Source organism: Kosakonia sp. CCTCC M2018092, assembly GCF_003864115.1.
Classification (GTDB): Bacteria; Pseudomonadota; Gammaproteobacteria; order Enterobacterales; family Enterobacteriaceae; genus Kosakonia; species Kosakonia cowanii.
Window position 1 is genome coordinate 400,444 of the sequence record NZ_CP034225.1, and the last position, 53,699, is coordinate 454,142.

General features: G+C 52.9%; 69 protein-coding genes, 2 tRNA genes and 4 rRNA genes (2 of these 75 only partly in view). 50 read left to right on the forward strand and 25 right to left on the reverse strand.

Annotated elements, in window-relative coordinates; all coding sequences use genetic code 11:
- From fusA to bfr, 4 genes are all read left to right on the forward strand, one after another.
- A protein-coding gene (gene fusA, locus EH164_RS01845; protein WP_023481958.1) for an elongation factor G crosses the window boundary here: on the forward strand, positions 1-40 show its 3' portion. The gene continues 2,075 nt to the left of window position 1, outside the view; only the last 40 of its 2,115 coding nucleotides appear in the window; the start codon falls outside the window, past its left edge; it ends in the stop codon at positions 38-40.
- 70 nt (positions 41-110) lie between these two features.
- Positions 111-1,295 (forward strand): elongation factor Tu, encoded by a 1,185-nt coding sequence (gene tuf, locus EH164_RS01850; protein ID WP_076768836.1) that lies wholly within the window; start codon positions 111-113, stop codon positions 1,293-1,295.
- A 176-nt stretch (positions 1,296-1,471) separates the two neighbouring features.
- Complete coding sequence (bfd, locus tag EH164_RS01855) at positions 1,472-1,666, forward strand: bacterioferritin-associated ferredoxin (protein ID WP_034812717.1); 195 nt, start codon at positions 1,472-1,474, stop codon at positions 1,664-1,666.
- A gap of 72 nt (positions 1,667-1,738) precedes the next feature.
- Positions 1,739-2,215, forward strand: coding sequence for a bacterioferritin (gene bfr / locus EH164_RS01860; RefSeq protein ID WP_034812713.1), 477 nt, complete (start codon positions 1,739-1,741; stop codon positions 2,213-2,215).
- Here the strand turns inward: bfr and EH164_RS01865 are convergent.
- On the reverse strand, positions 2,212-2,667 hold the full coding sequence (locus EH164_RS01865) for an A24 family peptidase (protein WP_124967145.1): 456 nt from the start codon (positions 2,665-2,667) through the stop codon (positions 2,212-2,214). The two genes, bfr and EH164_RS01865, sit on opposite strands and share 4 nt — an antisense overlap.
- Before the next feature lie 377 nt (positions 2,668-3,044).
- On the opposite strand from EH164_RS01865, the gene rpsJ reads away from it, so the two are divergent.
- The 31 genes from rpsJ to EH164_RS02020 all read left to right on the forward strand — a co-directional run bounded on the left by rpsJ (position 3,045) and on the right by EH164_RS02020 (position 17,919).
- Complete coding sequence (gene rpsJ / locus EH164_RS01870) at positions 3,045-3,356, forward strand: 30S ribosomal protein S10 (RefSeq protein WP_001181005.1); 312 nt, start codon at positions 3,045-3,047, stop codon at positions 3,354-3,356.
- 32 nt (positions 3,357-3,388) lie between these two features.
- Positions 3,389-4,018, forward strand: coding sequence for a 50S ribosomal protein L3 (gene rplC, locus EH164_RS01875; RefSeq protein ID WP_023479430.1), 630 nt, complete (start codon positions 3,389-3,391; stop codon positions 4,016-4,018).
- Positions 4,019-4,028: 10 nt separating this feature from the next.
- A complete protein-coding gene (gene rplD, locus EH164_RS01880; RefSeq protein ID WP_023479434.1) occupies positions 4,029-4,634 on the forward strand; it encodes a 50S ribosomal protein L4 in 606 nt (201 codons plus the stop codon).
- Positions 4,631-4,933, forward strand: a complete 303-nt coding sequence (rplW, locus tag EH164_RS01885) for a 50S ribosomal protein L23 (RefSeq protein WP_000617546.1) — start codon at positions 4,631-4,633, stop codon at positions 4,931-4,933. The genes rplD and rplW overlap by 4 nt, the downstream gene beginning before the upstream one ends.
- A 17-nt stretch (positions 4,934-4,950) precedes the next feature.
- The gene (gene rplB, locus EH164_RS01890) at positions 4,951-5,772 is read left to right on the forward strand and encodes a 50S ribosomal protein L2 (protein ID WP_000301859.1); all 822 of its coding nucleotides are present in this window, start codon (positions 4,951-4,953) and stop codon (positions 5,770-5,772) included.
- Positions 5,773-5,788: 16 nt separating this feature from the next.
- The gene (rpsS, locus tag EH164_RS01895; protein WP_001138115.1) at positions 5,789-6,067 is read left to right on the forward strand and encodes a 30S ribosomal protein S19; all 279 of its coding nucleotides are present in this window, start codon (positions 5,789-5,791) and stop codon (positions 6,065-6,067) included.
- A 14-nt stretch (positions 6,068-6,081) separates the two neighbouring features.
- Positions 6,082-6,414: a 50S ribosomal protein L22 gene (gene rplV, locus EH164_RS01900; protein ID WP_002919773.1), complete on the forward strand. Its 333-nt coding sequence runs from the start codon at positions 6,082-6,084 to the stop codon at positions 6,412-6,414.
- 17 nt (positions 6,415-6,431) lie between these two features.
- Positions 6,432-7,133 carry a 30S ribosomal protein S3 gene (gene rpsC / locus EH164_RS01905; protein WP_000529945.1) on the forward strand — a complete coding sequence of 234 codons (702 nt, stop codon included), beginning with the start codon at positions 6,432-6,434 and terminating at the stop codon, positions 7,131-7,133.
- A 12-nt stretch (positions 7,134-7,145) separates the two neighbouring features.
- A complete protein-coding gene (gene rplP / locus EH164_RS01910) occupies positions 7,146-7,556 on the forward strand; it encodes a 50S ribosomal protein L16 (RefSeq protein WP_007369814.1) in 411 nt (136 codons plus the stop codon).
- Positions 7,556-7,747, forward strand: coding sequence for a 50S ribosomal protein L29 (rpmC, locus tag EH164_RS01915; protein ID WP_004388609.1), 192 nt, complete (start codon positions 7,556-7,558; stop codon positions 7,745-7,747). Before rplP ends, rpmC begins: the two co-directional genes overlap by 1 nt.
- A complete protein-coding gene (gene rpsQ, locus EH164_RS01920; protein WP_017460070.1) occupies positions 7,747-8,001 on the forward strand; it encodes a 30S ribosomal protein S17 in 255 nt (84 codons plus the stop codon). Before rpmC ends, rpsQ begins: the two co-directional genes overlap by 1 nt.
- 165 nt (positions 8,002-8,166) lie before the next feature.
- Entirely contained in the window at positions 8,167-8,538 is a 372-nt protein-coding gene (rplN, locus tag EH164_RS01925; RefSeq protein ID WP_023479426.1) for a 50S ribosomal protein L14, read from the forward strand.
- 10 nt (positions 8,539-8,548) lie between these two features.
- Positions 8,549-8,863, forward strand: coding sequence for a 50S ribosomal protein L24 (gene rplX / locus EH164_RS01930; RefSeq protein WP_016538464.1), 315 nt, complete (start codon positions 8,549-8,551; stop codon positions 8,861-8,863).
- A 14-nt stretch (positions 8,864-8,877) separates the two neighbouring features.
- A complete protein-coding gene (gene rplE, locus EH164_RS01935; RefSeq protein ID WP_023479410.1) occupies positions 8,878-9,417 on the forward strand; it encodes a 50S ribosomal protein L5 in 540 nt (179 codons plus the stop codon).
- A 14-nt stretch (positions 9,418-9,431) separates the two neighbouring features.
- Positions 9,432-9,737, forward strand: a complete 306-nt coding sequence (rpsN, locus tag EH164_RS01940) for a 30S ribosomal protein S14 (RefSeq protein ID WP_007369817.1) — start codon at positions 9,432-9,434, stop codon at positions 9,735-9,737.
- Positions 9,738-9,770: 33 nt separating this feature from the next.
- Entirely contained in the window at positions 9,771-10,163 is a 393-nt protein-coding gene (gene rpsH / locus EH164_RS01945) for a 30S ribosomal protein S8 (protein ID WP_023479407.1), read from the forward strand.
- A gap of 12 nt (positions 10,164-10,175) precedes the next feature.
- The gene (rplF, locus tag EH164_RS01950; RefSeq protein ID WP_023479418.1) at positions 10,176-10,709 is read left to right on the forward strand and encodes a 50S ribosomal protein L6; all 534 of its coding nucleotides are present in this window, start codon (positions 10,176-10,178) and stop codon (positions 10,707-10,709) included.
- 9 nt (positions 10,710-10,718) lie between these two features.
- Positions 10,719-11,072: a 50S ribosomal protein L18 gene (rplR, locus tag EH164_RS01955; protein WP_017460073.1), complete on the forward strand. Its 354-nt coding sequence runs from the start codon at positions 10,719-10,721 to the stop codon at positions 11,070-11,072.
- Between the two features lie 14 nt (positions 11,073-11,086).
- Positions 11,087-11,587 (forward strand): 30S ribosomal protein S5, encoded by a 501-nt coding sequence (rpsE, locus tag EH164_RS01960; RefSeq protein ID WP_007369821.1) that lies wholly within the window; start codon positions 11,087-11,089, stop codon positions 11,585-11,587.
- A 6-nt stretch (positions 11,588-11,593) separates the two neighbouring features.
- The gene (rpmD, locus tag EH164_RS01965; protein ID WP_001140434.1) at positions 11,594-11,773 is read left to right on the forward strand and encodes a 50S ribosomal protein L30; all 180 of its coding nucleotides are present in this window, start codon (positions 11,594-11,596) and stop codon (positions 11,771-11,773) included.
- A 3-nt stretch (positions 11,774-11,776) separates the two neighbouring features.
- Positions 11,777-12,211 (forward strand): 50S ribosomal protein L15, encoded by a 435-nt coding sequence (gene rplO, locus EH164_RS01970; protein ID WP_023479414.1) that lies wholly within the window; start codon positions 11,777-11,779, stop codon positions 12,209-12,211.
- Between the two features lie 7 nt (positions 12,212-12,218).
- Positions 12,219-13,550 carry a preprotein translocase subunit SecY gene (gene secY, locus EH164_RS01975; RefSeq protein ID WP_007369823.1) on the forward strand — a complete coding sequence of 444 codons (1,332 nt, stop codon included), beginning with the start codon at positions 12,219-12,221 and terminating at the stop codon, positions 13,548-13,550.
- Positions 13,551-13,580: 30 nt separating this feature from the next.
- A complete protein-coding gene (gene rpmJ, locus EH164_RS01980) occupies positions 13,581-13,697 on the forward strand; it encodes a 50S ribosomal protein L36 (RefSeq protein ID WP_000868187.1) in 117 nt (38 codons plus the stop codon).
- Positions 13,698-13,843: 146 nt separating this feature from the next.
- A complete protein-coding gene (gene rpsM / locus EH164_RS01985) occupies positions 13,844-14,200 on the forward strand; it encodes a 30S ribosomal protein S13 (RefSeq protein ID WP_023479435.1) in 357 nt (118 codons plus the stop codon).
- A 16-nt stretch (positions 14,201-14,216) separates the two neighbouring features.
- Positions 14,217-14,606 (forward strand): 30S ribosomal protein S11, encoded by a 390-nt coding sequence (gene rpsK, locus EH164_RS01990; protein ID WP_002919257.1) that lies wholly within the window; start codon positions 14,217-14,219, stop codon positions 14,604-14,606.
- Between the two features lie 32 nt (positions 14,607-14,638).
- Positions 14,639-15,259 (forward strand): 30S ribosomal protein S4, encoded by a 621-nt coding sequence (gene rpsD / locus EH164_RS01995; RefSeq protein WP_000135224.1) that lies wholly within the window; start codon positions 14,639-14,641, stop codon positions 15,257-15,259.
- Between the two features lie 25 nt (positions 15,260-15,284).
- Positions 15,285-16,274, forward strand: coding sequence for a DNA-directed RNA polymerase subunit alpha (rpoA, locus tag EH164_RS02000; RefSeq protein WP_023479415.1), 990 nt, complete (start codon positions 15,285-15,287; stop codon positions 16,272-16,274).
- A gap of 40 nt (positions 16,275-16,314) precedes the next feature.
- Positions 16,315-16,701 (forward strand): 50S ribosomal protein L17, encoded by a 387-nt coding sequence (rplQ, locus tag EH164_RS02005; RefSeq protein WP_023479432.1) that lies wholly within the window; start codon positions 16,315-16,317, stop codon positions 16,699-16,701.
- Between the two features lie 105 nt (positions 16,702-16,806).
- Positions 16,807-17,175, forward strand: a complete 369-nt coding sequence (locus EH164_RS02010; RefSeq protein ID WP_023479423.1) for a DUF1992 domain-containing protein — start codon at positions 16,807-16,809, stop codon at positions 17,173-17,175.
- A 2-nt stretch (positions 17,176-17,177) separates the two neighbouring features.
- On the forward strand, positions 17,178-17,609 hold the full coding sequence (zntR, locus tag EH164_RS02015; RefSeq protein ID WP_023479405.1) for a Zn(2+)-responsive transcriptional regulator: 432 nt from the start codon (positions 17,178-17,180) through the stop codon (positions 17,607-17,609).
- 58 nt (positions 17,610-17,667) lie between these two features.
- Positions 17,668-17,919: an alternative ribosome-rescue factor A gene (locus tag EH164_RS02020; RefSeq protein ID WP_124967146.1), complete on the forward strand. Its 252-nt coding sequence runs from the start codon at positions 17,668-17,670 to the stop codon at positions 17,917-17,919.
- Here the strand turns inward: EH164_RS02020 and mscL are convergent.
- The 5 genes from mscL to def form a co-directional block, all read right to left on the reverse strand.
- Positions 17,873-18,286 carry a large-conductance mechanosensitive channel protein MscL gene (gene mscL / locus EH164_RS02025; RefSeq protein WP_023479411.1) on the reverse strand — a complete coding sequence of 138 codons (414 nt, stop codon included), beginning with the start codon at positions 18,284-18,286 and terminating at the stop codon, positions 17,873-17,875. The two genes, EH164_RS02020 and mscL, sit on opposite strands and share 47 nt — an antisense overlap.
- Before the next feature lie 143 nt (positions 18,287-18,429).
- Positions 18,430-19,806, reverse strand: a complete 1,377-nt coding sequence (trkA, locus tag EH164_RS02030) for a Trk system potassium transporter TrkA (protein ID WP_124967147.1) — start codon at positions 19,804-19,806, stop codon at positions 18,430-18,432.
- Positions 19,807-19,828: 22 nt separating this feature from the next.
- The gene (rsmB, locus tag EH164_RS02035) at positions 19,829-21,118 is read right to left on the reverse strand and encodes a 16S rRNA (cytosine(967)-C(5))-methyltransferase RsmB (RefSeq protein WP_124967148.1); all 1,290 of its coding nucleotides are present in this window, start codon (positions 21,116-21,118) and stop codon (positions 19,829-19,831) included.
- 47 nt (positions 21,119-21,165) lie between these two features.
- Positions 21,166-22,113, reverse strand: coding sequence for a methionyl-tRNA formyltransferase (fmt, locus tag EH164_RS02040; protein WP_124967149.1), 948 nt, complete (start codon positions 22,111-22,113; stop codon positions 21,166-21,168).
- A gap of 21 nt (positions 22,114-22,134) precedes the next feature.
- Entirely contained in the window at positions 22,135-22,644 is a 510-nt protein-coding gene (def, locus tag EH164_RS02045; RefSeq protein ID WP_023479413.1) for a peptide deformylase, read from the reverse strand.
- Between the two features lie 129 nt (positions 22,645-22,773).
- Between def and dprA the strand changes: the two genes are divergently transcribed.
- The 6 genes from dprA to EH164_RS02075 are packed head-to-tail and all read left to right on the forward strand — an operon-like array spanning position 22,774 to position 26,566.
- On the forward strand, positions 22,774-23,898 hold the full coding sequence (dprA, locus tag EH164_RS02050; RefSeq protein WP_124967150.1) for a DNA-protecting protein DprA: 1,125 nt from the start codon (positions 22,774-22,776) through the stop codon (positions 23,896-23,898).
- On the forward strand, positions 23,870-24,343 hold the full coding sequence (gene smg, locus EH164_RS02055; protein ID WP_023479416.1) for a DUF494 family protein Smg: 474 nt from the start codon (positions 23,870-23,872) through the stop codon (positions 24,341-24,343). Before dprA ends, smg begins: the two co-directional genes overlap by 29 nt.
- Before the next feature lie 26 nt (positions 24,344-24,369).
- Positions 24,370-24,912 (forward strand): type I DNA topoisomerase, encoded by a 543-nt coding sequence (locus EH164_RS02060; RefSeq protein WP_124967151.1) that lies wholly within the window; start codon positions 24,370-24,372, stop codon positions 24,910-24,912.
- 4 nt (positions 24,913-24,916) lie between these two features.
- Positions 24,917-25,489 carry an L-threonylcarbamoyladenylate synthase type 1 TsaC gene (gene tsaC / locus EH164_RS02065; RefSeq protein ID WP_124967152.1) on the forward strand — a complete coding sequence of 191 codons (573 nt, stop codon included), beginning with the start codon at positions 24,917-24,919 and terminating at the stop codon, positions 25,487-25,489.
- A gap of 4 nt (positions 25,490-25,493) precedes the next feature.
- Positions 25,494-26,312 (forward strand): shikimate dehydrogenase, encoded by an 819-nt coding sequence (gene aroE, locus EH164_RS02070; protein ID WP_124967153.1) that lies wholly within the window; start codon positions 25,494-25,496, stop codon positions 26,310-26,312.
- Complete coding sequence (locus tag EH164_RS02075; RefSeq protein ID WP_124967154.1) at positions 26,309-26,566, forward strand: DUF1488 domain-containing protein; 258 nt, start codon at positions 26,309-26,311, stop codon at positions 26,564-26,566. The genes aroE and EH164_RS02075 overlap by 4 nt, the downstream gene beginning before the upstream one ends.
- Here the strand turns inward: EH164_RS02075 and EH164_RS02080 are convergent.
- Positions 26,542-27,096, reverse strand: coding sequence for a gamma carbonic anhydrase family protein (locus tag EH164_RS02080; RefSeq protein WP_124967155.1), 555 nt, complete (start codon positions 27,094-27,096; stop codon positions 26,542-26,544). The genes EH164_RS02075 and EH164_RS02080 overlap by 25 nt on opposite strands.
- Before the next feature lie 469 nt (positions 27,097-27,565).
- Here EH164_RS02080 and EH164_RS02085 point away from each other — a divergent pair.
- The 6 genes from EH164_RS02085 to rrf (EH164_RS02110) all read left to right on the forward strand — a co-directional run bounded on the left by EH164_RS02085 (position 27,566) and on the right by rrf (EH164_RS02110) (position 32,831).
- Positions 27,566-29,107 (forward strand): 16S ribosomal RNA (locus tag EH164_RS02085).
- A gap of 84 nt (positions 29,108-29,191) precedes the next feature.
- Positions 29,192-29,267, forward strand: a tRNA-Glu gene (locus tag EH164_RS02090).
- 202 nt (positions 29,268-29,469) lie between these two features.
- Positions 29,470-32,376, forward strand: a 23S ribosomal RNA gene (locus EH164_RS02095).
- Between the two features lie 92 nt (positions 32,377-32,468).
- Positions 32,469-32,584, forward strand: a 5S ribosomal RNA gene (gene rrf, locus EH164_RS02100).
- A gap of 14 nt (positions 32,585-32,598) precedes the next feature.
- Positions 32,599-32,674 (forward strand) — tRNA-Thr (locus EH164_RS02105).
- Between the two features lie 41 nt (positions 32,675-32,715).
- Positions 32,716-32,831, forward strand: a 5S ribosomal RNA gene (gene rrf, locus EH164_RS02110).
- The 16S, 23S and 5S rRNA genes sit together here with 2 tRNA genes alongside, the layout of an rRNA operon.
- Positions 32,832-32,949: 118 nt before the next feature.
- Here the strand turns inward: rrf (EH164_RS02110) and EH164_RS02115 are convergent.
- The 18 genes from EH164_RS02115 to msrP all read right to left on the reverse strand — a co-directional run bounded on the left by EH164_RS02115 (position 32,950) and on the right by msrP (position 50,015).
- On the reverse strand, positions 32,950-33,708 hold the full coding sequence (locus EH164_RS02115) for an amino acid ABC transporter ATP-binding protein (protein WP_054803019.1): 759 nt from the start codon (positions 33,706-33,708) through the stop codon (positions 32,950-32,952).
- Between the two features lie 8 nt (positions 33,709-33,716).
- Complete coding sequence (locus EH164_RS02120) at positions 33,717-34,763, reverse strand: amino acid ABC transporter permease (RefSeq protein WP_370277246.1); 1,047 nt, start codon at positions 34,761-34,763, stop codon at positions 33,717-33,719.
- Positions 34,764-34,829: 66 nt separating this feature from the next.
- Positions 34,830-36,011: an amino acid ABC transporter permease gene (locus tag EH164_RS02125; protein WP_124967156.1), complete on the reverse strand. Its 1,182-nt coding sequence runs from the start codon at positions 36,009-36,011 to the stop codon at positions 34,830-34,832.
- 73 nt (positions 36,012-36,084) lie between these two features.
- A complete protein-coding gene (locus EH164_RS02130; protein ID WP_023480752.1) occupies positions 36,085-37,110 on the reverse strand; it encodes an amino acid ABC transporter substrate-binding protein in 1,026 nt (341 codons plus the stop codon).
- Between the two features lie 473 nt (positions 37,111-37,583).
- Entirely contained in the window at positions 37,584-37,805 is a 222-nt protein-coding gene (locus EH164_RS02135) for a lipoprotein (protein WP_023480815.1), read from the reverse strand.
- Between the two features lie 334 nt (positions 37,806-38,139).
- Positions 38,140-40,227 (reverse strand): bifunctional diguanylate cyclase/phosphodiesterase, encoded by a 2,088-nt coding sequence (locus EH164_RS02140; protein ID WP_124967157.1) that lies wholly within the window; start codon positions 40,225-40,227, stop codon positions 38,140-38,142.
- Positions 40,228-40,392: 165 nt separating this feature from the next.
- The gene (locus EH164_RS02145) at positions 40,393-40,554 is read right to left on the reverse strand and encodes a DUF2556 family protein (protein ID WP_023480928.1); all 162 of its coding nucleotides are present in this window, start codon (positions 40,552-40,554) and stop codon (positions 40,393-40,395) included.
- 160 nt (positions 40,555-40,714) lie between these two features.
- Positions 40,715-41,011, reverse strand: a complete 297-nt coding sequence (gene fis, locus EH164_RS02150; RefSeq protein ID WP_000462905.1) for a DNA-binding transcriptional regulator Fis — start codon at positions 41,009-41,011, stop codon at positions 40,715-40,717.
- Positions 41,012-41,036: 25 nt separating this feature from the next.
- Positions 41,037-42,002 (reverse strand): tRNA dihydrouridine synthase DusB, encoded by a 966-nt coding sequence (gene dusB, locus EH164_RS02155; protein ID WP_034813628.1) that lies wholly within the window; start codon positions 42,000-42,002, stop codon positions 41,037-41,039.
- 310 nt (positions 42,003-42,312) lie between these two features.
- Positions 42,313-43,050, reverse strand: a complete 738-nt coding sequence (locus EH164_RS02160) for a carbonic anhydrase (RefSeq protein ID WP_124967158.1) — start codon at positions 43,048-43,050, stop codon at positions 42,313-42,315.
- A 142-nt stretch (positions 43,051-43,192) separates the two neighbouring features.
- The gene (prmA, locus tag EH164_RS02165; protein ID WP_124967159.1) at positions 43,193-44,074 is read right to left on the reverse strand and encodes a 50S ribosomal protein L11 methyltransferase; all 882 of its coding nucleotides are present in this window, start codon (positions 44,072-44,074) and stop codon (positions 43,193-43,195) included.
- A gap of 11 nt (positions 44,075-44,085) precedes the next feature.
- Positions 44,086-45,537, reverse strand: coding sequence for a sodium/pantothenate symporter (gene panF / locus EH164_RS02170; protein ID WP_076769268.1), 1,452 nt, complete (start codon positions 45,535-45,537; stop codon positions 44,086-44,088).
- Positions 45,527-45,769, reverse strand: a complete 243-nt coding sequence (locus tag EH164_RS02175; RefSeq protein ID WP_023481056.1) for a YhdT family protein — start codon at positions 45,767-45,769, stop codon at positions 45,527-45,529. Before EH164_RS02175 ends, panF begins: the two co-directional genes overlap by 11 nt.
- A gap of 108 nt (positions 45,770-45,877) precedes the next feature.
- The gene (gene accC / locus EH164_RS02180) at positions 45,878-47,227 is read right to left on the reverse strand and encodes an acetyl-CoA carboxylase biotin carboxylase subunit (RefSeq protein WP_124967160.1); all 1,350 of its coding nucleotides are present in this window, start codon (positions 47,225-47,227) and stop codon (positions 45,878-45,880) included.
- Positions 47,228-47,237: 10 nt separating this feature from the next.
- A complete protein-coding gene (gene accB / locus EH164_RS02185) occupies positions 47,238-47,708 on the reverse strand; it encodes an acetyl-CoA carboxylase biotin carboxyl carrier protein (protein WP_023480963.1) in 471 nt (156 codons plus the stop codon).
- Between the two features lie 21 nt (positions 47,709-47,729).
- Positions 47,730-48,182, reverse strand: coding sequence for a type II 3-dehydroquinate dehydratase (aroQ, locus tag EH164_RS02190; RefSeq protein WP_124967161.1), 453 nt, complete (start codon positions 48,180-48,182; stop codon positions 47,730-47,732).
- A gap of 234 nt (positions 48,183-48,416) precedes the next feature.
- Complete coding sequence (gene msrQ / locus EH164_RS02195) at positions 48,417-49,016, reverse strand: protein-methionine-sulfoxide reductase heme-binding subunit MsrQ (protein ID WP_124967162.1); 600 nt, start codon at positions 49,014-49,016, stop codon at positions 48,417-48,419.
- A complete protein-coding gene (gene msrP / locus EH164_RS02200) occupies positions 49,017-50,015 on the reverse strand; it encodes a protein-methionine-sulfoxide reductase catalytic subunit MsrP (RefSeq protein WP_076769266.1) in 999 nt (332 codons plus the stop codon). It abuts the gene before it with no gap.
- A gap of 289 nt (positions 50,016-50,304) precedes the next feature.
- Between msrP and csrD the strand changes: the two genes are divergently transcribed.
- The 3 genes from csrD to mreC all read left to right on the forward strand — a co-directional run.
- Positions 50,305-52,248, forward strand: a complete 1,944-nt coding sequence (gene csrD, locus EH164_RS02205) for an RNase E specificity factor CsrD (protein ID WP_124967163.1) — start codon at positions 50,305-50,307, stop codon at positions 52,246-52,248.
- A gap of 306 nt (positions 52,249-52,554) precedes the next feature.
- On the forward strand, positions 52,555-53,598 hold the full coding sequence (gene mreB, locus EH164_RS02210) for a rod shape-determining protein MreB (RefSeq protein WP_006818047.1): 1,044 nt from the start codon (positions 52,555-52,557) through the stop codon (positions 53,596-53,598).
- 61 nt (positions 53,599-53,659) lie between these two features.
- Positions 53,660-53,699 carry the 5' end (the start) of a rod shape-determining protein MreC gene (gene mreC, locus EH164_RS02215; RefSeq protein WP_023480946.1) on the forward strand. It continues 959 nt past the right edge of the window, so 40 of the gene's 999 nt are visible here — the first part of the coding sequence; the start codon lies at positions 53,660-53,662; its stop codon lies off the right edge, out of view.

A 53,699-nucleotide genomic window follows, 5' to 3' on the forward strand; every position in this document is an offset into this window, starting at 1 on the left:
CAACGTTGCTCAGGCCGTAATTGAAGCCCGTGGTAAATAAGCCGCAGGGTTAAAACCAAAGTCCCGTGCTCTCTCCATTGAGGGAGAGCACTATAGTAAGGAATAAAGCCGTGTCTAAAGAAAAATTTGAACGTACAAAACCGCACGTCAACGTCGGCACAATCGGCCACGTTGACCATGGTAAAACTACTCTGACCGCTGCAATCACTACCGTACTGGCTAAGACCTACGGCGGTGCTGCTCGCGCATTCGACCAGATCGATAACGCGCCGGAAGAAAAAGCTCGTGGTATCACCATCAACACCTCTCACGTTGAATATGACACCCCGACTCGCCACTACGCGCACGTAGACTGCCCGGGCCACGCCGACTATGTTAAAAACATGATCACCGGTGCTGCGCAGATGGACGGCGCGATCCTGGTTGTTGCTGCGACTGACGGCCCGATGCCGCAGACCCGTGAGCACATCCTGCTGGGTCGTCAGGTAGGCGTTCCGTTCATCATCGTGTTCCTGAACAAATGTGACATGGTCGATGACGAAGAGCTGCTGGAACTGGTTGAGATGGAAGTGCGTGAGCTGCTGTCTCAGTACGACTTCCCGGGCGACGACACCCCGATCGTTCGCGGTTCCGCGCTGAAAGCGCTGGAAGGCGAAGCTGAGTGGGAAGAGAAAATCATCGAGCTGGCTGGCTACCTGGATTCCTACATCCCGGAACCAGAGCGCGCGATTGACAAGCCGTTCCTGCTGCCGATCGAAGACGTATTCTCCATCTCCGGTCGTGGTACCGTTGTTACCGGTCGTGTAGAGCGCGGTATCATCAAAGTTGGTGAAGAAGTTGAAATCGTTGGTATCAAAGACACCGCGAAATCTACCTGTACCGGCGTTGAAATGTTCCGCAAACTGCTGGACGAAGGCCGTGCTGGTGAGAACGTTGGCGTTCTGCTGCGTGGTATCAAACGTGAAGAAATCGAACGTGGTCAGGTACTGGCTAAGCCGGGTTCCATCAAGCCGCACACCAAATTCGAATCTGAAGTGTACATCCTGTCCAAAGATGAAGGCGGCCGTCACACTCCGTTCTTCAAAGGCTACCGTCCGCAGTTCTACTTCCGTACAACTGACGTGACTGGCACCATCGAACTGCCGGAAGGCGTTGAGATGGTAATGCCGGGCGACAACATCAAAATGGTTGTTACCCTGATTCACCCGATCGCGATGGACGATGGTCTGCGTTTCGCAATCCGTGAAGGCGGCCGTACCGTTGGCGCGGGCGTTGTAGCAAAAGTTCTGAGCTAATTCGTTAGCTTTGAATTTGAAAAGAGGGCACTTCGGTGCCCTTTTTGCTGCCTGCTAATTAGCCATTCTGCCATTACAGCTGTTCACACTTTTCTGCAAATCCCCTTATAGTTGTCCTGTTGTAATCATAACCATTCTCATTTACACTTTGCGCATTAAGTGAACGGGAGTGATCCATGTACGTTTGTTTGTGTAACGGTGTAAGTGATAAAAAAATTCGCCAGGCTGTGCGCCAGTTTCACCCTCAATCATTTCAGCAGCTCCGCAAGTTTGTTCCGGTAGGGAATCAGTGTGGTAAATGCATTCGTGCTGCTCGCGAGATCATGCAGGATGAGTTGACCCAGATGCCGGAATACAAAGAGATTGCCTGAGGCTCTATCTTTTTTTTGACATCCCTGTAGCCCCATCTACGCTTCAATGAGTGGAAGCGGAGGGACTACATAATGAAAGGTGATGTTAAAATCATAAATTATCTCAATAAATTATTGGGAAATGAGCTTGTCGCAATCAATCAGTACTTTCTCCATGCGAGAATGTTCAAGAACTGGGGGCTGACCCGCCTCAATGACGTCGAATACCATGAATCCATCGATGAAATGAAACACGCTGATTTGTATATCGAGCGTATTCTGTTTCTCGAAGGGATCCCGAATTTGCAGGATCTGGGCAAACTCGGCATTGGTGAAGACGTTGAAGAGATGCTGCAATCAGACCTGCGTCTGGAGCTTGAAGGCGCGAGAGATCTGCGTGAAGCAATCGCCTATGCTGACAGCATCCATGACTATGTCAGCCGCGATATGATGATCAAAATTCTTGCTGACGAAGAGCACCACATTGACTGGCTGGAAACAGAGCTGGATCTGATCGCTAAACTTGGTATGCAGAATTATCTTCAGTCGCAGATTAAAGTCGAAGGCTAAAACCGTATTAGCGTGGGGTAACCCACCACGAAACCCGCTGCCGCGAGGAAAGGTCCAAACGGCAGCGGGTTTTTTATTACCTGCAATTTGCGGTAGCGGCAAAGAGTGAAAGCCACTGCGCAGCAGGCAAAAAGCGTGGCATAAAATACAAGAGCAGGAAGAGTCGGCCAGCCGTGCCACGCGCCGAGCGCGGCAAGATACTTCACATCGCCATAGCCCAATCCTTCATGGCCCCGTAATAATCGATATCCCCAGTAAACAGCAGTAAAACTGCTATAACCCGCCATTGCCCCGATGACGGCATCCGCCAGGAAGTCAGGGCGTGATAAACAGTGCCAGAGTAAGCCCGTCCAGAGTAGAGGGCAGGTGTAGCGGTCCGGCAGCAGCCCCGAGCGCAGGTCACACCTGACGAGCAGAAGATTTAATACGACATAGAGAATGAGAAAAAACATGGCGTCCCTGCCTTAAGCTTTACCAATCCGCTGGCAAGAGTGCGTCATACTCATAAACAAGGAAAGGGGAGGGTGACCAGAGTGCGAGCCGCTTTCCAGACATTTTATGAGCGACATAAAAAGCGGCTTACTCTTTGCGAGCCGGCACGCATCGTTGTTTAATTTCTAAACTGCACTTGCGTCCACGCCAGATTTACGTATAATGCGCGGGCTTGTCGTAATTGACGGCTGGTTCGATCTGAACCATAGCGACGAAGTTTGCCGCTAACAATGCTCCCAATCGGGGGGCTACGTAAGAACGATTACACTCCCCCATCAATCGTAATGGGTGTGAGGAGTAATTATTTTCGTCTATAAATAATTGGAGCTCTGGTCTCATGCAGAACCAAAGAATCCGTATCCGCTTGAAAGCGTTTGATCATCGTCTGATCGATCAATCAACCGCCGAAATCGTCGAAACTGCGAAGCGCACTGGTGCGCAAGTACGTGGTCCGATCCCGCTGCCGACCCGCAAAGAGCGCTTTACCGTTCTGATCTCTCCGCACGTTAACAAAGATGCGCGCGATCAGTACGAAATCCGCACTCATAAGCGTCTGGTTGACATCGTTGAGCCAACCGAGAAAACCGTTGATGCTCTGATGCGTCTGGATCTGGCTGCCGGTGTAGACGTGCAGATCAGCCTGGGTTGATCAGGTCATCGAGCGATTGAGAGGTTGAAACAATGATTGGTTTAGTCGGTAAAAAAGTGGGCATGACCCGCATCTTCACTGAAGATGGCGTTTCTATCCCAGTAACCGTAATCGAAGTTGAAGCAAACCGCGTTACTCAGGTTAAAGATCTGGCTAACGACGGCTACCGCGCTATCCAGGTTACCACCGGTGCTAAAAAAGCTAACCGCGTAACCAAGCCGGAAGCGGGTCACTTCGCTAAAGCTGGCGTAGAAGCTGGCCGTGGTCTGTGGGAATTCCGTCTGGCTGACGGTGAAGAGTTCTCCGTAGGTCAGGACATTAGCGTTGAGCTGTTTGCTGAAGTTAAAAAAGTTGACGTAACTGGCACCTCTAAAGGTAAAGGTTTCGCAGGTACCGTTAAGCGCTGGAACTTCCGTACCCAGGACGCTACTCACGGTAACTCCCTGTCCCACCGCGTTCCGGGTTCTATCGGTCAGAACCAGACTCCGGGCAAAGTGTTCAAGGGCAAGAAAATGGCAGGTCAGCTGGGTAATGAGCGCGTAACCGTTCAGAGCCTGGACGTAGTACGTGTTGACGCTGAGCGCAACCTGCTGCTGGTTAAAGGTGCTGTCCCGGGTGCAACCGGTAGCGACCTGATCGTTAAACCAGCTGTGAAGGCGTGAGGAGATAGCAATGGAATTAGTATTGAAAGACGCGCAGAGCGCGCTGACTGTTTCCGAAACTACCTTCGGTCGTGACTTCAACGAAGCGCTGGTACACCAAGTTGTTGTTGCTTATGCAGCTGGTGCTCGTCAGGGTACTCGTGCTCAGAAGACCCGTGCTGAAGTAACTGGTTCCGGTAAAAAACCGTGGCGCCAGAAAGGCACCGGCCGTGCGCGTTCAGGTTCTGTTAAGAGCCCGATCTGGCGTTCTGGTGGCGTGACCTTCGCTGCACGTCCGCAGGACCACAGTCAAAAAGTTAACAAAAAGATGTACCGCGGCGCGCTGAAAAGCATCCTGTCCGAACTGGTACGTCAGGATCGTCTGATCGTTGTCGAGCAGTTCTCTCTGGAAGCGCCGAAAACCAAGCTGCTTGCTCAGAAACTGAAAGACATGGCTCTGGAAGATGTGCTGATCATCACCGGTGAGCTGGACGAGAACCTGTTCCTGGCCGCACGTAACCTGCACAAGGTTGACGTACGCGATGCGACTGGTATCGACCCGGTTAGCCTGATCGCCTTCGACAAAGTCGTAATGACTGCTGATGCTGTTAAGCAAGTTGAGGAGATGCTGGCATGATTCGTGAAGAACGTCTGCTGAAGGTGCTGCGCGCACCGCACGTTTCTGAAAAAGCGTCTACTGCGATGGAAAAAACCAACACCATCGTTCTCAAAGTTGCAAAAGACGCGACCAAAGCAGAAATCAAAGCTGCTGTGCAGAAACTGTTTGAAGTCGAAGTCGAAGTCGTTAACACCCTGGTAGTTAAAGGGAAAGTTAAACGTCACGGACAGCGTATCGGTCGTCGTAGCGACTGGAAAAAAGCTTACGTCACCCTTAAAGAAGGCCAGAATCTGGACTTCGTTGGCGGCGCTGAGTAAGTCGGAGGAGTAATACAATGGCAGTTGTTAAATGTAAACCGACATCTCCGGGTCGTCGCCACGTAGTTAAAGTGGTTAACCCTGAGCTGCACAAGGGCAAACCTTTTGCTCCGTTGCTGGAAAAAAACAGCAAATCCGGTGGTCGTAACAACAATGGCCGTATCACCACTCGTCATATCGGTGGTGGCCACAAGCAGGCTTACCGTATTGTTGACTTTAAACGCAACAAAGATGGTATCCCGGCAGTTGTTGAACGTCTTGAGTACGATCCGAACCGTTCCGCGAACATCGCGCTGGTTCTGTACAAAGACGGTGAGCGCCGTTACATCCTGGCCCCGAAAGGCCTGAAAGCTGGCGACCAGATTCAGTCTGGCGTTGATGCTGCAATCAAAGCAGGCAACACCCTGCCGATGCGCAATATCCCGGTTGGTTCTACCGTTCATAACGTAGAAATGAAACCAGGTAAAGGCGGTCAGCTGGCACGTTCCGCTGGTACTTACGTTCAGATCGTTGCTCGCGATGGTGCTTATGTCACCCTGCGTCTGCGCTCTGGTGAAATGCGTAAAGTAGAAGCAGACTGCCGCGCGACTCTGGGCGAAGTTGGCAATGCTGAGCATATGCTGCGCGTTCTGGGTAAAGCAGGTGCTGCACGCTGGCGTGGTGTTCGTCCTACCGTTCGCGGTACTGCGATGAACCCGGTCGACCACCCACACGGTGGTGGTGAAGGTCGTAACTTTGGTAAGCACCCGGTAACTCCGTGGGGCGTTCAGACCAAAGGTAAGAAGACCCGCAGCAACAAGCGTACTGATAAATTCATCGTACGTCGCCGTAGCAAATAATTTTAGAGGATAAGCCATGCCACGTTCTCTCAAGAAAGGTCCTTTTATTGACCTGCACTTGCTGAAGAAGGTAGAGAAAGCGGTGGAAAGCGGAGACAAGAAGCCCCTGCGCACTTGGTCCCGTCGTTCAACGATCTTTCCTAACATGATCGGTTTGACCATCGCTGTCCATAATGGTCGTCAGCACGTTCCGGTATTTGTTTCCGATGAAATGGTCGGTCACAAACTGGGTGAATTCGCACCGACTCGTACTTATCGCGGCCACGCTGCTGATAAAAAAGCGAAGAAGAAATAAGGTAGGAGGAAGAGATGGAAACTTTAGCTCAACATCGCCATGCTCGTTCTTCTGCTCAGAAGGTTCGCCTTGTTGCTGACCTGATTCGCGGTAAGAAAGTGTCGCAGGCTCTGGATATTCTGACCTACACCAACAAGAAAGCGGCTGTACTGGTCAAGAAGGTTCTGGAATCTGCCATTGCTAACGCTGAACACAACGATGGCGCTGACATTGACGATCTGAAAGTTGCGAAAATTTTCGTAGACGAAGGCCCGAGCATGAAGCGCATTATGCCGCGTGCAAAAGGTCGTGCAGATCGCATCCTGAAGCGCACCAGCCACATCACTGTGGTTGTGTCCGATCGCTGAGACTCTGGAGACTAGCAATGGGTCAGAAAGTACATCCTAATGGTATTCGCCTGGGTATTGTAAAACCATGGAACTCTACCTGGTTTGCGAACACCAAAGAATTCGCTGACAACCTGGACAGCGATTTTAAAGTACGTCAGTACCTGACTAAGGAACTGGCTAAAGCGTCTGTATCTCGTATCGTTATCGAGCGTCCGGCTAAAAGCATCCGTGTGACTATTCACACTGCTCGCCCGGGTATCGTTATCGGTAAGAAAGGTGAAGACGTTGAGAAACTGCGCAAGGTCGTAGCGGATATCGCTGGCGTTCCTGCTCAGATCAATATCGCCGAAGTTCGTAAGCCTGAACTGGACGCAAAACTGGTTGCTGACAGCATCACTTCTCAGCTGGAACGTCGTGTTATGTTCCGTCGTGCTATGAAGCGTGCTGTACAGAACGCCATGCGTCTGGGCGCTAAAGGTATCAAAGTTGAAGTTAGTGGCCGTCTGGGTGGCGCTGAGATCGCACGTACCGAATGGTACCGTGAAGGTCGCGTTCCGCTGCACACACTGCGCGCTGACATTGACTACAACACCTCCGAAGCGCACACCACTTACGGTGTAATCGGCGTTAAAGTGTGGATCTTCAAAGGTGAGATCCTTGGTGGTATGGCTGCAGTTGAACAACCGGAAAAACCGGCTGCTCAACCTAAAAAGCAGCAGCGTAAAGGCCGTAAATAAGGAGCGTCGCTGATGTTACAACCAAAGCGTACAAAATTCCGTAAAGTGCACAAAGGCCGCAACCGTGGTCTCGCGCAGGGCACGGATGTGAGCTTCGGCACTTACGGTCTGAAAGCTGTTGGCCGTGGTCGTCTGACCGCTCGTCAAATCGAAGCAGCACGTCGTGCTATGACTCGTGCTGTTAAGCGTCAGGGTAAGATCTGGATCCGTGTATTCCCGGACAAGCCGATCACCGAGAAGCCGCTGGAAGTTCGTATGGGTAAAGGTAAAGGTAACGTGGAGTATTGGGTTGCCTTGATTCAGCCGGGTAAAGTCCTGTACGAAATGGACGGTGTTCCGGAAGAGCTGGCCCGTGAAGCCTTCGAGCTGGCAGCAGCAAAACTGCCGATTAAAACCACCTTTGTAACTAAGACGGTGATGTAATGAAAGCAAAAGAGCTGCGTGAAAAGAGCGTTGAAGAGCTGAACACCGAGCTGCTTAACCTGCTGCGCGAGCAGTTCAACCTGCGTATGCAGGCTGCGAGTGGCCAGCTGCAACAGACTCACCTGTTGAAGCAAGTGCGTCGTGATGTCGCACGCGTTAAGACTTTACTGACTGAGAAGGCGGGTGCGTAATGACCGATAAAATCCGTACTCTGCAAGGTCGTGTTGTTAGCGACAAAATGGAGAAATCCATTGTTGTAGCTATCGAACGTTTTGTGAAACACCCGATCTACGGTAAATTCATCAAACGTACGACCAAACTGCACGTACACGACGAGAACAACGAATGCGGTACCGGCGACGTGGTTGAAATCCGCGAATGCCGTCCGCTGTCCAAGACTAAGTCCTGGACGCTGGTTCGCGTTGTAGAGAAAGCGATTCTGTAATAGAGTACGCGTTCTCTAACGAATAAACGGCTCAGAAATGAGCCGTTTATTTTTTCTACCCATATCACAGAAGCGGTGTTATAATGCCGCGCCCTCGATATGGGGCTTTTTATCGACCCTGATTTTGGGGTCTTCAGTAGTAGTTGACATTAGCGGAGCACTAAAATGATCCAAGAACAGACTATGCTGAACGTCGCCGACAACTCCGGTGCACGTCGCGTAATGTGTATCAAGGTTCTGGGTGGCTCGCACCGTCGCTACGCAGGCGTAGGCGACATCATCAAGATCACCATCAAGGAAGCAATTCCGCGTGGTAAGGTCAAAAAAGGTGATGTGCTGAAGGCGGTAGTGGTGCGCACCAAGAAGGGTGTTCGTCGCCCGGACGGTTCTGTCATTCGCTTCGATGGTAATGCATGCGTTATTTTAAACAATAACAGCGAGCAACCTATCGGTACGCGTATTTTTGGGCCGGTAACTCGTGAACTTCGTTCTGAGAAGTTCATGAAAATTATCTCTCTGGCACCAGAAGTACTTTAAGGAGCGAGTCATGGCAGCGAAAATCCGTCGTGATGACGAAGTTATCGTGTTAACCGGTAAAGATAAAGGTAAACGCGGTAAAGTAAAAAATGTTCTGTCTTCCGGCAAGATCATTGTTGAAGGTATCAACCTGGTTAAGAAACATCAGAAGCCGGTTCCGGCCCTGAACCAACCAGGTGGCATCGTTGAAAAAGAAGCTGCAATTCAGGTTTCTAACGTTGCACTCTTCAATGCGGCAACCGGCAAGGCTGACCGTGTAGGCTTTAGATTCGAAGACGGCAAAAAAGTCCGTTTCTTTAAATCTAACAGCGAAACTATCAAGTAATTTGGAGTAGTACGATGGCGAAACTGCATGATTACTACAAAGACGAAGTAGTTAACAAACTCATGACTGAGTTTAGCTACAATTCTGTCATGCAAGTCCCTCGGGTCGAGAAGATCACCCTGAACATGGGTGTTGGTGAAGCGATCGCTGACAAGAAACTGCTGGATAACGCAGCAGCTGACCTGGCAGCAATCTCCGGTCAAAAACCGTTGATCACCAAAGCGCGCAAATCAGTTGCGGGCTTCAAAATCCGTCAGGGCTATCCGATCGGCTGTAAAGTGACTCTGCGTGGCGAACGCATGTGGGAGTTCTTTGAGCGCCTGATCACTATTGCTGTACCTCGTATCCGTGACTTCCGCGGCCTGTCCGCTAAGTCTTTCGACGGTCGTGGTAACTACAGCATGGGTGTCCGTGAGCAGATCATCTTCCCAGAAATCGACTATGACAAAGTCGACCGCGTGCGTGGTTTGGATATTACCATTACCACTACTGCGAAATCTGACGAAGAAGGCCGTGCTCTGCTGGCTGCCTTTGACTTCCCGTTCCGCAAGTAAGGTAGGGTTACTTCATGGCTAAGCAATCAATGAAAGCACGCGAAGTTAAACGCGTAGCTTTAGCTGAAAAATACTTCGCGAAACGCGCTGAACTGAAAGCGATCATTTCTGATGTGAACGCTTCCGACGAAGATCGTTGGAACGCTGTTCTCAAGCTGCAGAGTCTGCCGCGTGATTCCAGCCCGTCTCGTCAGCGTAACCGCTGCCGCCAAACTGGTCGTCCGCATGGTTTCCTGCGGAAGTTCGGGTTGAGCCGTATTAAGGTCCGTGAATCCGCAATGCGCGGTGAAATCCCGGGTCTGAAAAAGGCTAGCTGGTAATTGTCACCAATTGAATCACGGGAGTAAAGACAGATGAGCATGCAAGATCCGATCGCGGATATGCTGACCCGTATCCGTAACGGTCAGACCGCGAACAAAGCTGCGGTCACCATGCCTTCCTCCAGGCTGAAAGTGGCAATTGCCAACGTGCTGAAGGAAGAAGGTTTTATTGAAGATTTCAAAATTGAAGGCGACACCAAGCCGGAACTGGAAGTGACTCTTAAGTACTTCCAGGGAAAAGCTGTGGTAGAAAGCATTCAGCGTATCAGCCGTCCAGGTCTGCGCATCTATAAAAGAAAAGATGAGCTGCCGAAAGTTATGGGTGGTCTTGGTATCGCAGTTGTTTCTACCTCTAAAGGTGTTATGACTGATCGTGCAGCGCGCCAGGCTGGTCTTGGTGGCGAAATTATCTGCTACGTAGCCTAATCGGAGGAAAGAATGTCTCGTGTTGCTAAAGCACCGGTCGTCATTCCTGCCGGCGTTGATGTAAAAATCAACGGTCAGGTTATCACGATCAAAGGTAAAAACGGCGAGCTGACTCGTACCCTGAACGATGCTGTTGAAGTTAACCAGGCAGACAATGCCCTGACCTTCGGTCCGCGTGATGGTTACGTGGATGGTTGGGCTCAGGCTGGTACCGCGCGTGCCCTGCTGAACTCAATGGTTATCGGTGTTACCGAAGGCTTCACTAAGAAGCTGCAGCTGGTTGGTGTAGGTTATCGTGCAGCGGTTAAAGGTAGTGTTGTAAACCTGTCTCTGGGTTTCTCACATCCTGTTGACCATCAGCTGCCGGCGGGTATCACTGCTGAATGTCCGACTCAAACTGAAATCGTGCTGAAAGGTGCTGATAAGCAGGTGATCGGTCAGGTTGCAGCTGATCTGCGCGCCTACCGTCGTCCTGAGCCTTATAAAGGCAAGGGTGTTCGTTACGCCGACGAAGTCGTGCGTACCAAAGAGGCTAAGAAGAAGTAAGGTAACACTATGGATAAGAAATCTGCTCGTATCCGTCGTGCGACCCGCGCACGCCGCAAGCTCAAAGAGCTTGGTGCGACCCGCCTGGTGGTACATCGTACCCCGCGTCATATTTACGCCCAGGTAATCGCATCGAATGGTTCTGAAGTTCTGGTAGCTGCTTCTACTGTAGAAAAAGCTATCTCTGAACAACTGAAGTACACCGGTAACAAAGACGCCGCTGCAGCTGTAGGTAAAGCTGTTGCTGAACGCGCTCTGGAAAAAGGCATTAAAGATGTGTCCTTTGACCGTTCCGGGTTCCAATATCATGGTCGCGTCCAGGCACTGGCAGATGCTGCTCGTGAAGCTGGCCTTCAGTTCTAAGGTAGAGGTGTAAGATGGCTCACATCGAAAAACAGGCTGGCGAACTGCAGGAAAAGCTGATCGCGGTTAACCGCGTATCTAAAACCGTTAAAGGTGGTCGTATTTTCTCCTTCACAGCTCTGACTGTTGTTGGCGATGGTAACGGTCGCGTTGGTTTTGGTTACGGTAAAGCGCGTGAAGTTCCAGCAGCGATCCAGAAAGCGATGGAAAAAGCCCGTCGCAATATGATTAACGTCGCGCTGAACCACGGCACCCTGCAGCACCCGGTTAAGGGTACTCACACGGGTTCTCGTGTCTTCATGCAGCCGGCTTCCGAAGGTACCGGTATCATCGCCGGTGGTGCAATGCGCGCCGTTCTGGAAGTCGCTGGAGTTCATAACGTTCTGGCTAAAGCATATGGTTCCACCAACCCGATTAACGTGGTTCGTGCAACTATTGATGGCCTGGAAAATATGAAGTCTCCAGAAATGGTCGCTGCCAAGCGTGGTAAATCCGTTGAAGAAATTCTGGGGTAATTGACCATGGCAAAGACTATTAAAATCACTCAAACCCGCAGTGCAATCGGTCGTCTGCCGAAACACAAGGCAACGCTGCTTGGCCTGGGTCTGCGTCGTATTGGGCACACTGTAGAACGCGAGGATACTCCTGCGGTTCGCGGTATGGTCAACGCGGTTTCCTTCATGGTTAAAGTTGAGGAGTAAGAGATGCGTTTAAATACTCTGTCTCCGGCCGAAGGCTCCAAAAAGGCGGGTAAACGCCTGGGTCGTGGTATCGGTTCTGGCCTCGGTAAAACCGGTGGTCGTGGTCACAAAGGTCAGAACTCTCGTTCTGGCGGTGGCGTACGTCGCGGTTTCGAGGGTGGTCAGATGCCTCTGTACCGTCGTCTGCCGAAATTCGGTTTCACTTCACGTAAAGCAATGATCACGGCAGAAGTTCGTCTGTCCGATCTGGCTAAAGTAGAAGGCGACGTAGTTGACCTGAACACGCTGAAAGCGGCTAACATTATCGGCATCCAGATCGAGTTCGCGAAAGTGATCCTGTCTGGTGAAGTATCTCGCCCGGTAACTGTTCGTGGCCTGCGTGTGACTAAAGGCGCTCGTGCTGCTATCGAAGCTGCTGGCGGTAAAATTGAGGAATAAGTAGCAGATGGCTAAGCAACCGGGATTAGATTTTCAAAGTGCCAAAGGTGGAATTGGCGAACTGAAACGCAGACTGCTGTTTGTTATCGGTGCGTTGATTGTGTTCCGTATTGGCTCTTTTATTCCGATCCCTGGTATTGATGCCGCTGTACTTGCCAAACTGCTTGAGCAACAGCGTGGCACCATCATTGAAATGTTTAACATGTTCTCTGGTGGTGCTCTCAGCCGTGCTTCTATCTTTGCACTGGGTATCATGCCGTATATCTCGGCATCTATTATTATCCAGCTGCTGACGGTCGTTCATCCGGCCCTGGCAGAGTTGAAGAAAGAAGGGGAGTCTGGCCGTCGTAAGATTAGCCAGTACACCCGTTACGGCACTCTGGTGTTGGCAATATTTCAGTCAATCGGTATTGCTACCGGTTTACCGAATATGCCTGGTATGCAGGGCCTGGTAATGAATCCAGGCTTTGCATTCTACTTCACCGCTGTTGTGAGTCTGGTCACAGGGACTATGTTCCTGATGTGGCTCGGCGAACAGATTACTGAACGTGGTATCGGCAACGGTATCTCGATCATTATCTTCGCCGGCATCGTGGCGGGTTTACCGCCAGCCATTGCCCATACTATTGAGCAAGCGCGTCAAGGCGACCTGCACTTCCTCCTGTTGCTGTTGGTTGCAGTATTAGTATTCGCAGTGACGTTCTTTGTTGTCTTCGTTGAGCGTGGTCAACGCCGCATTGTGGTGAACTACGCGAAGCGTCAGCAAGGTCGTCGTGTCTATGCTGCTCAGAGCACACATTTACCGCTGAAAGTGAATATGGCGGGGGTAATCCCGGCAATCTTCGCTTCCAGTATTATTCTGTTCCCGGCGACCATCGCGTCATGGTTCGGGGGCGGTACTGGTTGGAACTGGCTGACAACAATTTCGCTGTATTTGCAGCCTGGGCAACCGCTTTATGTGTTACTCTATGCGTCTGCAATCATCTTCTTCTGTTTCTTTTACACGGCGTTGGTTTTCAACCCGCGTGAAACAGCGGATAACCTGAAGAAGTCCGGTGCATTTGTACCAGGAATTCGTCCGGGAGAACAAACGGCGAAGTATATCGATAAAGTAATGACCCGCCTGACTTTGGTTGGTGCGCTTTATATTACTTTTATCTGCCTGATCCCGGAGTTCATGCGTGATGCGATGAAAGTACCGTTCTACTTCGGTGGGACCTCACTGCTTATCGTTGTTGTCGTGATTATGGACTTTATGGCTCAAGTGCAAACTCTGATGATGTCCAGTCAGTATGAGTCTGCATTGAAGAAGGCGAACCTGAAAGGCTACGGTCGATAAAGGTCGCTCGAGAAGTTACGGAGAGTAAAAATGAAAGTTCGTGCTTCCGTCAAGAAATTATGCCGTAACTGCAAAATCGTTAAGCGTGATGGCGTCATCCGCGTGATTTGCAGTGCCGAGCCGAAGCATAAACAGCGCCAAGGCTGATTATTTCGCATATTTTTCTTGCAAAGTTGGGTTGAGCTGGCTAGATTAGCCAGCCAATCTTTTGTATGTCTGTACGTTTCCATTTGAGTATCCTGAAAACGGGCTTTTCAGCATGGGGCGTGCAAATCAAATTATAGGAGTGCATAGTGGCCCGTATAGCAGGCATTAACATTCCTGATCAAAAACATGCCGTGATCGCATTAACTTCGATCTATGGCGTCGGCAAAACCCGCTCTCAAGCCATTCTGGCTGCTGCGGGCATCGCTGAGAATGTTAAGATCAGTGAGCTGTCTGAAGAACAAATCGACACGCTGCGTGACGAAGTTGCCAAATTTGTCGTTGAAGGTGATCTGCGCCGTGAAGTTAGCATGAGCATCAAGCGCCTGATGGATCTTGGTTGCTACCGCGGTTTGCGTCATCGTCGTGGTCTCCCGGTTCGCGGTCAGCGTACCAAGACCAACGCACGTACCCGTAAGGGTCCGCGCAAACCGATCAAGAAATAATCGGGGTGATTGAATAATGGCAAAGGCACCAATTCGTGCACGTAAACGTGTAAGAAAACAAGTCTCTGACGGCGTGGCTCATATCCATGCTTCTTTCAACAACACCATCGTTACTATTACTGATCGTCAGGGTAACGCACTGGGTTGGGCAACAGCCGGTGGTTCCGGTTTCCGTGGTTCTCGCAAATCCACTCCGTTCGCAGCTCAGGTTGCAGCAGAGCGTTGCGCTGAAGCCGTAAAAGAATACGGTATCAAGAATCTGGAAGTTATGGTTAAGGGACCGGGTCCGGGTCGCGAATCTACTATTCGTGCTCTGAACGCCGCTGGTTTCCGCATCACTAATATTACTGATGTGACTCCGATCCCTCACAACGGTTGTCGTCCGCCGAAAAAACGTCGCGTATAACGCTCGTTTTCTAGGATTGTTGGAGAAAGAAAATGGCAAGATATTTGGGTCCTAAGCTCAAGCTGAGCCGTCGTGAGGGCACAGACCTGTTCCTTAAGTCTGGCGTTCGCGCGATCGATACCAAGTGTAAAATTGAACAAGCTCCTGGCCAGCACGGTGCGCGTAAACCGCGTCTGTCTGACTATGGTGTGCAGTTGCGTGAAAAGCAAAAAGTTCGCCGTATCTACGGTGTGCTGGAGCGTCAGTTCCGTAACTATTACAAAGAAGCAGCACGTCTGAAAGGCAACACCGGTGAAAACCTGTTGGCTCTGCTGGAAGGTCGTCTGGACAACGTTGTATACCGTATGGGCTTCGGCGCCACTCGTGCAGAAGCACGTCAGCTGGTTAGCCATAAAGCAATCATGGTAAACGGTCGTGTTGTTAACATCGCTTCTTATCAGGTTAGTCCGAATGACGTTGTTAGCATTCGTGAGAAAGCGAAAAAGCAGTCTCGCGTGAAAGCCGCTCTGGAGCTGGCTGAGCAGCGTGAAAAGCCAACCTGGCTGGAAGTTGATGCTGGCAAGATGGAAGGCACGTTCAAGCGTAAGCCGGAGCGTTCTGATCTGTCTGCGGACATTAACGAACACCTGATCGTCGAGCTTTACTCCAAGTAAAGCTTAGTACCAAAGAGAGGACACAATGCAGGGTTCTGTGACAGAGTTTCTAAAACCGCGCCTGGTAGATATCGAGCAAGTGAGTTCGACGCACGCCAAGGTGACCCTTGAGCCTTTAGAGCGTGGCTTTGGCCATACTCTGGGTAACGCACTGCGCCGTATTCTGCTCTCATCGATGCCGGGTTGCGCGGTGACTGAGGTTGAGATTGATGGTGTACTTCATGAGTACAGCACCAAAGAAGGCGTTCAGGAAGATATCCTTGAAATCCTGCTCAACCTGAAAGGGCTGGCGGTGAGAGTTCAGGGTAAAGATGAAGTTATTCTTACTCTGAGTAAATCTGGCATTGGCCCTGTGACCGCAGCCGACATTACCCACGACGGTGATGTCGAAATCGTCAAGCCGCAGCATGTGATCTGCCACCTGACCGATGAAAACGCATCTATCAATATGCGTATCAAAGTTCAGCGCGGTCGTGGTTACGTGCCGGCGTCTGCCCGAATTCATTCGGAAGAAGATGAGCGCCCGATCGGCCGTCTGCTGGTTGATGCGTGCTACAGCCCTGTAGAGCGAATTGCCTACAATGTTGAAGCAGCACGTGTGGAACAGCGTACCGACCTGGACAAGCTGGTCATCGAAATGGAAACCAACGGCACAATCGATCCTGAAGAGGCGATTCGTCGTGCGGCAACCATTCTGGCAGAACAACTTGAAGCTTTCGTTGATTTACGTGATGTACGTCAGCCGGAAGTTAAAGAAGAGAAACCAGAGTTCGATCCGATTCTGCTGCGCCCTGTTGACGATCTGGAATTGACTGTCCGCTCTGCTAACTGCCTTAAGGCAGAAGCTATCCACTATATCGGTGATCTGGTACAGCGTACCGAGGTTGAGTTGCTGAAAACGCCGAACCTGGGTAAAAAATCTCTTACCGAGATTAAAGACGTGCTGGCCTCACGTGGTCTGTCTCTGGGCATGCGCCTGGAAAACTGGCCGCCGGCAAGCATTGCTGACGAGTAACCGGATCACAGGTTAAGGTTTTACTGAGAAGGATAAGGTCATGCGCCATCGTAAGAGTGGTCGTCAACTGAACCGCAACAGCAGCCATCGCCAGGCCATGTTCCGTAACATGGCAGGCTCTCTGGTTCGTCATGAGATCATCAAGACGACCCTGCCGAAAGCGAAAGAGCTGCGTCGCGTAGTTGAGCCGCTGATTACACTTGCTAAGACTGACAGCGTTGCTAATCGTCGTCTGGCATTCGCCCGCACTCGTGATAACGAGATCGTGGCAAAACTGTTTAACGAACTGGGCCCGCGTTTCGCGAGCCGTGCCGGTGGTTACACTCGTATTCTTAAGTGTGGCTTCCGTGCAGGTGACAACGCTCCGATGGCTTACATCGAGCTGGTTGATCGCGCTGAATCGAAAGCAGAAGCTGCTGCAGAGTAATCTGTAGTAACGTAAAAAAACCCGCCTCGGCGGGTTTTTTTATTTCTACTCTCTCCCCACCCTTCTAAACTAAGCCTGTTCTTAAGTTCAACCCCGGAGGCCATTATGTGGTTACTTGATCAGTGGGCAGAACGGCATATCATTGATGCCCAGCAAAAAGGTGAATTCGATAATCTTGCTGGTAGCGGTGAGCGGCTCACCCTTGATGACGATTCTCATGTTCCTCAGGATCTACGTGCAGGCTATCGATTATTAAAGAATGCCGGTTATCTTCCGCCAGAACTCGAAATGCGCAAAGAGGCGGTCGAACTTGTCGATCTGCTTAGCAGTGTTGAACACGATCCCCATCAGCGGCATGAACTTAACCGTCGCCTCGCCTTACTGGAACTTAAGCTGCGCCAGGCTGGCGTGAGTACTGATTTTCTTCATGGTGAGTACGCGGCCAAACTACAGCATAAAGTTAATCCGGAGTGATCATGTATCGTATTGGTGAAATTGCAAAGTTGGCCGACGTTACGCCGGACACCATTCGTTATTACGAAAAGCAGCAGATGATGGATCATGGAGGGCGCACCGAAGGTGGTTTTCGCCTTTATACCGATCACGATCTCAAACGCCTTAAGTTTATCCGCCATGCTCGTCAGCTCGGTTTTACTCTCGAGTCGATCCGCGAGCTGTTATCGATCCGCGTCGATCCTGAGCATCATACCTGTCAGGAATCGAAGAGCATCGTCCAGGCGCGGCTAAGTGAAGTTGAAGCACGCATCGAAGAGATGCAGGCCATGCGGCGCTCGCTGCAGAAACTGAATGACGCCTGTTGCGGTACTGCCCACAGCAGCGTCTATTGTTCAATTCTTGAAGCACTTGAGCAGGGACCAGCTAACAATACAACCAATACCCGGAGTTGATCTTGTTCATCGCGAGGTCTACACTTCGGCCGTTTTACTACACAATCTGGAGAAATATATGAGTCGCTATCAGCACGCTAAAGGGCAGATAAACGATAACGCCATTGAGGCACTTCTGCATGACCCGCTTTTTCGTCAGCGAGTTGAAAAGAATAAAAAAGGGAAAGGAAGTTATCTGCGGAAAAATAAACATGCAAAACGAGGTTTTCAGGAGGCCAGTGGCAAGCAAGCGAATCGCTTATTTACCACTGGCCTTCTTACTTTTAAACGCGGCTGTTTTGTTCTTTCAGCAGGTCGCGAATTTCACTGAGTAACACTTCTTCTTTGCTCGGAGCCGGCGGCGCTTTCGGCTCTTCAGCCTGTTTACGTTTCAGCTTGTTGATCACTTTGATTGCCAGGAAGATCGCAAAAGCGACAATGATGAAGTCAAACACGTTCTGAATAAATACGCCGTAATGCATCACAACGGCAGGCACATCACCCTGTGCTTCACGCAGGGTCAGCGCGAACTGTTTAAAGTCGATACCGCCAATCAACAATCCCAGCGGTGGCATAATGATATCGGCCACCAGTGAAGAGACGATTTTGCCGAAAGCCGCACCGATAATTACACCGACTGCCAAATCGACAACATTCCCACGCATCGCGAATTCGCGAAACTCTTTTAACATACTCATAATCTTCTCCATGTGCTTTGCGTCACACTAAGTCTAACAACATACCTAACAATTTCCATTTAGGTAAATAAAATAACGAGCCCTGTTAGTCCCTTACAATACAGTGGAAATAAGAAGGGCGCTTAAATAAGCGCCCTGAAGGATTACAGGAAGAAGGGACTGGGCTGGAAGAGTCGCTCGACATCGGTGATGTATTTTTTGTCGGTCAAAAACATAATCACGTGGTCGCCTTGCTCAATGCGCAAATTATCATTAGCGATCATGACATCATCTCCACGAACTACCGCGCCGATGATCGTACCCGGCGGCAATTTGATCTCATCGATCACACGACCCACCACGCGTGATGTCGTTTCATCGCCGTGCGCAACCGCTTCGATCGCTTCGGCAACGCCGCGACGCAGAGAAGAAACGCCAACGATATCCGCTTTTCGCACATGGCTTAGTAAGGCAGAAATAGTTGCCTGCTGCGGAGAGATGGCGATATCGATAACACTGCCCTGGACCAGGTCAACATAGGCGCGACGCTGGATCAGCACCATCACCTTTTTTGCGCCCATCCGTTTGGCCAGCATCGCTGACATAATGTTGGCTTCATCATCGTTCGTGACGGCGATAAAGAGATCCACTTGATCAATGTGCTCTTCAGCCAGCAACTCTTGATCCGAGGCATCGCCATAAAAAACGATCGTATTTTGCAATTTCTCGGCAAGTTCCGCAGCCCGCTGCTGATCGCGCTCGATCAGTTTGACGCTGTAATCCTTTTCAAGCTGATGCGCCAGTCCGGCACCGATATTCCCGCCACCGACCAGCATGATCCGTTTATAGGGTTTCTCCAGCCTTTGCAACTCGCTCATTACCGCGCGAATATGCTGTGACGCGGCAATGAAGAAGACTTCGTCACCAGCCTCAACAATGGTAGAGCCCTGCGGACGAATAGGCCGGTCATGACGAAAAATTGCAGCGACTCGGGTATCGATGTGCGGCATATGCTCGCGCATAGTGGAGAGCGCATTCCCAACCAGCGGCCCGCCGTAATAGGCTTTTACGACCGCGAGGCTTACTTTGCCTTCAGCAAAATTGACAACCTGCAGCGCGCCCGGGTATTCAATCAGGCGATAGATGCTGTCGATAACCAGCTGTTCTGGCGCAATCAGATGATCGATAGGCACGGCTTCGGAATGAAATAATTTATCCGCATCCCGAACATAGTCCGGGGAGCGGATACGTGCGATGCGATTTGGCGTGTTAAACAGAGAAAACGCCACCTGGCAGGCAACCATATTGGTCTCATCGGAGCTTGTGACCGCAACCAGCATATCTGCATCATCTGCACCCGCTTCGCGTAGCACGCGCGGGTGCGAACCGTGGCCCTGCACAACGCGTAGATCGAACTTGTCCTGTAGGTTATGCAGGCGATCGCCATTGGTATCGACAACAGTGATGTCGTTATTTTCACCGACCAGGTTTTCGGCCAGCGTGCCGCCGACCTGTCCCGCACCCAGAATAATTATCTTCATCTGCTGTGACCCGTTGTCTCTCTCACTGTTTGATTAGCTTAGCGTAAAAGAAGCCGTCGCCCTCTTCGGCACCTGGCAGCTTCTGCAGGCCTGGCTCCTCCGGTGTTCCGGTTTCGCTCAGCTGCGCATCCGGGGTTCGCTTCAGGAACGCTGCGACCTGATAGCTATTCTCTTGCGGTAAAATCGAGCAGGTTGCGTAAACCAACGTACCGCCACTTTTCAAATGAGGCCAGATAGCATCAAGGATTTCTGCTTGTAGCTGTGCCAGCTCGGAGATATCACGATCGCGACGCAGCCATTTAATATCAGGATGGCGTCGAATAACGCCCGTGGCTGAACAGGGCGCATCAAGCAAAATACGATCAAACTGTTCATCGCCGCACCACTGCGCAGGGAAGCGCCCATCACCCTGTTTCACCTCGGCTTTCATGCCGAGACGTTTCAGGTTGTCATAGACTCGTGACAAACGTTGTTCGTCGACATCAACTGCTAATACGCTAGCCTGTGGTGCCGCCTCAAGGATGTGGGTGGTTTTACCGCCCGGCGCGGCGCACAGATCGAGAATACGCTCGCCATTCTGCGGTGCAAGGAAGGTAATGCAACCCTGTGCCGCTGCGTCCTGAACCGTTACCCAGCCTTCACTGAACCCCGGCAGAGACATTACCGGTGCTGCATTTGCCAGGCGTACTGCGTCCGGGTAATCGGTGTGAGTGAAACCCTGCTGCCCGCTCTCTTCAAGCAGTGCCAGCCAGCCATCACGCGTATGATGCTGGCGATTAACGCGTAGCCACATCGGCGGGCGCTGATTACTGGCTTCAATAATCTCTGACCACTGCTGCGGATAGGCTTGTTTCACACGCTTTAACAACCATGCCGGGAAAAGGTAACGATTTTCGCTGTTGGCGAACTCCGCCAGTAGCTCTTCCTGCTGGCGCTGAAACTGACGCAGCACGCCGTTAATCAACCCTTTCAGCTGCGGGCGTTTAATGACCACTGCGCCTTCAACGGTTTCTGCCAGCGCCGCATGAGCCGGAATGCGCGTATGCAACAGCTGGTATAACCCAACCATAATGAGATAGTGCACCGTCCGCTGCTTACCTGTCATTGGCCGTGACATCAGCTTATTAATAAGCCAGTCAAGCTGCGGCATGACGCGCAGCACGCCGAAGCAGAGCTCCTGCAGCAGCGCCTTATCTTTATCGGTCACTTTCTGTTGTAACGGCGGCAGGATATTACTGAGCGATTGCCCTTGTTCAATAACCTGTTCAACTGCCTGCGCAGCCATGCTGCGTAAATTCATCTGTTTTTTCATAACCACAAAAATAAAAATGCCCGGCAGAACCGGGCTTAAATATGAGATCAGGCCAGACGGTTGCCTGGCACAAACCATTCCCGCCGCGAATTCAGCAGATCCTGCGCGCTCATCGCTTTTTTACCTGCGGGCTGCAGCGATTCAAGATTAAGTATGCCTTCTGCGGTTGCGACCTGAATCCCGGATTTCGATGCTTCAACAATCGTGCCGGGCTCAGCCTGCGTAGAAGAGGGAAGCGCAGAGGCTTTCCATACTTTGATCGGCTGCTCATCAATCACAAACCAGCTCATCGGCCACGGATTGAATGCGCGAATGCAGCGTTCAAGTTGCTCTGCGCTCAACGACCAGTCCATACGCGCCTCGTCTTTGCTGAGCTTCTCTGCATAGGTGACCAGCTCTTCATCCTGAACTTGCGGCTGGGCTGTGCCTTGGGCCAGCTGCTGCAGGGTCTCAATAAGACCCTGCGGACCCAGCGCCGCCAGCTTATCGTAGAGCGTGGCGCTGGTATCTTCAGATGTTATCGGGCAGGCCAGTTTATAAAGCATGTCGCCCGTATCAAGACCCACATCCATCTGCATGATGGTGACGCCCGTTTGTGTGTCGCCGGCCCATAATGCACGCTGAATCGGCGCCGCACCGCGCCAGCGCGGTAGCAAGGAACCATGCACGTTGATGCAGCCAAGACGCGGCATATCGAGCACGGCTTTAGGCAAAATTAGCCCATAGGCGACGACGACCATTACATCAGCATTCAAGTCGGCGACCAGTTGTTGGTTTTCCTGCTGCCGTAAGGAGGCCGGTTGAAACACGGGCAAGCCTTTCTCTTCCGCCAGCACTTTCACCGGGCTGGGCATCAGTTTTTTACCCCGGCCAGCAGGGCGATCGGGTTGGGTAAAGACCCCTACGATCTCGTGTTCAGAAGAGAGCAGCGCGTCAAGATGACGCGCTGCAAAATCAGGAGTGCCGGCAAAAATAATACGTAGAGAATCTGACACGTTTATCCTTTTCTGCCCGCCTTAAGCGCGGCCGTTCATACGATCCAGTTTTTCGACTTTCTGACGAATACGCTGGCGTTTCAGCGGAGACAGATAATCGATAAAGAGTTTACCGACCAGATGATCCATTTCATGCTGAATACAAATGGCCAGCAGACCATCAGCTTCAAGTTCAAACGAATTGCCATTACGATCCAGCGCGCGGATTTTCACTTTTTCCGCTCGCGGAACAAGGGCGCGTTGTTCCGGAATAGAGAGGCAACCCTCTTCAATACCTGTTTCGCCGCTCTTTTCCAGCAATTCCGGGTTGATCAACACCAGTTGCTCATCGCGATTTTCTGACACATCAATCACGATAATTCGCTGATGAATATCAACCTGCGTCGCCGCGAGACCAATGCCCTCTTCGGCGTACATCGTTTCGAACATATCATCAACGATACGTTGAATATCCGCATTCACTTCTTTTACCGGATCGGCGACTTTGCGAAGCCGCTCGTCCGGAATATGTAACACATGCAAAACTGCCATAAATATCCAGAGTTGTGTTCAGGAGTTGTAAAGAATATGCCCTCTATTCTAGACAAATCCCCTGGCGATTGACAGCATCAGTGACCGATCGCAAGGATTGCCGATACGGCTTATGGCAGGGGAGAGGGAATGACATCCACGGAAATTTGGCTACGTCTGATACAGGTTGGCGACCTCTCTGGCGACAAGTGGCTGAGCATCGCGCAGCAGCTGGAGATAAGCGATGCTGTGACGGCTGCCGAGCTGCAGCTTTTAGGTTTGACGGTTGCGCAGACGCGCCGCTTTTTTTCCCTTTCAGCACGGGAACTCGATCGCTGCCTAAACTGGCTGGTGGACCCTCAACATCACATGATCGTGGCCAGCGATGCGGCTTATCCCGAACCGCTGCGCGCCATTGCTGATTACCCGGGCGCGCTGTTTGTTAAAGGCGATATTGCGGTTTTGAAATCCCAGCAATTAGCCGTCGTAGGTAGTCGCGCGCACTCCTGGTATGGCGAACGTTGGGGACGTCTCTTTTGCGAATCGCTTGCGCGTGCAGGCTTAACGATTACCAGCGGAATGGCGCTGGGAATTGATAGCGTCGCCCATCGCGCCGCAATAAGTGTTGAAGGGAAAAGCATTGGCGTGCTGGGTAATGGGCTTTTTAGCCTTTATCCGCGCAGACACACTGCCCTTGCTTCCCAGTTGCTGGAGCAGGGCGGGGCGCTGGTCTCCGAGTTTCCGCTATCGGCGACCCCGAAGCCGGGTCATTTTCCCCGTCGTAACCGGATTATCAGTGGTCTTAGCCGGGCAGTATTTGTGATCGAGGCCGCATTACGCAGCGGTTCTTTAGTAACGGCCCGGCTCGCGCTTGAGCAAGGGAGAGACGTTTTTGCATTACCGGGGGCCGTTGGTAGCCCTGGCAGCGAGGGGCCGCATTGGCTATTAAAGCAGGGCGCGACGCCTGTTACATCGGCTGAAGAGATCCTCGAACATTTGCAATATGGGCTAAATTGGGTGGCGGAAACGCACGAAAATGCAATTTATCCTGCAGAAGGCGAAAAGGCGGCATTGCCATTTCCTGAGCTCCTGGCTAACGTAGGAGATGAGGTAACACCTGTTGACGTCGTCGCTGAACGTGCCGGCCAACCTGTGCCAGTGGCAGCTGCTCAATTGCTTGAACTGGAGTTAGCAGGATGGATCGCAGCTGTACCCGGCGGCTATGTCCGATTGAGGAGGGCAAGCCATGTTCGACGTACTAATGTACTTGTTTGAGACTTACATCCATAACGAAGCTGAATTGCGTGTGGATCAGGACAAACTGGAACGGGATCTTACCGACGCCGGATTTGATCGTGAGGATATCTACAACGCGCTTATGTGGCTGGAAAAGCTGGCTGATTATCAGGAAGGCCTCGCCGAACCGATGCAGCTTGCTTCTGATCCACTCTCCTTACGCATCTATACCGCAGAAGAGAGTGAAAGGCTGGATGCCAGTTGCCGGGGATTCCTGTTATTCCTGGAGCAGATTCAGGTGCTAAACCTCGAAACACGGGAAATGGTGATTGAGCGTGCGCTGGCGCTGGATAACGCAGAGTTCGAGCTGGAAGATCTTAAATGGGTCATCCTGATGGTGCTCTTCAATATTCCAGGGTGTGAAAACGCCTACCAGCAAATGGAAGAATTACTCTTTGAAGTGAATGAAGGTATGCTGCATTAACTGTTTTTGCAGCTTCAAGAGTTGTTATGACCAAATCAGCACTATTTACTGTGCGTAATAATGAGCCCTGCCCACAATGCGGGGCTGAACTTGTCATTCGCTCCGGGAAACACGGTCCGTTTCTCGGATGCTCTCATTATCCGGAGTGCGATTATGTACGTCCCCTGAAAAGTCAGGCAGACGGCCATATCGTTAAAGTTCTGGATGGTCAATTGTGCCCGCTTTGTGGTGCCGAGCTGGTGCTACGGCAAGGGCGCTTCGGTATGTTTATCGGATGCAGTCAGTATCCGGCCTGCGAACACACCGAACTGATCGATAAGCCTGATGAAACGGCTATTAGTTGTCCGCAATGCCAGAGCGGACATCTTGTCCAGCGGCGGTCGCGTTACGGCAAAACCTTCTACTCCTGCGATCGTTATCCTGATTGCCAGTTCGTCATCAATTCCAGACCGGTAGCGGGTGAGTGCCCGGAATGTCACTACCCGTTGCTGACAGAGAAGAAAACCGCGCAGGGCGTTAAATGTTTCTGTGCCAATAAACAATGTGGAAAGCTGCTCCCAGCGGAATAAACTCGTGAAGAATAACCTGCCAAAAGATCCCATCGCCACCATGGTGGAGATCCTGAAAAAAGAAGAAGTCATCGCTTATCCCACAGAAGCCGTTTTCGGCGTTGGTTGCGATCCGGACAGTGAAATCGCCGCGCATCGCCTGCTTAAACTCAAGCAGCGGCCTGTCGAAAAAGGGTTGATACTGATTGCCGCTAATTTTGCGCAACTTAAACCCTATATTGATGACAGCATGCTTTCTGATACCCAACGTCAGGCAATTTTTGCCTGCTGGCCAGGTCCGGTGACATTTGTGTTTCCCGCAAAACCAACCACGCCGCGATGGCTAACTGGACGTTTTGATTCTCTTGCTGTGCGCGTCACCGACCATCCGCTGGTGGTTGAATTGTGCGAGGCTTACGGCAAACCTCTGGTATCAACGAGTGCCAACTTATCCGGTCTGCCGCCGTGCAGAACAGCCCAGGAAGTTGTCGCTCAATTCGGACCAGATTTCCCGGTCGTCGATGTGCCGACTGGCGGCCGGCAGAATCCCTCCGAAATCCGTGATGCACTCACCGGTGAACTCTTCCGACAGGGGTAATAGCATGGAACCGTACGTCGTTTTTGGTAATCCTGTCGCGCACAGCAAGTCGCCGCTCATTCATCAACAGTTCGCCAGCCAGCTGCAAATCGATCACCCTTATGGGAAAGCACTCGCCCCTGTTGATGATTTTGTTAATACGCTAAATGCTTTTTTTGATAATGGAGGCAAGGGGGCGAATGTCACCGTACCTTTTAAAGAAGAGGCTTTTGCGCGTGCGGATGAGTTGACGGAACGCGCTGCGCTGGCTGGGGCAGTTAACACCCTTAAACGACTCGATGATGGGCGCTTGCTCGGTGATAACACCGATGGCATCGGGCTCTTAAGCGATCTGCAACGCCTGGCATTTATCCGCCCCGGTTCGCGTGTTCTGCTGGTGGGCGCGGGTGGCGCGGCGCGCGGCGTGATCTTGCCCCTGCTATCACTCGATTGTGCTTTAACTATCACTAACCGTACCTGGTCTCGCGCACAAACCTTAGCTGAGCTCTTTGCTCATACCGGCAGCGTACAGGCGGCGGAGATGGCGTCGCTTGCAGAGCGAGAATTTGATCTCATCATTAATGCGACTTCAAGCGGGATGGGGGGCGATATTCCAGCGCTACCGCAAGCAATAATTCGCCCGCAGACTTACTGCTACGACATGTTTTATCAGAAAGGCAGCACACCGTTCCTGGCCTGGTGCGAAAAGCATGGCGCCGTGAACCGCGCAGACGGCCTCGGAATGCTGGTGGGGCAAGCGGCGCACGCTCTGTTTTTGTGGCATGGCGTATTGCCAGAAGTTGAACCTGTTATCGCAATGCTTAAACAGGAGCTGGCGAAATGAATCAGGCAATCCTGTTTCCCGATCATGAAGAGTGGCATGATTCCACTCAGGCGATTGTTTTTCCCGCGCTGGTTAACGGCATGCAGATGATGTGTGCAATAAAGGGTTCAGTGCTGGCGCAGCGTTTCGGTGGCAATACGCCAGAAGATTACCTTTCGCTTTTTCGCCAGCATCGCTGGGATCTGGAAGAGGAGGCGGAGCAGTGCATCCGCCAACAAGAGGAAGACGATCAGGGAGTAATTTGGCTCTCCTGAGTAAGATACTCATCCTTCCATTTCACATAGTTATTTGCCGAGTACCTTAACCCTTCGATTTCAGCCTCCGTCAGGGGGCGAATCTGTTTTACCGGGCTGCCCAGATAAAGGTATCCGCTCTGCAGACGCTTATTCTGTGGAACCAGGCTGCCTGCGCCAATCATGACCTCATCTTCAATCACGGCACCATCCAGCACAATAGATCCCATCCCGACCAGTACGCGATGACCGATGGTGCAGCCATGTAGCATCACTTTATGGCCGACAGTTACATCTTCTCCTATAAGCAGTGGATTACCTTCAGGGTTGTAAGAAGACTTATGCGTAACGTGCAGAACGCTACCGTCCTGAATATTTGTGCGTGCGCCAATCTCTACATAATTGACGTCACCCCGAATCACTACCAGCGGCCAAATGCCGACATCCTCTGCCATTCTTACATCGCCAACGACGACGCTGGTGGGATCAACCATGACGCGTTGACCAATAGTTGGGAAAAGATCCTTATAAGGACGCAGTACAGTAGACATAACACCTCACTTCAATCGGGCCAGAGCTATCACTTTGATCGCGGGATCCGCCTTCTGCAACTGTTTTATGGTGCATAAACTGTGCAGATCGCATGAGATCTCAGCGAAAAGGGCGAAAAAACAGCAGTCGGAAAAAAAGATCGCAAAAAGACTTGTGCTAAAAAATGGGATCCCTATAATGCGCCTCCGTTGACACGACAACGTGAATCACTTCACCAGATAGTCGCTTCAACGGAAGAGAAAAAATCCTGAAATTCAGGGTTGACTCTGAAAGAGGAAAGCGTAATATACGCCACCTCGCGACAGAGCGCTGAAGCGCGTCGCAACTGCTCTTTAACAATTTATCAGACAATCTGTGTGGGCACTCAGGTGACATGGATTCTTGATGTCTTCGGACACTAAATGAATACCAAGTCTCACGGGTGAACACGTAATTCATTACGGTTTAATTCGATGAGCATCAAACTTTAAATTGAAGAGTTTGATCATGGCTCAGATTGAACGCTGGCGGCAGGCCTAACACATGCAAGTCGAACGGTAACAGGAAGCAGCTTGCTGCTTTGCTGACGAGTGGCGGACGGGTGAGTAATGTCTGGGAAACTGCCTGATGGAGGGGGATAACTACTGGAAACGGTAGCTAATACCGCATAATGTCGCAAGACCAAAGAGGGGGACCTTCGGGCCTCTTGCCATCAGATGTGCCCAGATGGGATTAGCTAGTAGGTGGGGTAACGGCTCACCTAGGCGACGATCCCTAGCTGGTCTGAGAGGATGACCAGCCACACTGGAACTGAGACACGGTCCAGACTCCTACGGGAGGCAGCAGTGGGGAATATTGCACAATGGGCGCAAGCCTGATGCAGCCATGCCGCGTGTATGAAGAAGGCCTTCGGGTTGTAAAGTACTTTCAGCGGGGAGGAAGGCGATGCGGTTAATAACCGCGTCGATTGACGTTACCCGCAGAAGAAGCACCGGCTAACTCCGTGCCAGCAGCCGCGGTAATACGGAGGGTGCAAGCGTTAATCGGAATTACTGGGCGTAAAGCGCACGCAGGCGGTCTGTCAAGTCGGATGTGAAATCCCCGGGCTCAACCTGGGAACTGCATCCGAAACTGGCAGGCTTGAGTCTCGTAGAGGGGGGTAGAATTCCAGGTGTAGCGGTGAAATGCGTAGAGATCTGGAGGAATACCGGTGGCGAAGGCGGCCCCCTGGACGAAGACTGACGCTCAGGTGCGAAAGCGTGGGGAGCAAACAGGATTAGATACCCTGGTAGTCCACGCCGTAAACGATGTCGACTTGGAGGTTGTGCCCTTGAGGCGTGGCTTCCGGAGCTAACGCGTTAAGTCGACCGCCTGGGGAGTACGGCCGCAAGGTTAAAACTCAAATGAATTGACGGGGGCCCGCACAAGCGGTGGAGCATGTGGTTTAATTCGATGCAACGCGAAGAACCTTACCTGGTCTTGACATCCACAGAACTTTCCAGAGATGGATTGGTGCCTTCGGGAACTGTGAGACAGGTGCTGCATGGCTGTCGTCAGCTCGTGTTGTGAAATGTTGGGTTAAGTCCCGCAACGAGCGCAACCCTTATCCTTTGTTGCCAGCGGTCCGGCCGGGAACTCAAAGGAGACTGCCAGTGATAAACTGGAGGAAGGTGGGGATGACGTCAAGTCATCATGGCCCTTACGACCAGGGCTACACACGTGCTACAATGGCGCATACAAAGAGAAGCAATCTCGCGAGAGCTAGCGGACCTCATAAAGTGCGTCGTAGTCCGGATTGGAGTCTGCAACTCGACTCCATGAAGTCGGAATCGCTAGTAATCGTGAATCAGAATGTCACGGTGAATACGTTCCCGGGCCTTGTACACACCGCCCGTCACACCATGGGAGTGGGTTGCAAAAGAAGTAGGTAGCTTAACCTTCGGGAGGGCGCTTACCACTTTGTGATTCATGACTGGGGTGAAGTCGTAACAAGGTAACCGTAGGGGAACCTGCGGTTGGATCACCTCCTTACCTTAAAGAACCAATCCCTGCAGTGTCCACACAGATTGTCTGATGAAAAGTAAATAGCAAGGCGTCTTGCGAGTGAGACTTTGTGTCCCCTTCGTCTAGAGGCCCAGGACACCGCCCTTTCACGGCGGTAACAGGGGTTCGAATCCCCTAGGGGACGCCACTTGCTGGTTTGTGAGTGAAAGTCACCTGCCGATGTATCTCAAACCTGATTCCTGTGTGAACAGTGAGTCATGTCTGAGATATTTGCTCTTTAAAAATCTGGATCAAGCTGAAAATTGAAACACAGAACAATGCGAATTGTTCCGTGAGTCTCTCAAATTTTCGCAACTGATGATGTTTTACGAAACATCTTCGGGTTGTGAGGTTAAGCGACTAAGCGTACACGGTGGATGCCCTGGCAGTCAGAGGCGATGAAGGACGTGCTAATCTGCGAAAAGCGCCGGTAAGGTGATATGAACCGTTACAGCCGGCGATGTCCGAATGGGGAAACCCAGTGCAATCCGTTGCACTATCGTTAACTGAATACATAGGTTAACGAGGCGAACCGGGGGAACTGAAACATCTAAGTACCCCGAGGAAAAGAAATCAACCGAGATTCCCCCAGTAGCGGCGAGCGAACGGGGAACAGCCCAGAGCCTGAATCAGCCTGAGTGTTAGTGGAAGCGTCTGGAAAGTCGCGCGATACAGGGTGACAGCCCCGTACACAAAAACACACAGGTTGTGAGCTCGATGAGTAGGGCGGGACACGTGGTATCCTGTCTGAATATGGGGGGACCATCCTCCAAGGCTAAATACTCCTGACTGACCGATAGTGAACCAGTACCGTGAGGGAAAGGCGAAAAGAACCCCGGCGAGGGGAGTGAAACAGAACCTGAAACCGTGTACGTACAAGCAGTGGGAGCCTCTTTTATGGGGTGACTGCGTACCTTTTGTATAATGGGTCAGCGACTTATATTCTGTAGCAAGGTTAACCGTATAGGGGAGCCGCAGGGAAACCGAGTCTTAACTGGGCGTTAAGTTGCAGGGTATAGACCCGAAACCCGGTGATCTAGCCATGGGCAGGTTGAAGGTTGGGTAACACTAACTGGAGGACCGAACCGACTAATGTTGAAAAATTAGCGGATGACCTGTGGCTGGGGGTGAAAGGCCAATCAAACCGGGAGATAGCTGGTTCTCCCCGAAAGCTATTTAGGTAGCGCCTCGTGAATTCATCTCCGGGGGTAGAGCACTGTTTCGGCTAGGGGGCCATCCCGGCTTACCAACCCGATGCAAACTACGAATACCGGAGAATGTTATCACGGGAGACACACGGCGGGTGCTAACGTCCGTCGTGAAGAGGGAAACAACCCAGACCGCCAGCTAAGGTCCCAAAGTCATGGTTAAGTGGGAAACGATGTGGGAAGGCCCAGACAGCCAGGATGTTGGCTTAGAAGCAGCCATCATTTAAAGAAAGCGTAATAGCTCACTGGTCGAGTCGGCCTGCGCGGAAGATGTAACGGGGCTAAACCATGCACCGAAGCTGCGGCAGCGACACTATGTGTTGTTGGGTAGGGGAGCGTTCTGTAAGCCGTTGAAGGTGTGCTGTGAGGCATGCTGGAGGTATCAGAAGTGCGAATGCTGACATAAGTAACGATAAAGCGGGTGAAAAGCCCGCTCGCCGGAAGACCAAGGGTTCCTGTCCAACGTTAATCGGGGCAGGGTGAGTCGACCCCTAAGGCGAGGCCGAAAGGCGTAGTCGATGGGAAACAGGTTAATATTCCTGTACTTGGTGTTACTGCGAAGGGGGGACGGAGAAGGCTATGTCGGCCGGGCGACGGTTGTCCCGGTTTAAGCGTGTAGGTGTGTGTTCCAGGTAAATCCGGTTCACTTTAACACTGAGGCGTGATGACGAGGCACTACGGTGCTGAAGTGACAAATGCCCTGCTTCCAGGAAAAGCCTCTAAGCATCAGGTAACACGAAATCGTACCCCAAACCGACACAGGTGGTCAGGTAGAGAATACCAAGGCGCTTGAGAGAACTCGGGTGAAGGAACTAGGCAAAATGGTGCCGTAACTTCGGGAGAAGGCACGCTGGTGCGTAGGTGAAGCGACTTGCTCGCGGAGCTGAAACCAGTCGAAGATACCAGCTGGCTGCAACTGTTTATTAAAAACACAGCACTGTGCAAACACGAAAGTGGACGTATACGGTGTGACGCCTGCCCGGTGCCGGAAGGTTAATTGATGGGGTCAACCGCAAGGTGAAGCTCTTGATCGAAGCCCCGGTAAACGGCGGCCGTAACTATAACGGTCCTAAGGTAGCGAAATTCCTTGTCGGGTAAGTTCCGACCTGCACGAATGGCGTAATGATGGCCAGGCTGTCTCCACCCGAGACTCAGTGAAATTGAACTCGCTGTGAAGATGCAGTGTACCCGCGGCAAGACGGAAAGACCCCGTGAACCTTTACTATAGCTTGACACTGAACATTGAGCCTTGATGTGTAGGATAGGTGGGAGGCTTTGAAGCGTGGACGCCAGTCTGCGTGGAGCCAACCTTGAAATACCACCCTTTAATGTTTGATGTTCTAACGTGGACCCGTAATCCGGGTTGCGGACAGTGTCTGGTGGGTAGTTTGACTGGGGCGGTCTCCTCCTAAAGCGTAACGGAGGAGCACGAAGGTCAGCTAATCCTGGTCGGACATCAGGAGGTTAGTGCAATGGCATAAGCTGGCTTGACTGCGAGCGTGACGGCGCGAGCAGGTGCGAAAGCAGGTCATAGTGATCCGGTGGTTCTGAATGGAAGGGCCATCGCTCAACGGATAAAAGGTACTCCGGGGATAACAGGCTGATACCGCCCAAGAGTTCATATCGACGGCGGTGTTTGGCACCTCGATGTCGGCTCATCACATCCTGGGGCTGAAGTAGGTCCCAAGGGTATGGCTGTTCGCCATTTAAAGTGGTACGCGAGCTGGGTTTAGAACGTCGTGAGACAGTTCGGTCCCTATCTGCCGTGGGCGCTGGAGAATTGAGGGGGGCTGCTCCTAGTACGAGAGGACCGGAGTGGACGCATCACTGGTGTTCGGGTTGTCATGCCAATGGCACTGCCCGGTAGCTAAATGCGGAAGAGATAAGTGCTGAAAGCATCTAAGCACGAAACTTGCCCCGAGATGAGTTCTCCCTGAGACCTTGAGTCTCCTGAAGGAACGTTGAAGACGACGACGTTGATAGGCCGGGTGTGTAAGCGCAGCGATGCGTTGAGCTAACCGGTACTAATGAACCGTGAGGCTTAACCTTACAACGCCGAAGATGTTTTGGCGGATGAGAGACAGATTTTCAGCTGATACAGATTAAGCCGTCCGGCGAAAGCGGGATGGCAACAGAATTTGCCTGGCGGCACTAGCGCGGTGGTCCCACCTGACCCCATGCCGAACTCAGAAGTGAAACGCCGTAGCGCCGATGGTAGTGTGGGGTCTCCCCATGCGAGAGTAGGGAACTGCCAGGCATCAAATTTAGTGTGCTGATATGGCTCAGTTGGTAGAGCGCACCCTTGGTAAGGGTGAGGTCCCCAGTTCGACTCTGGGTATCAGCACCAGTTATAACGGTTTAAAAGTTCGGCACTAAGAAAAGAATTTGCCTGGCGGCACTAGCGCGGTGGTCCCACCTGACCCCATGCCGAACTCAGAAGTGAAACGCCGTAGCGCCGATGGTAGTGTGGGGTCTCCCCATGCGAGAGTAGGGAACTGCCAGGCATCAAATAAAGCAGAAGGCCTCGTCGAAAGACGGGGCCTTTTGTCATTCTGGATCCAGCTAAACCCGACGATAAAAAAGGCCACCCATTGGGTAGCCTTAACAGGAAGCATGCGGCAATCAGTGAATAACCTGCGATAAAAACGCCCGGGTACGCTCTGACTTTGGCTGTGCAAAGAACTCATCGGGCGCTGCCTGCTCTACGATCTCACCGCGATCCATAAAGATCACCCGGTCCGCCACGGTGCGGGCAAAGCCCATCTCATGGGTTACGCACAGCATCGTCATACCCGACTGCGCAAGCCCAATCATGGTATCAAGTACCTCCTTCACCATTTCCGGATCCAGCGCCGAGGTGGGCTCATCGAAAAGCATAATTTTCGGCTTCATACAGAGCGAGCGCGCAATCGCTACGCGCTGCTGCTGCCCGCCCGAAATCTGTCCCGGGAACTTATGCGCATGCTCGGCAATACGTACCCGCTCCAGATAGTGCATCGCCAGCGCTTCCGCCTCTTTCTTCGGCATCTTGCGCACCCAAATTGGTGCCAGCGTACAGTTCTGCAAAACCGTCAGATGAGGGAAGAGATTGAAGTGCTGGAAAACCATCCCCACTTCCTGGCGGATCTTTTCGATATTGCGAATATCCTCATTCAGCTCAATACCGTCCACCACAATACGCCCCTGCTGATGTTCTTCCAGGTGGTTGATACAGCGAATGGTGGTCGACTTTCCTGATCCCGACGGGCCACAAAGTACAATCCTTTCCCCCTGCTTCACATGCAAATTAATATCTTTCAAAACATGGAATTGCCCATACCACTTATTCACATTTTCGAGCGTGATCATCGCGTCGCCAGACTGCATTGTTGTATTACTCATCATCATCCTCAGTGCGGTGTACGCCCGGTGTTAAAGCGCTTCTCCAGATGCTGGCTATAGCGCGACATGCTGAAACAGAAAACCCAATAGACTAACGCAGCAAACACATACCCTTCCGTCGACATCCCAAGCCAGGCGGGATCGACCGTCGCCTGCTGCACGCTGCTAAAGAGATCAAACAGGCCGATGATGATCACAAGACTGGTATCTTTAAACAGCGCAATAATGGTGTTCACCAAGCCTGGGATCACCAGCTTTAACGCCTGCGGCAGGATCACCAGCCCCTGCGTCTTCCAGTAGCCCAGCGCCAGCGACTCGGCCGCTTCGTATTGGCCTTTCGGCAGGGCCTGAAAACCGCCGCGAACCACTTCCGCCACATAAGCAGACTGGAACAGGATCACCCCGACCAGCGCGCGGATCAGCTTATCGATGGTGGTGCCTTCAGACATAAACAGCGGCAGCATCACTGATGACATAAACAGCACCGTAATCAGCGGTACGCCGCGCCAGAACTCAATAAACATCACCGACAATATCCGCACTACCGGCATCGTTGAGCGTCGACCCAGCGCCAGCAAAATACCCAGCGGCAGAGCGCCGGCAATACCGACCGAGGCGATAATCAGCGTTAGCGTCAGGCCGCCCCACTGGCGGGTCTCAACGCGCTCCAGCCCGAAAAAGCCGCCAAACATCAGCCACCACACAACCAGCGGATAGAGCACCGCCCAGCAGGCAATGTAGCGCCCGCGTCGCGGCATCCCTTTCCAGAACATCGGTACGATAGAGAGCAGGCCAACAATCAGCGCCAGGTTGATTCGCCAGCGCTGGTCGTGTGGGTAGAGCCCATACATAAACTGGCCGAAGCGTTGATGAATAAAGACCCAGCAGGCGCCCGCTTTGGTGCAGTCCGCGCGAGTCGAGCCGACCCAGTTCGCCTGAAACAGCGCCCACTGCAGCAGCGGCGGGATAAGCTCCCACATCATCCACAGGCAAAAGAGCGTCAGCAGCGAGTTTGACCAGCTTGAAAAGAGATTTTTACGCACCCACAACAGCATGCCGTTATTTCCCGATGGCAGCGGGCGCGTGGAGGGCGACACAATAGCTTTTGTCATCATTGATCCTCAGCGCTCAATCAGGGCAATACGGCGGTTATAGATATTCATCAGCAGCGAAATGGAGAGGCTAATGAGCAGATAGACCGACATGGTAATGGCGATGGTTTCAATGGCCTGGCCGGTCTGATTCAGCACCGTACCGGCAAACAGCGACACCATATCGGGGTAGCCGATCGCCGCCGCCAGCGATGAGTTTTTCGCAATATTGAGATACTGGCTGGTCAGCGGTGGAATGATCACCCGTAGCGCCTGGGGAATAATCACCTGCCGTAGCGTCACGGGATTAGGCAGGCCAAGGGAACGCGCCGCCTCTTGCTGCCCGTGCGGAACAGACTGGATCCCGGCGCGAATAATCTCAGCGATAAAGGCTGAGGTATAAACCGAGAGCGCGATAGTCAGCGCCGCCAGCTCCGGGATCAGCACCATGCCGCCGCGAAAGTTAAAGCCGCGCAGCTGCGGCACTTCCCAATGCAGCGCCGCACCGAACAGCGCATGCGTCATCAGCGGCAGCACAATAATCAGCCCCAGCGCAGTCGGCCAGGTTCGCCGCAGCTGGCCGGTCTTGATCTGGTGCGCTTTATTAAAGCGAAACAGTCCAACGGTAATGGCCGCCGCCAGCACCAGCGCGCCGATAAAGGCAAGCATCCCTTCGCCCACTTGTGGTGAAGGGATATAGAGGCCACGGTTGCTGAGAAAGACCAGCTCCATGGCATTTACCGCCTGGCGCGGGCCGGGCAGATTGCGCAGCACCGCAAAGTACCAGAAGAAGATCTGCAACAGCGGGGGAATATTGCGAAATGTCTCGATATAGATCGTCGACAGCTTTCGCAGCAGCCAGTTTTCAGACAGCCTTGCAAGACCAAGGAAAAAGCCGAGCAGCGAGGCGAAGACAATACAGAGCGCCGAGACCAGCAACGTATTCAGTAAACCGACCAGGAACACCCGTCCGTAGGTGTCGCCCTGTTCATAATCAATCAGATGCTGAACAATGCCAAAACCGGCCGCGCGGTCAAGGAAGGCGAAGCCGGAGGTAATACCCCGGTTGTTGAGGTTAGTCACCGCGTTATGGAGCAGATAGAGGGCAACAACAACCACGACGATAATCGCCATTATTTGAAACAGCCAGGCGCGAACCGCAGGGTTTGAAAGGGAGAGCGCGCCTTTCACGGTTGGGCGGCGATGGGGCATAGAGAAAACCTCAGTAACCATAATTCTGGACTGGGCGTCACCGCAGAGTAACGCCCGTTACGGCAGCAGCGGATTAACGCACCGGTGGAGCGTACTGAATCCCGCCGTTATTCCAGAGGTTATTCTGGCCACGTTTGATTTTCAGCGGGCTTTCAGAACCGACGTTACGTTCGAAGACTTCGGAGTAGTTACCGACCTTCTTAATAATGTTGTAAGCCCACTTGTTATCGAGTTTAAGATCTTTGCCGAAGTCGCCCTCTTTGCCTAGCAGGTGCGCCATATCCGGCGTTGCAGGGTTAGCCACTTTCTCATCGACGTTCTTCGAGGTAATGCCCATCTCTTCGGCATTCAGCATGGCGAAGAGCGTCCAGCGCACGATGGCGAACCAGTCATCGTCACCGCGGCGTACCACCGGGCCGAGCGGCTCTTTAGAGATCACTTCCGGCAAGACGATCCACTCTGCCGGGTTGCTCAGCTTGATACGCAGCGCATAGAGCTGAGACTGATCGGAAGCCAGCGTATCGCAGCGGCCGGATTCCAGCGCCTTCGCCGACTCGTCAGAGCGGTCAAACGTCACCGGGGTGTAGCTCATTTTGTTGGACTTAAAGTAATCCGCCACGTTCAGCTCGGTATCAGTCCCGGCCTGAATACAAACGGTTGCGCCATCAAGCTCTTTAGCGCTCTTCAGGCCCGCTTTGTTATGGGTCAGGAAGCCGATGCCGTCATAGTAGGTCACGCCGGTAAACGAAAGCCCCATACCGCCATCACGTGAAGAGGTCCAGGTGGTATTGCGCGAGAGCATATCCACTTCGCCAGATTGCAGCGCGGTAAAGCGCTCTTTCGCCGTCAGCGGGGTATATTTCACTTTGCTGTCATCGCCGAAAAGGGCGGCGGCAACGCCACGGCAGATATCCACGTCGATACCGGTGAATTTCCCGTTTGCATCCGCATAAGAGAAACCGGGTAAACCATCACTGATCCCGCACTGAACAAACCCTTTCTTTTTAACAGCATCAAGCGTTGTACCTGCATGCGCCTGGCTGGCGACAGCAAACAGCACGCCGGCAGCGGCCAGGCTGGCGATCATCATCTTTTTCATAATGCATCCTGTGTGGCGAAAATTATCGTTATATGGGGCGTCCGGGTAACCCCTGAACCTGTCTGTGGCGAAGGCCGCAGTGGATATAGCAAAGGTGATGCCAGGTTGGTTTATGCAGGGTATTTAAGGAATCAAACAGGTTTCAGGATGAGTGTAGACAGGAATGTGGAGAAGCAATGCCCCGTGCTGGTGCAAAAATAGAACGCACTCCACAAAATGGAGCAAAACAGCGCCGTTAATTCGCTATTTCTGCCAGACAAGTTTCGCAGGTGAATATAAGCATTAAATACGATGGGGTTGATTTGTGAATGTAATCACGTAAGACAAACAACAGCGTCGCAATGACATTATGAAATATAAAAAAGTGATGCTTATAAGGGGAATCGATGCACGTTTTCGATAGCAAAAGCGGTGAAATAAAAAATTGCTGCACCGTTATAAAGCAAAAGCGCGGAAAACCGCGCTTAAGAGAACTATTTGGTGAGGGCTACGATACCGAGCGTTAAGCCAGCAAGGGCTGCCGCGCCGCCGGCGATAGCGCCTGCTGTTTCCCAGTTATCCTGCGTGGTGCCTTTCACACAGGTGTTGGTATGCACCAGGCGGCCCTGATCGTCATAGACCGGTACGCAAGGTGAGTCGTGTGCACAGCCCGCGAGGAAGGTTGCCAGCAGGGCGACGGAGATCATTTTTTTCATTGTAATTACCTCTATTTAACCGCGACTCTTGATATCAACAGTCGCAATATCTGGTCAGAATCTATGGCTTGATTTTATCATTCAGTAAAACAGATTCACCGGGGCAATAATGTCCGGATATGTACTTTGTAAACTTGATGAAGTTAAAAAGGGTATTTAAGCGAAATCGTGCAGAAATTATGGAGACGAGATAAATAAAAGTGGGATTCAGAAAAAAGGAAGATAAAAGCAGGCGTTTAAAAGCGTAAATAGCGCGTAAGGGCATGAGAATAATCTAATTTCTCACTGACGTAAAATAAAAGCGTCCGCAGACGCCTTTATTTAATCATTAAATTCACGTCACCGTTTCAGTGGGGGCGAGGCTCTTCCCTTGTGCGGTAATCGTTTCTGCACTGACCGGTTTACCTAAGAGATAGCCCTGCAATGTATTGCAGCCCAGCTCGGTGAGAAATGCCTGCTGTTCTTCCGTCTCGACGCCCTCTGCCACCACTTTGAGGTTCAGCGTTCTGGCTAACGCGACGATCGCGGAAACAATCGTGGCATCTTCACCCTCCTGGCCCAGTTCGCGGACAAACGCGCGATCGATCTTCAACTCGCACGCTGGCAGACGCTTAAGATAAAGCAGGCTCGAATAACCGGTCCCGAAGTCATCAATCGATGCTTTCACGCCTGCGTCACTCAACTCGGTTAGCACCCGCACGCTCTCATCGGGGTTACTCATCGCCGTCGTTTCAGTCACTTCCAGAATTAACTGCTCAGGCGGAACATTATGTCTGCTCAGCGTGCCCAGAATCGTTTGTACCAGCGCGCTATGCTCAAACTGTAACGTCGAAAGGTTAACGGCTATTGTCCACTCCGTGTGCCCCTGCTCGCGCCATTCGCTGAGCTGGCGGCAAGCCTCATCGATCACCCAGTCACCGAGCGGGACAATCAGGCCAGTTTTCTCCGCCAGCGGCAAAAAGAGATCCGGGCTCAACACACCCTGCTGAGGATGTTGCCAGCGCAACAGCGCTTCAAAACCGACAACTGGCCCGGAGGGAGCCTGGAATTTGGGTTGGTAAACGAGACGGAACTCCTTACGCTCCAGCGCCATCCACAAATCATTCAGCAGCTGTAGCTGGGTTTGCGCCAGCCGGTTCATTGAGGGCTGGAAGAAGTGATAGCCGTTACGGCCCATATGCTTGGTGTGATACATCGCCGCATCGGCGTTGAACATCAACTCGCGTTCATTTTTGCCATCGTCAGGGTAGAGGGCGATACCGATACTCAGTGTCACCATCACATCATAGGGATCAAGAGTAAAAGGGCGATCGACGGCGCGGATAAGCGAACTGGCGATCGTGGCGGCATCGTCCGGTGCGGCAATCTCAGCCAGTAGCACGAATTCATCGCCGCCAATGCGCGCCAGCGTATATTGCCCCTGCAGTTGTTGAGTAAGCCGCTCGGTTACCGCCACCAGTAACTTATCGCCGACATCATGTCCCCATGCGTCGTTAACTGTTTTAAAGCCGTCGAGATCCATAAACATTAACGCAAACGCGCTCTCTTCACGGCGCGCTTTATTGATCGCCTGCTCGATGCGATCTTCCAGCAGAACGCGGTTTGGCAGACGCGTTAAGGTGTCGTGCAGTGCCAGCCTCGCCAGCTCGCGGTTTGCCGCCGCAAGCGATGTGGCCAGCAGCGACGTGCGCGCCTGTAAACGAGCATCAAACATCGAAACCAGTAAGGTAATGCCGAGCACGGAAAAGGCCATCATGCTGACCAGCACGGCAAGCCAGTTGTTATTGAAGCCGTGATGCACCATTGCAATGTGATGATGCTGGAAGGGGATCTGCGCCGCCATCATCCCGGTGTAGTGCATGCCGGTGATAGCCAGCCCCATTAAGATAGCTGCGCCAAAGCGCATAAGCGCAACCTGTGCCGCTTCGTGGCGCAGGCGGAAGGTGAGCCATAACGCAGCGAAAGAGGCCGCCAGGGCAATCAGTATAGAGAGGGCGATCCACCCTTTATGCCAGACAATCGGCGGTGAAACCTGTAGCGCCGCCATACCGGTGTAATGCATCGCGGCAATGCCAAGCCCCATTACGACAGAGCCAGGAATAAGCCGGCGCAGGTGCAGCTGTGGCGCGCTAACCAGCCACAGCGCAAACAGCGAGGATCCAATGGCGATCGCCATTGATAGACCGGTGAGAACAGGCTCGTAGCGCATGTTCATCGACATATTCATCGCCAGCATGCCGATAAAGTGCATCGCCCAGATGCCGATGCCCATCGCCACGCCGCCGCCGCTCAGCCATACCCAGGATGAGGCACCGCTGCTGGTGGAGACGCGTCCGGCCATGTTCAGGGCGGTATAAGAGGCCAGAATGGCTACAACAAACGAAACAACAACAAGGATATAGTCGTATTGGCTAACCAGCATGATGTCATCAACTCATTCACTAAGGGCGTTACGTATTGCTACGGTCGTAGAGGCGAAAAGGGCTGAGACATTATCACTGTCCGGGAAGGACTCAAATCGATTTAAATCCCTGCGTTAATCAAGGCGATCGCTGCATTTTTACCAAATATCGCAGCAAGCAATCACTTAGAGAGAATCGCAGTGAACCAGTTTGAGTGGATTGACGGAATTCATATTGCGGCATTTATTAATGTCAGTGGTCAGATACTCGATCCACTGCATGATTAAGCCATCCAGCGCAAAGATCGAGAGAGCGAAAACCAGCAGCCACCCATATTTGCGAATCATTCCGTCTCTCCCTTTTTTGCAACCATTTGCGGAAAATATACACGATTTTGCGCTGAGGTAATGCCGATGAAAGCGCGCTTTTTAGCGTCATTTCAGGCAATAAAAAAGGCGCTTACCCATGCCGGTCAGCGCCTTTTTATCAATACCACTCACTGACGAATCAGTTCATGCCGTATTTTTTCAGTTTTTTACGCAGCGTACCGCGGTTGATGCCCATCATCAGCGCCGCGCGGGTCTGATTACCACGGGTGTATTGCATCACCATGTCCAACAGTGGCTGTTCTACTTCAGCCAGTACCAGCTCATAGAGGTCATTAACATCCTGACCGTTCAGTTGAGCAAAATAGTTCTTCAGTGCCTGTTTTACCGAGTCACGGAGCGGTTTTTGGGTTACCTGATCCTGAGAGTTAACGGTAGAAACGGTCAGTACGTCAGAATTTACGCGTTGTTCGAACATAGTTCTGTCAGCTCTTTATTTCTGTTTACGCAAAATTTTCGAAGTATGCCTCCAACGCCTCCAGCTGTTCGCTGGCATTCTCAATGGCGTTGAATGTGCGCCGAAACTGGTCATTCGGGGCGTGCTCCTGGAGATACCAGGAGACGTGTTTACGTGCAATTCGGTAACCTTTTGCCTGACCGTAAAAGTCATGCAGTTCCCGAACATGCGCGCAAAGCAAGCGCTTAACCTCTGCCAGTGGCAGCGGAGCCAGCAGCTCCCCAGTGTCCAGATAGTGCTGGATTTCCCGAAAGATCCAGGGTCTTCCCTGAGCTGCGCGGCCTATCATCAGGGCATCCGCCCCCGTATAGTCGAGCACAGCTCTGGCTTTAAGCGGGTCAGTAATGTCGCCATTCGCGATAATCGGAATGGAAACTTTCTGCTTAACTGCCCGAATCGTGTCGTACTCAGCTTCTCCATTGAACAAACAGGCGCGGGTGCGTCCATGAATGGTCAGAGCCTGAATGCCACACTCTTCAGCCAGTTGGGCAATCTCTACGCAGTTACGGTGCTCAGGGGCCCAGCCTGTGCGAATCTTCAGGGTTACAGGAACATCCACTGCGCCAACCACCGCGGTGAGGATCGATTTCACCAAATCCGGGTGCTGCAACAGGGCGGAACCTGCAAGCTTACGATTCACCTTTTTAGCCGGACAGCCCATATTGATATCAATAATTTGAGCGCCACTTTCCACGTTAATACGTGCGGCTTGGGCCATCTCTTCCGGGTCGCTGCCCGCAATTTGCACGGTGCGAATACCGGGCTCATCAATGTGCACCATCCGCAGTCGTGATTTGTCGCTTTCCCAAACCTGCGGGTTAGACGACATCATCTCGGATACGGTTAAACCGGCTCCCATCTCGTAGCACAGCGTCCGGAAAGGTCTGTCAGTAATGCCAGCCATGGGCGCTGCGATCAGGCGATTTCTAAGCTGGTGGTGTCCGATGCGCATGAGTTAAGAAATGACCATACTGTGACTGCAAGGCGGCGTATATTACGCATTTTTTGCACGAGATGAAAGGCCAAACTTTGAGCAATCCACTGTTGTAGATCAAGGAATAGCCAGTCCTGGAGAGGCAAACGGGCATTAAATCATAATTTTCATTGGGTTATGGCAAAGCTAAAATTTTTAGCTCACCGATAAATTCACGAGATTTATCGTTTTTAATGGGGCAATAAGCAGCATAACTGCTGATTTTTAAGCCAAAAAAAAGCGGATTTTGCGAACCCGCTCTCATTTTTATGCTGGTATTTACAGTCTGTTACTCGACGACCAGCCGGCCATACAGCTGTTGTGTTGGGCGGTTATTAGCGTGCCCGAGCGCAGCTTTGAACTGGGCAAGCTGCTCGGAAGAGAGTGTCAGCGGCTGTTTCATTACCAGCCAGGTGACCCCTTCTGAACAGGGCGGCGTGGTCAGCGATCCGCTAAAGCGCCAGTAGGTCTTATCACGCGGCAGCAGCGCCGCCATATCAATGTGCTGCGCCGTTAGCGCCGTTGAGCCACCGCGAGTGGGGAGATGCTGCGATAGCGCCGCCAGCTCACGATTTGCCGCCCCCGTTTCAAATAGCACCGCGACAACGGTGATATCGCCTTTCGCCGAGGTATGAACCAGATGCATCTCCAGCGGAGCATGTTTGCCATGCAGGGTATGCTCACTGGGGGCGTGGAAGTGGAATTGCTGGAGGTGCGAGACAACTCCCGCCAGCTCCATGGTATTGAGGTTATCGATAAAGTTGGCTTGCAGAGTATGGCCATTGTTTATCAGCAGCGCGGGGCTTTCACGGTAGTGGCTGCTAAGCGGTGAAAGGCGAGCAGTGACGATATTATCAATATCAATTGGCGACTGGTTTTTACCACTCTGGCAGGTCTGAAACTCCTGACTTAATTCACCCCAGTGTTCCGGCGACGTTGCGCCTTCATAACTCCAGTGAGCGGACCACGCCAGTAAGGGAAACAGGCTTGCCACAGCAAAGGCTGTTTTTGCTATACGAAGTGACATAGTATTCATCCGATGAATGTTTATAAATCAATGATTTACCATCCGTTAATACAGCGGCGGCTCATTATAAACTTCACGGGAAATAAATCACTACAAATGGCAGGGGAATAAAAAGCGTGGCCGGGAGGCCACGCTGTGGGGACTATTTTTTCTGGCCGGTGATGCGGCACCACTCCTCTTTTTCAACCACCGGATCGAGGTTGAACAGGTTGGTATAAGCTTCACAAACGCTCTCTGCCTGGCTGGCAAGAATGCCCGACAGCCCCAGCAGCCCGCCCGCAACGGGCAGAACGCTAATCAGCGGTGCCAGCTCGCGCAGCGGGCCGGCGAGGATATTCGCGACCACCACGTCGGCTTTCATCTCTGCGGGCTGATCGTTCGGCAGATAGAGTTCAAGGCGGTCTGACACGCCATTGCGCTCGGCATTATCGCGGCTCGCCTGGATCGCCTGCGGATCGATATCGATCCCGATCGCTTTCGCCGCACCCAGCTTCAGGGCAGCGATCGCCAGAATGCCGGAGCCGCAGCCAAAATCGATCACCGTTTTACCGTTAAGATCGAGGCCGTCGAGCCACTGCAGGCAGAGCGACGTTGTCGGATGGGTGCCGGTGCCGAATGCCAGGCCGGGATCGAGCATCACGTTGACGGCGGTTTCATCCGGCACATCGCGCCAGCTCGGGCAGATCCACAGCCGCTCGCCAAAGCGCATTGGGTGGAAGTTATCCATCCACTCGCGCTCCCAGTCTTTATCTTCCAGCTGCTCAATTTTATGCGCGAAGCCTTCGCCCAGCAGCGGATGAGAGGCGAGTTGGGCAACCACCTCTGCCATCTCTGTTTCAGCATCGAACAGGCCGATCACATCGGTATCGCCCCACAGGCGGGTCTCGCCCGGCAGCGGCTCAAACACGGGCGTGTCGTGCGTATCCTGGAAGGTAATGGAGACTGCGCCTGCTTCCATCAGAGCGTCGCTCAGATCTTCAGCATGCGCGCCGGTGGTGTTCAGTTTCAGTTGGATCCATGGCATGGCGTTACTCTTTATTGATTAGCAGAAAGGGAAGCAGCCTGCGGCACCGGGCGACCAAAACGGTTGCCGACCACAAAGGCTAACAAACTTAGCAGCAGCGAGGGCACGATCGGATGAAAGCCCAGGTACTGAATATTCAGGGTGGCGAGCACGGCATACAGCACGCCGCCGACAATCATGGCGCTAAGCGCGCCTGCGGCATTTGCGCGCTCCCAGTAAAGCCCCAGCACCAGCGGCCACAGGAAAACGGCTTCAAGACCGCCGAACGCCAGCAGATTCAGCCAGATGATCATCTCCGGCGGACGCCACGCTGCCAGCATCATCAGCACGCCGAGAATGAGCGTGGTTGCCGTCGAAATACGCTTCAGGCGCGGCTCATGACGAATTTTAGTCGGCTGGGCGCTGAGCCACAGATCTTTAATAATGGTGGCCGAAGCCTGTAACAGATGGGCGTTGACGTTAGACATGATCGCCGCCATCGGCGCGGCGAGAAACAGCCCGGCCGCCCACGGTGGCAGCACTTCCACCATTAAGGTTGGGATCACCTGGTCCGGCACCGACAGATGCGGCAGCACCGCCCGGCCTAGCGCGCCAGCCAGGTGCATACCGAGCATCAACAGTGCAATCACAATGGTGCCGATAATAATGCCGCGATGCACCGATTTACTGTCTTTATAAGAGATGCATCGCACGGCGGTGTGCGGCAGGCCAATTACACCAAAGCAGACCAGCACCCAGAAGGAGGTCATAAAGGCCGGGGTGAGGATGTCGCTTGCGCCGTGCGGGCTGACCAGTTTCGGGTCGATCTGCCGCAGAGTATCCACCGCATGATGCAGGCCGCCCGCCGCGTGGATCACGCCCGCCAGCAGGACAAGCGTGCCGATCAGCATCACCATTCCCTGCATGGTGTCGTTCAGTACGCTTGCACGAAAACCGCCAAACGCGGTGTAGAGCGCAATAGTGATGCCGAAAATCAGCAGGCCCGATTCATACTTGATACCGGCTGCGGTCTCCAGCAGCCGCGCGCCGCCGATAAACTGCACCGCAATCGCCCCGACAAAGGCCACCAGTAAACTGATGCTGGCGAGCCACACCACCGCCCGGCTCTGGTAGCGGGCCATCAACATATCGTTGAGGGTAATGGCGTTATAGCGGCGGGCAAGAATGGCGAATTTTTTGCCGAGGATACCGAGCGACAGCCAGATGGTTGGGACCTGGATCATCGCCAGCAGCACCCAGCCGAGACCGAATTTATAGGCAGCGCCCGGGCCGCCGATAAAGGAGCTGGCGCTGACGTAGGTCGCCGTCAGGGTCATCGCCAGCACAAACCCGCCCATCGAGCGGCTCCCGAGGAAATACTCGCTCAGGAAGGTGCCGCTGCTGCGCTGACGCATGGCATAGAAGGAGAGGCCGAAAACGATGAACAGGTAGATCACCAGCACGGCAATAATTTCAGTTTGCATCCTTATCCTCCAGCGGGATATCACGGAAGATAAAACGCACCATCGCCCAGCAGAGCAGCACAAACACCAGCGGCGTTAACAGGCAGGCCATCTCAAACCAGTGGGGTAAACCGGTGATGCCCTGCGCTGAATCCGGTAGGTAAGCACACACTAACCAGGCAGCAAGATAGAGAAGGGTCAGCCACAGCGCCCAGCGGGCCTCAATGTGTGCCTGAACAAAACGGTTATCCATTTTATTCCCTTGTGGATGAAGAAAGCGGGGATTGTACCTTAAGGAAAAGATGAGGGGAGAGAAAAAGAAAAAAGGCCGGAAGAACCGGCCTTTTGCGCGTAATCGCGATTATTTTTCCTGCAGACCGAGTTTCTTCTCCAGGTAGTGGATGTTGGTTCCACCGTGCTGGAAGTTCTCATCGGTCATAATGCGCATCTGCAGATCGACGTTAGTTTTAATCCCGTCGATGATCAGCTCCTGCAGCGCATTCTTCATACGTGCAATTGCCACATCACGGCTCTCGCCGTAGCAGATCAGCTTGCCGATCATGGAATCGTAATACGGCGGTACGGTATAACCGGCGTAGATATGCGATTCCCAGCGCACGCCAAAACCACCTGGCGCATGGAAGCGTGTGATTTTGCCCGGGCTCGGCAGGAAGGTGTTGGGATCTTCGGCGTTAATACGGCATTCAACCGCATGACCTTTGATCACTACTTCTTCCTGAGTGATGGAGAGCGGCTGACCGGCAGCGATACGCAGCTGCTCTTTAATCAGGTCAACGCCGGTGATCATTTCGGTTACCGGGTGCTCTACCTGAATACGGGTGTTCATCTCAATAAAGTAGAACTCGCCGTTCTCAAACAGGAACTCGAAGGTACCCGCGCCGCGATAGCCGATATCAACACAGGCTTTCGCACAACGCTCACCGATGTAGCGGCGCAGTTCCGGCGTGATGCCCGGAGCCGGTGCCTCTTCAACCACTTTCTGGTGGCGACGCTGCATGGAGCAGTCACGCTCGGCCAGATAGATCGCATTACCCTGACCATCTGCCAGCACCTGGATCTCGACGTGGCGAGGATTTTCCAGGTACTTCTCCATGTAGACCATGTCGTTGTTGAACGCTGCTTTTGCTTCCGCGCGCGTCATGGCAATGGACTGCGCCAGGTCGGCGTCTTTGCGCACTACGCGCATACCGCGACCGCCGCCGCCGCCGGAGGCTTTGATGATAACCGGGTAGCCGATGCGTTTTGCATGGGCACGGTTAGCGTCAACGTCGTCGCCCAGCGGGCCGTCAGAACCCGGTACGCAAGGTACGCCCGCTTTCTTCATCGCGTTGATCGCGGACACTTTATCGCCCATCAGGCGAATGGTGTCGGCTTTCGGGCCGATAAAGATAAAGCCGGAGCGCTCAACCTGCTCAGCGAAGTTGGCGTTCTCAGAGAGGAAACCATAACCCGGGTGAATCGCCACAGCGCCAGTGATTTCGGCCGCAGAGATGATCGCCGGGATATTCAGGTAACTTTTAACGGACGGTGCCGGACCGATACAGACCGTTTCGTCCGCCAGTAATACGTGTTTTAAATCGCGATCCGCCGTGGAGTGCACAGCGACGGTCTTAATGCCCAGCTCTTTACAGGCACGAAGGATTCGCAGTGCGATCTCGCCGCGGTTGGCGATAACAATTTTATCCAGCATGTGCGCCTCGTTACTCGATGACGACCAGCGGCTCGTCAAATTCAACCGGTTGGCCACTCTCGACCAGAATGGCTTTCACCACGCCTGATTTATCGGCTTCGATCTGGTTCATCATTTTCATCGCTTCAACGATGCAGAGGGTGTCGCCCACGTTAACTTTCTGGCCGATTTCGATAAAGGCTTTCGCATCCGGGCTCGGGGTGCGATAGAAGGTTCCGACCATCGGGGAACGTACGATGTGACCACTGATTTCTGCTGCGGCTGCCGGTGCTTCTACTGCGGCTGTCGTAGCGACAGCGTTCGCCAGGGCAGGCTGTTGTTGCATCATCGGCGCGGCGTAAGCCTGCTGCATCATCGGGAAACTTGCGGCAGGTGCGCTGCGGCTGATGCGCACAGACTCTTCGCCTTCGGAGATTTCCAGTTCGGAGATGCCTGATTCTTCAACCAGCTCGATCAGTTTTTTAATCTTACGAATATCCATGAGTGGGTTCCGTACTCTTGTTTAGTGTGATTGTGACAGGCGTTTTACCGCCGTCTGTAAAGCGTATGAATAACCGTCCGCACCAAGCCCGCAGATAACGCCAACGGCAATATCCGAGAGATAGGAGTGGTGACGGAACGGCTCCCGCGCATGTACATTGCTGAGGTGAATCTCGATAAACGGGATATCCACCGCCAGCAACGCATCACGGATAGCAACACTGGTGTGCGTAAACGCGGCCGGATTAATCAGGATGAAGTCAGTTACGTCTTTAGCCTGATGAATACGGTCGATGATTGCGTACTCCGCGTTTGACTGAAAATGTGCCAGTTCCACGTTAAGTGACGCGCTTTCTGTTCTCAAAGAATTAACAATCTCCTCAAGCGTCAGCGTGCCGTACTTCTCCGGCTCTCGCGTACCGAGCATATTCAGGTTCGGCCCGTTCAAAACCAATACATGGAACTTATCAGCCATTATGCTGCTATCTCCTGCGATTCTTCGGCAAAAAACAAAATATACCTTCGATTCGCGCTTGTCACCTTTTCGGAGCTTAAAAAAGTCCGATAAACGAACCAAAGTCGCACATTATAACCATTTCGTTGCTTTTGGCAGCTAAATACTGGTCTTATCTGAGAAGATTCTAATTCATGTTGCGGGAACGCGTCGCGAAAGGCGCTTTTTCTGCGGGGAACCGCGCAAAAACGGTGGCTAACGCCACCATTGGCGGAATTTTTTGTAACGCAACGCTAACAAGACCAGCGCGGCAGCCGCGTAGAGAACCGGCTGTGGGGAGAGGATCTTCACCGACCAGAGGTAATGAATCGGTGCGAGGATCGCCACCAGATAGACGAAGTTGTGCAAAGTTTGCCAGCGTCTGCCCAATTTACGCTGCGCCCACTGCGTCGACGTCGCAGCCAGCGCCAGCAAGATCAGCCAACTGATTGCACCCAGGGTTAAATAAGGGCGCGTGACCAACTCTTGTCCGAGCAAAGCCAGGTTATTAATGCCCAGTTCCAGCAGCGTATAGCTGACCAGATGTAAGCTGGCCCACGCAAAGCACCACAGCCCAAGCAGCCGACGCGTACGGATCAGCAGTGGCTGCTTACCGTAGCGCGTAAGCGGAGTAATTAGCAGGCTGGCAAGCAGAAACTTCAGCGCCATTCTGCCGGTGAAATGTTGAATATCTTTTGCCGGATCGGCGCTGAAGTAGCCCTGGTTCGCCGCCCAGAAGAGCCAGAGGAGCGGCAGGAAACCAGCAAGATGTAGCGCAACTTTAAGCCAGGTGATCTGTTTTGCCGTTAACCGCACTTAGAAGTTCTCCCGCAAATCGAGACCGCGATAGAGGGAAGCGACCTCTTCACCGTAGCCGTTAAACAGCAGCGTCGGCTGGCGTTTAACGTCCAGCGCACCGCCCGAACCGATAAAACGCTCCGTCGCCTGCGACCAGCGCGGGTGATCGACATGCGGGTTCACATTGGCATAGAAGCCATACTCATTTGGCGCGGAGAGGTTCCACGTCGTAGGCGGGCGCTGGCTGGTGAGCTTGATGCTGACAATAGACTTAATGCCTTTAAAGCCATATTTCCACGGCACGGTGAGGCGGATCGGCGCTCCGTTCTGCGGCGGCAGCGCTTTGCCATAGACCCCAACGGTGAGGAGCGTAAGCGGATGCATCGCTTCATCTATACGCAACCCCTCTACATAGGGGTAGGCCAGCCCGCCGCCAATAAAGCGATCCTTCTGGCCCGGCATCTCATCGGGCGCATAACGTGTTTCAAAAGCGACATACTTCGCTTTGCTGGTCGGCTCCACCAGCGCCAGCAGTTTATGCAGCGGAAAACCAATCCACGGCACCACCATCGACCAGGCTTCGACGCAGCGCATGCGATAAATACGCTCCTCCAGCGGAAAGCGCGAAGTCAGCGCCGCATGATCGAGCGTCAGCGGTTTCGCCACTTCGCCATCAATGGTCAATGTCCAGGGATCGGTCTTCATGCTGCCAGCATTGGCAGCAGGATCGGCTTTATCCAGCCCGAACTCATAAAAGTTGTTGTAACCGGTAACCTTCTCTTCCGGCGTCAACGGCAGCTTACTTTGCCATTCGGCAGGCTGGGTGAATGTCAGCGGTTTACCGGCCGGCGCTTTTGGGCGGTCATTGCCTTTAAACCAGTCCAGAAGATCGGCGTGTGCCACTGAAGGAAGTGTGGCGGCCGTTGCACCGATGCCGAGCATCTTTAATACCTGGCGGCGCTGCATAAAAAACACGGATTCAGCGGTGACATCTGCTTCGGTCAATTTTTTCTTCATTTACATCCTCTGACGGTGTCGCGGCTGGCGTAGGGAAAGCTACGTTAACGCGAAGAAGAGTAAGTTAGCAATTAGTGGAAATTGCGTGTTAAAGACATTCTTTAAGCTTATTGATGATTGGAAAAAAATTTCTGAAGACTATACTCGCTGGGTGAAACGGTGTGCCATTTTCAGGCTTCACCGCACTGCGCGCGCGTGTCGCGGCGAAGCTCAAAAGTTAGTGCTTACTATACAGACCTTCTTCAGGCGATATCGTTCTGTTCTTTACACGCGCGGAGTTAAATCAGGGATGCGATTAACGACGAAATTTAGTGCTTTTGTAACACTTCTTACCGGGCTGGCGATTTTCGTCACGCTCATCGGCTGCTCACTCAGCTTTTATAACGCGATACAGGATAAAGTCGCCAATCGCGTGCAGGCCGTCGCTACCGTTATCGACACCCGCCTGATCTCCACTCCGTTTCCACGCCTTTCCACGCAGCTTGATGAGATGATGGTGCCGGTAGATATCACCTCGATTGCCATCAAGCAGGGCCGCCATATCCTTTTAAGCCACACGCGCAAAGGGAGTTATCGCCCGGCGGGCAGTAACTCCGCCATGCGCGAGATTGAGATGCCGTCGATGAAGATCCCCGGCGTGACCTTTACGCTGGTCTATCAGGATCCGATGGCCAACTACTTCCGCTCGATGATGACCACCGCGCCGCTGACGGTGGCGATTGGTTTTATGATTGTCATTATCTTCCTCGCGGTGCGCTGGCTACGGCGGCAACTCTCCGGCCAGGAGCTGCTGGAACTGCGGGCGACGCGCATCCTTAATGGCGAGCGCGGCGCGCAGGTGCGCGGCAGCATCTATGAGTGGCCATCGCGCACCAGCAGCGCGCTGGACGTGCTGTTAACAGATATTCAGTTTGCCAGCGATCAACGCAGCCGCATGGATACGCTGATCCGCTCTTACGCTGCGCAGGACACGCGCACCGGCCTCAATAACCGCCTCTTTTTTGATAATCAACTGGCAACACTATTAGAAGATCAGGAAAAGGTCGGTTCGCACGGCGTGGTGATGATGATCCGCTTGCCCGATTTTGACCTGCTGCGCGACAGCGACGGGCTTGCCTCTGCCGCCGAAGAGTATCTCTTTACCCTTATTAATTTGCTCTCCACCTTTATTATGCGTTATCCCGGCGCGCTGCTGGCGCGCTACCACCGCAGTGATTTTGCGGTACTGCTTCCGCACCGCACATTAAAAGAGGCGGAGAGCATTGCCGGGCAGATCCTGAAAGCGGTGGATGGCCTGCCGCCGACCAAGATGCTGACCCGCGAAGACATTATGCATATCGGCATTTGCAGCTGGCGCGGCGGGCAGTCGACCCGGCAGGTGATGGAGCACGCGGAGGCGGCGGCGCGCAACGCGGTGCTGCAGGGCACCAACAGCTGGTCAGTCTATGACGACTCGCTACCCGAGCAGGGGCGTGGCAATGTGCGCTGGCGCACGCTGATTGAGCAGATGCTGAATCGCGGTGGGCCGCGCGTCTACCAGAAACCGGCGGTTAACCGCGACGGGCAAGTGCATCACCGGGAGCTGATGTGCCGCATTTTCGACGGCGAACAGGAGGTGATCGCCGAAGAGTATATGCAGATGGTGCTGCAATTTGGCCTGTCAGAGGAGTATGACCGGCTGCAGATCACGCGCTTAATGCCGTTCCTCGGCTACTGGCCTGAAGAGAACCTCGCCATTGAGGTCACCGTCGAGTCGCTGATCCGCCCGCGCTTCCAGCGCTGGCTGCGCGATACCTTGATGCAATGCGAAAAATCGCAACGTAAACGGATTATTTTTGAACTTGCAGAGGCCGATGTGTGTCAACACATCAGCCGATTGCAGTCGGTCGTGCGATTGATCAATGGATTAGGCGCGCGCGTGGCGGTGGTTCAGGCGGGTCTGACGTTGGTCAGCACCAGTTGGATCAAAGCCCTGGATGTTGAGTTACTGAAGCTGCATCCGGGGTTGGTCAGGAACATTGAGAAGCGCACCGAAAACCAGCTGCTGGTACAGAGCCTTGTTGAAGCGTGTAAAGGCACACGAACCCGCGTCTTTGCGACCGGCGTTCGCACGCGCGGCGAATGGCAGATGCTGGTGGAGCGAGGCGTGGCGGGCGGACAGGGCGATTTCTTCGCGGCGTCCCAGCCGCTCGACACCAATGTGAAAAAATATTCACAAAGATACTCGGTTTGAACTGCTGTTTGAGTCGTTTTCACGTAGAATAACGCGCGCTGCCGTGGTCGGGGGGCGTGCGAGCCTGCCCGCCAGATTGTTGCAGTAAAAATGCCGGTTTGACCTTTGCCAGCTTGCAGGCGCAACGTGCCGGAACGACGGTTTTTTTACGCTTCCGGACAGAGTCATGTCGTTTTGCAACAAAGGAAACAAACTGCACTAATTTTCACCGTAGCTGAGACTTCTTGTGCCTTGTCGCTGCTGCGTGTGGTTGGTAAAGTAAGCGGATTTTTCTTTCCGCCCCAGCTTTCAGGATTATCCCTTAGTATGTTGAAAAAATTTCGTGGCATGTTTTCCAATGACCTGTCCATTGACCTGGGTACCGCGAATACCCTGATTTATGTAAAAGGACAAGGCATCGTACTGAATGAGCCTTCCGTAGTGGCCATTCGCCAGGATCGTGCCGGTTCACCGAAAAGCGTGGCCGCAGTCGGTCATGAAGCGAAGCAGATGCTTGGCCGTACGCCGGGCAATATCGCTGCAATCCGCCCGATGAAAGATGGCGTAATCGCGGACTTCTTCGTGACCGAAAAGATGCTGCAGCACTTTATCAAACAGGTACACAGCAACAGCTTTATGCGCCCAAGCCCGCGCGTACTGGTCTGTGTGCCGGTTGGCGCAACGCAGGTTGAGCGCCGCGCGATTCGTGAATCCGCGCAGGGCGCTGGCGCCCGTGAAGTCTTCCTGATTGAAGAGCCGATGGCCGCCGCGATTGGCGCGGGTCTGCCGGTTTCCGAAGCGACCGGTTCTATGGTCGTCGATATCGGTGGTGGTACCACCGAAGTCGCCGTTATCTCCTTAAACGGCGTGGTTTACTCCTCCTCTGTCCGCATCGGCGGCGACCGCTTCGACGAAGCAATCATTAATTATGTGCGCCGCAACTACGGCTCGCTGATTGGTGAAGCCACCGCAGAACGTATCAAACACGAAATCGGCTCTGCCTACCCGGGCGACGAAGTGCGCGAAATCGAAGTGCGCGGTCGTAACCTGGCAGAAGGTGTACCGCGCGGTTTCACCCTGAACTCCAACGAAATCCTTGAAGCCCTGCAGGAGCCGCTGACCGGCATCGTTAGCGCTGTCATGGTCGCGCTGGAGCAGTGCCCGCCGGAGCTGGCATCCGATATCTCCGAGCGCGGTATGGTTCTGACCGGCGGCGGCGCGCTGCTGCGCAACCTCGACCGTCTGCTGATGGAAGAGACGGGTATTCCTGTGGTAGTGGCAGAAGATCCCCTGACTTGCGTAGCGCGTGGCGGCGGCAAGGCGCTGGAAATGATCGATATGCACGGCGGCGACTTGTTCAGCGAAGAGTAATCCGCGTCAGATACGGGGCCTCGCGCTCCGTATCTGTCTGGCCTGAGAATACGCAAAGCCTATGAAGCCAATTTTTAGCCGTGGCCCGTCACTGCAGATTC

Bases quoted from the DNA above. Each gene is read 5' to 3' on its own strand.
- EH164_RS02140 (WP_124967157.1), bottom strand. From the start codon at position 40,227: ATGCTGGTTAGCCAATACGACTATATCCTTGTTGTTGTTTCGTTTGTT.
- rplE (WP_023479410.1), top strand. From the start codon at position 8,878: ATGGCGAAACTGCATGATTACTACAAAGACGAAGTAGTTAACAAACTC.
- rpsE (WP_007369821.1), top strand. From the start codon at position 11,087: ATGGCTCACATCGAAAAACAGGCTGGCGAACTGCAGGAAAAGCTGATC.
- dprA (WP_124967150.1), top strand. From the start codon at position 22,774: ATGACATCCACGGAAATTTGGCTACGTCTGATACAGGTTGGCGACCTC.
- EH164_RS02010 (WP_023479423.1), top strand. From the start codon at position 16,807: ATGTGGTTACTTGATCAGTGGGCAGAACGGCATATCATTGATGCCCAG.
- rpsC (WP_000529945.1), top strand. From the start codon at position 6,432: ATGGGTCAGAAAGTACATCCTAATGGTATTCGCCTGGGTATTGTAAAA.
- rplO (WP_023479414.1), top strand. From the start codon at position 11,777: ATGCGTTTAAATACTCTGTCTCCGGCCGAAGGCTCCAAAAAGGCGGGT.
- rpmD (WP_001140434.1), top strand. From the start codon at position 11,594: ATGGCAAAGACTATTAAAATCACTCAAACCCGCAGTGCAATCGGTCGT.
- aroE (WP_124967153.1), top strand. From the start codon at position 25,494: ATGGAACCGTACGTCGTTTTTGGTAATCCTGTCGCGCACAGCAAGTCG.
- def (WP_023479413.1), bottom strand. From the start codon at position 22,644: ATGGCAGTTTTGCATGTGTTACATATTCCGGACGAGCGGCTTCGCAAA.
- rpmJ (WP_000868187.1), top strand. From the start codon at position 13,581: ATGAAAGTTCGTGCTTCCGTCAAGAAATTATGCCGTAACTGCAAAATC.
- trkA (WP_124967147.1), bottom strand. From the start codon at position 19,806: ATGAAGATAATTATTCTGGGTGCGGGACAGGTCGGCGGCACGCTGGCC.
- mreB (WP_006818047.1), top strand. From the start codon at position 52,555: ATGTTGAAAAAATTTCGTGGCATGTTTTCCAATGACCTGTCCATTGAC.
- smg (WP_023479416.1), top strand. From the start codon at position 23,870: ATGTTCGACGTACTAATGTACTTGTTTGAGACTTACATCCATAACGAA.
- accB (WP_023480963.1), bottom strand. From the start codon at position 47,708: ATGGATATTCGTAAGATTAAAAAACTGATCGAGCTGGTTGAAGAATCA.
- rpsJ (WP_001181005.1), top strand. From the start codon at position 3,045: ATGCAGAACCAAAGAATCCGTATCCGCTTGAAAGCGTTTGATCATCGT.
- rplC (WP_023479430.1), top strand. From the start codon at position 3,389: ATGATTGGTTTAGTCGGTAAAAAAGTGGGCATGACCCGCATCTTCACT.
- EH164_RS02145 (WP_023480928.1), bottom strand. From the start codon at position 40,554: ATGATTCGCAAATATGGGTGGCTGCTGGTTTTCGCTCTCTCGATCTTT.
- rpsQ (WP_017460070.1), top strand. From the start codon at position 7,747: ATGACCGATAAAATCCGTACTCTGCAAGGTCGTGTTGTTAGCGACAAA.
- prmA (WP_124967159.1), bottom strand. From the start codon at position 44,074: ATGCCATGGATCCAACTGAAACTGAACACCACCGGCGCGCATGCTGAA.
- rplP (WP_007369814.1), top strand. From the start codon at position 7,146: ATGTTACAACCAAAGCGTACAAAATTCCGTAAAGTGCACAAAGGCCGC.
- rpsK (WP_002919257.1), top strand. From the start codon at position 14,217: ATGGCAAAGGCACCAATTCGTGCACGTAAACGTGTAAGAAAACAAGTC.
- panF (WP_076769268.1), bottom strand. From the start codon at position 45,537: ATGCAAACTGAAATTATTGCCGTGCTGGTGATCTACCTGTTCATCGTT.
- EH164_RS02125 (WP_124967156.1), bottom strand. From the start codon at position 36,011: ATGCCCCATCGCCGCCCAACCGTGAAAGGCGCGCTCTCCCTTTCAAAC.
- EH164_RS02175 (WP_023481056.1), bottom strand. From the start codon at position 45,769: ATGGATAACCGTTTTGTTCAGGCACACATTGAGGCCCGCTGGGCGCTG.
- rplV (WP_002919773.1), top strand. From the start codon at position 6,082: ATGGAAACTTTAGCTCAACATCGCCATGCTCGTTCTTCTGCTCAGAAG.
- rpsH (WP_023479407.1), top strand. From the start codon at position 9,771: ATGAGCATGCAAGATCCGATCGCGGATATGCTGACCCGTATCCGTAAC.
- zntR (WP_023479405.1), top strand. From the start codon at position 17,178: ATGTATCGTATTGGTGAAATTGCAAAGTTGGCCGACGTTACGCCGGAC.
- rplX (WP_016538464.1), top strand. From the start codon at position 8,549: ATGGCAGCGAAAATCCGTCGTGATGACGAAGTTATCGTGTTAACCGGT.
- EH164_RS02160 (WP_124967158.1), bottom strand. From the start codon at position 43,050: ATGTCACTTCGTATAGCAAAAACAGCCTTTGCTGTGGCAAGCCTGTTT.
- EH164_RS02060 (WP_124967151.1), top strand. From the start codon at position 24,370: ATGACCAAATCAGCACTATTTACTGTGCGTAATAATGAGCCCTGCCCA.
- rpsD (WP_000135224.1), top strand. From the start codon at position 14,639: ATGGCAAGATATTTGGGTCCTAAGCTCAAGCTGAGCCGTCGTGAGGGC.
- bfr (WP_034812713.1), top strand. From the start codon at position 1,739: ATGAAAGGTGATGTTAAAATCATAAATTATCTCAATAAATTATTGGGA.
- EH164_RS01865 (WP_124967145.1), bottom strand. From the start codon at position 2,667: ATGTTTTTTCTCATTCTCTATGTCGTATTAAATCTTCTGCTCGTCAGG.
- EH164_RS02120 (WP_370277246.1), bottom strand. From the start codon at position 34,763: ATGCTGTTGTGGGTGCGTAAAAATCTCTTTTCAAGCTGGTCAAACTCG.
- fis (WP_000462905.1), bottom strand. From the start codon at position 41,011: ATGTTCGAACAACGCGTAAATTCTGACGTACTGACCGTTTCTACCGTT.
- csrD (WP_124967163.1), top strand. From the start codon at position 50,305: ATGCGATTAACGACGAAATTTAGTGCTTTTGTAACACTTCTTACCGGG.
- rsmB (WP_124967148.1), bottom strand. From the start codon at position 21,118: ATGAAAAAACAGATGAATTTACGCAGCATGGCTGCGCAGGCAGTTGAA.
- accC (WP_124967160.1), bottom strand. From the start codon at position 47,227: ATGCTGGATAAAATTGTTATCGCCAACCGCGGCGAGATCGCACTGCGA.
- dusB (WP_034813628.1), bottom strand. From the start codon at position 42,002: ATGCGCATCGGACACCACCAGCTTAGAAATCGCCTGATCGCAGCGCCC.
- mscL (WP_023479411.1), bottom strand. From the start codon at position 18,286: ATGAGTATGTTAAAAGAGTTTCGCGAATTCGCGATGCGTGGGAATGTT.
- rplB (WP_000301859.1), top strand. From the start codon at position 4,951: ATGGCAGTTGTTAAATGTAAACCGACATCTCCGGGTCGTCGCCACGTA.
- bfd (WP_034812717.1), top strand. From the start codon at position 1,472: ATGTACGTTTGTTTGTGTAACGGTGTAAGTGATAAAAAAATTCGCCAG.
- rplF (WP_023479418.1), top strand. From the start codon at position 10,176: ATGTCTCGTGTTGCTAAAGCACCGGTCGTCATTCCTGCCGGCGTTGAT.
- rpmC (WP_004388609.1), top strand. From the start codon at position 7,556: ATGAAAGCAAAAGAGCTGCGTGAAAAGAGCGTTGAAGAGCTGAACACC.
- EH164_RS02115 (WP_054803019.1), bottom strand. From the start codon at position 33,708: ATGAGTAATACAACAATGCAGTCTGGCGACGCGATGATCACGCTCGAA.
- rplN (WP_023479426.1), top strand. From the start codon at position 8,167: ATGATCCAAGAACAGACTATGCTGAACGTCGCCGACAACTCCGGTGCA.
- aroQ (WP_124967161.1), bottom strand. From the start codon at position 48,182: ATGGCTGATAAGTTCCATGTATTGGTTTTGAACGGGCCGAACCTGAAT.
- EH164_RS02080 (WP_124967155.1), bottom strand. From the start codon at position 27,096: ATGTCTACTGTACTGCGTCCTTATAAGGATCTTTTCCCAACTATTGGT.
- rplD (WP_023479434.1), top strand. From the start codon at position 4,029: ATGGAATTAGTATTGAAAGACGCGCAGAGCGCGCTGACTGTTTCCGAA.
- rpsS (WP_001138115.1), top strand. From the start codon at position 5,789: ATGCCACGTTCTCTCAAGAAAGGTCCTTTTATTGACCTGCACTTGCTG.
- EH164_RS02130 (WP_023480752.1), bottom strand. From the start codon at position 37,110: ATGAAAAAGATGATGATCGCCAGCCTGGCCGCTGCCGGCGTGCTGTTT.
- rpoA (WP_023479415.1), top strand. From the start codon at position 15,285: ATGCAGGGTTCTGTGACAGAGTTTCTAAAACCGCGCCTGGTAGATATC.
- secY (WP_007369823.1), top strand. From the start codon at position 12,219: ATGGCTAAGCAACCGGGATTAGATTTTCAAAGTGCCAAAGGTGGAATT.
- EH164_RS02135 (WP_023480815.1), bottom strand. From the start codon at position 37,805: ATGAAAAAAATGATCTCCGTCGCCCTGCTGGCAACCTTCCTCGCGGGC.
- rplW (WP_000617546.1), top strand. From the start codon at position 4,631: ATGATTCGTGAAGAACGTCTGCTGAAGGTGCTGCGCGCACCGCACGTT.
- rplQ (WP_023479432.1), top strand. From the start codon at position 16,315: ATGCGCCATCGTAAGAGTGGTCGTCAACTGAACCGCAACAGCAGCCAT.
- rplR (WP_017460073.1), top strand. From the start codon at position 10,719: ATGGATAAGAAATCTGCTCGTATCCGTCGTGCGACCCGCGCACGCCGC.
- msrP (WP_076769266.1), bottom strand. From the start codon at position 50,015: ATGAAGAAAAAATTGACCGAAGCAGATGTCACCGCTGAATCCGTGTTT.
- EH164_RS02020 (WP_124967146.1), top strand. From the start codon at position 17,668: ATGAGTCGCTATCAGCACGCTAAAGGGCAGATAAACGATAACGCCATT.
- rpsN (WP_007369817.1), top strand. From the start codon at position 9,432: ATGGCTAAGCAATCAATGAAAGCACGCGAAGTTAAACGCGTAGCTTTA.
- EH164_RS02075 (WP_124967154.1), top strand. From the start codon at position 26,309: ATGAATCAGGCAATCCTGTTTCCCGATCATGAAGAGTGGCATGATTCC.